General features: G+C 57.2%; 55 protein-coding genes and 1 tRNA gene (2 of these 56 cut by a window edge). 44 read left to right on the top strand and 12 right to left on the bottom strand.

All coding sequences use genetic code 11. The features are described from left to right. From ACXAGD_RS10915 to ACXAGD_RS10790, 26 genes are all read left to right on the top strand, one after another. On the top strand, positions 1-195 hold the 3' end of the coding sequence (locus tag ACXAGD_RS10915) for a NuoB/complex I 20 kDa subunit family protein (RefSeq protein ID WP_010442777.1). It extends 339 nt beyond the left edge of the window; only the last 195 of its 534 coding nucleotides appear in the window; its start codon lies off the left edge, out of view; its stop codon occupies positions 193-195. Between the two features lie 11 nt (positions 196-206). Continuing rightward, entirely contained in the window at positions 207-809 is a 603-nt protein-coding gene (locus ACXAGD_RS10910) for an NADH-quinone oxidoreductase subunit C (protein WP_475210507.1), read from the top strand. Between the two features lies 1 nt (position 810). Further along, on the top strand, positions 811-987 hold the full coding sequence (locus ACXAGD_RS10905) for a hypothetical protein (protein WP_475210505.1): 177 nt from the start codon (positions 811-813) through the stop codon (positions 985-987). A 1-nt stretch (position 988) separates the two neighbouring features. Then, positions 989-1,114: a hypothetical protein gene (locus tag ACXAGD_RS10900; protein ID WP_475210503.1), complete on the top strand. Its 126-nt coding sequence runs from the start codon at positions 989-991 to the stop codon at positions 1,112-1,114. Then, complete coding sequence (locus ACXAGD_RS10895) at positions 1,114-2,337, top strand: NADH-quinone oxidoreductase subunit D (RefSeq protein WP_475210502.1); 1,224 nt, start codon at positions 1,114-1,116, stop codon at positions 2,335-2,337. Before ACXAGD_RS10900 ends, ACXAGD_RS10895 begins: the two co-directional genes overlap by 1 nt. Next, on the top strand, positions 2,337-3,455 hold the full coding sequence (nuoE, locus tag ACXAGD_RS10890) for an NADH-quinone oxidoreductase subunit NuoE (RefSeq protein ID WP_475210500.1): 1,119 nt from the start codon (positions 2,337-2,339) through the stop codon (positions 3,453-3,455). Before ACXAGD_RS10895 ends, nuoE begins: the two co-directional genes overlap by 1 nt. A 33-nt stretch (positions 3,456-3,488) precedes the next feature. Then, positions 3,489-3,710, top strand: coding sequence for a DUF5337 domain-containing protein (locus ACXAGD_RS10885; protein WP_475210499.1), 222 nt, complete (start codon positions 3,489-3,491; stop codon positions 3,708-3,710). Positions 3,711-3,722: 12 nt separating this feature from the next. Then, positions 3,723-5,021, top strand: coding sequence for an NADH-quinone oxidoreductase subunit NuoF (gene nuoF / locus ACXAGD_RS10880; RefSeq protein WP_475210497.1), 1,299 nt, complete (start codon positions 3,723-3,725; stop codon positions 5,019-5,021). A 4-nt stretch (positions 5,022-5,025) separates the two neighbouring features. After that, positions 5,026-5,442, top strand: coding sequence for an MAPEG family protein (locus tag ACXAGD_RS10875; RefSeq protein WP_475210496.1), 417 nt, complete (start codon positions 5,026-5,028; stop codon positions 5,440-5,442). After that, positions 5,442-5,825, top strand: a complete 384-nt coding sequence (locus tag ACXAGD_RS10870; RefSeq protein ID WP_475210494.1) for a hypothetical protein — start codon at positions 5,442-5,444, stop codon at positions 5,823-5,825. Before ACXAGD_RS10875 ends, ACXAGD_RS10870 begins: the two co-directional genes overlap by 1 nt. A 107-nt stretch (positions 5,826-5,932) precedes the next feature. Further along, positions 5,933-6,328: a DUF5333 domain-containing protein gene (locus tag ACXAGD_RS10865; RefSeq protein ID WP_475212568.1), complete on the top strand. Its 396-nt coding sequence runs from the start codon at positions 5,933-5,935 to the stop codon at positions 6,326-6,328. A gap of 3 nt (positions 6,329-6,331) precedes the next feature. Continuing rightward, complete coding sequence (gene nuoG / locus ACXAGD_RS10860) at positions 6,332-8,353, top strand: NADH-quinone oxidoreductase subunit NuoG (RefSeq protein WP_475210492.1); 2,022 nt, start codon at positions 6,332-6,334, stop codon at positions 8,351-8,353. Between the two features lie 204 nt (positions 8,354-8,557). Then, the gene (gene nuoH / locus ACXAGD_RS10855) at positions 8,558-9,595 is read left to right on the top strand and encodes an NADH-quinone oxidoreductase subunit NuoH (RefSeq protein WP_475210491.1); all 1,038 of its coding nucleotides are present in this window, start codon (positions 8,558-8,560) and stop codon (positions 9,593-9,595) included. 1 nt (position 9,596) lies between these two features. Further along, a complete protein-coding gene (locus ACXAGD_RS10850; RefSeq protein WP_475210490.1) occupies positions 9,597-10,229 on the top strand; it encodes a hypothetical protein in 633 nt (210 codons plus the stop codon). Position 10,230: 1 nt separating this feature from the next. Next, the gene (nuoI, locus tag ACXAGD_RS10845) at positions 10,231-10,725 is read left to right on the top strand and encodes an NADH-quinone oxidoreductase subunit NuoI (RefSeq protein WP_170331439.1); all 495 of its coding nucleotides are present in this window, start codon (positions 10,231-10,233) and stop codon (positions 10,723-10,725) included. Continuing rightward, on the top strand, positions 10,725-11,417 hold the full coding sequence (locus tag ACXAGD_RS10840; RefSeq protein WP_475210488.1) for a DUF4259 domain-containing protein: 693 nt from the start codon (positions 10,725-10,727) through the stop codon (positions 11,415-11,417). The genes nuoI and ACXAGD_RS10840 overlap by 1 nt, the downstream gene beginning before the upstream one ends. Then, positions 11,414-11,821 carry a carboxymuconolactone decarboxylase family protein gene (locus tag ACXAGD_RS10835; protein WP_475210487.1) on the top strand — a complete coding sequence of 136 codons (408 nt, stop codon included), beginning with the start codon at positions 11,414-11,416 and terminating at the stop codon, positions 11,819-11,821. The genes ACXAGD_RS10840 and ACXAGD_RS10835 overlap by 4 nt, the downstream gene beginning before the upstream one ends. Continuing rightward, complete coding sequence (locus ACXAGD_RS10830; protein WP_170569051.1) at positions 11,818-12,420, top strand: NADH-quinone oxidoreductase subunit J; 603 nt, start codon at positions 11,818-11,820, stop codon at positions 12,418-12,420. Before ACXAGD_RS10835 ends, ACXAGD_RS10830 begins: the two co-directional genes overlap by 4 nt. Continuing rightward, positions 12,420-12,953 (top strand): hypothetical protein, encoded by a 534-nt coding sequence (locus tag ACXAGD_RS10825; protein ID WP_475210483.1) that lies wholly within the window; start codon positions 12,420-12,422, stop codon positions 12,951-12,953. Before ACXAGD_RS10830 ends, ACXAGD_RS10825 begins: the two co-directional genes overlap by 1 nt. Continuing rightward, complete coding sequence (gene nuoK, locus ACXAGD_RS10820) at positions 12,950-13,255, top strand: NADH-quinone oxidoreductase subunit NuoK (RefSeq protein ID WP_005984024.1); 306 nt, start codon at positions 12,950-12,952, stop codon at positions 13,253-13,255. Before ACXAGD_RS10825 ends, nuoK begins: the two co-directional genes overlap by 4 nt. Positions 13,256-13,261: 6 nt before the next feature. Beyond that, positions 13,262-15,445, top strand: a complete 2,184-nt coding sequence (nuoL, locus tag ACXAGD_RS10815; protein WP_475210481.1) for an NADH-quinone oxidoreductase subunit L — start codon at positions 13,262-13,264, stop codon at positions 15,443-15,445. Continuing rightward, complete coding sequence (locus ACXAGD_RS10810) at positions 15,445-16,989, top strand: NADH-quinone oxidoreductase subunit M (RefSeq protein WP_475210479.1); 1,545 nt, start codon at positions 15,445-15,447, stop codon at positions 16,987-16,989. Before nuoL ends, ACXAGD_RS10810 begins: the two co-directional genes overlap by 1 nt. 15 nt (positions 16,990-17,004) lie before the next feature. Continuing rightward, a complete protein-coding gene (nuoN, locus tag ACXAGD_RS10805; RefSeq protein ID WP_475210477.1) occupies positions 17,005-18,447 on the top strand; it encodes an NADH-quinone oxidoreductase subunit NuoN in 1,443 nt (480 codons plus the stop codon). Between the two features lie 54 nt (positions 18,448-18,501). Then, positions 18,502-19,251: a biotin--[acetyl-CoA-carboxylase] ligase gene (locus ACXAGD_RS10800; RefSeq protein WP_475210475.1), complete on the top strand. Its 750-nt coding sequence runs from the start codon at positions 18,502-18,504 to the stop codon at positions 19,249-19,251. Positions 19,252-19,262: 11 nt separating this feature from the next. After that, on the top strand, positions 19,263-20,042 hold the full coding sequence (locus ACXAGD_RS10795; protein ID WP_475210472.1) for a type III pantothenate kinase: 780 nt from the start codon (positions 19,263-19,265) through the stop codon (positions 20,040-20,042). Further along, the gene (locus ACXAGD_RS10790; RefSeq protein WP_475210470.1) at positions 20,039-21,706 is read left to right on the top strand and encodes a ribonuclease J; all 1,668 of its coding nucleotides are present in this window, start codon (positions 20,039-20,041) and stop codon (positions 21,704-21,706) included. Before ACXAGD_RS10795 ends, ACXAGD_RS10790 begins: the two co-directional genes overlap by 4 nt. 3 nt (positions 21,707-21,709) lie before the next feature. Here ACXAGD_RS10790 and ACXAGD_RS10785 read toward each other — a convergent pair whose 3' ends face one another. Both ACXAGD_RS10785 and ACXAGD_RS10780 read right to left on the bottom strand, forming a co-directional pair. After that, positions 21,710-22,411 (bottom strand): NUDIX hydrolase, encoded by a 702-nt coding sequence (locus tag ACXAGD_RS10785; protein ID WP_475212566.1) that lies wholly within the window; start codon positions 22,409-22,411, stop codon positions 21,710-21,712. Between the two features lie 28 nt (positions 22,412-22,439). Beyond that, positions 22,440-22,835 (bottom strand): DUF983 domain-containing protein, encoded by a 396-nt coding sequence (locus tag ACXAGD_RS10780; protein WP_475210469.1) that lies wholly within the window; start codon positions 22,833-22,835, stop codon positions 22,440-22,442. A 201-nt stretch (positions 22,836-23,036) separates the two neighbouring features. On the opposite strand from ACXAGD_RS10780, the gene ACXAGD_RS10775 reads away from it, so the two are divergent. The 4 genes from ACXAGD_RS10775 to ACXAGD_RS10760 are packed head-to-tail and all read left to right on the top strand — an operon-like array spanning position 23,037 to position 24,938. Continuing rightward, a complete protein-coding gene (locus ACXAGD_RS10775; RefSeq protein ID WP_475210467.1) occupies positions 23,037-23,504 on the top strand; it encodes an EF-hand domain-containing protein in 468 nt (155 codons plus the stop codon). 6 nt (positions 23,505-23,510) lie between these two features. Then, positions 23,511-24,122 carry an RNA polymerase sigma factor gene (locus ACXAGD_RS10770; protein ID WP_475210466.1) on the top strand — a complete coding sequence of 204 codons (612 nt, stop codon included), beginning with the start codon at positions 23,511-23,513 and terminating at the stop codon, positions 24,120-24,122. Further along, a complete protein-coding gene (locus ACXAGD_RS10765; RefSeq protein WP_475210464.1) occupies positions 24,115-24,465 on the top strand; it encodes a hypothetical protein in 351 nt (116 codons plus the stop codon). Before ACXAGD_RS10770 ends, ACXAGD_RS10765 begins: the two co-directional genes overlap by 8 nt. Then, positions 24,462-24,938 carry a periplasmic heavy metal sensor gene (locus ACXAGD_RS10760; RefSeq protein WP_475210463.1) on the top strand — a complete coding sequence of 159 codons (477 nt, stop codon included), beginning with the start codon at positions 24,462-24,464 and terminating at the stop codon, positions 24,936-24,938. Before ACXAGD_RS10765 ends, ACXAGD_RS10760 begins: the two co-directional genes overlap by 4 nt. A 2-nt stretch (positions 24,939-24,940) precedes the next feature. Here ACXAGD_RS10760 and ACXAGD_RS10755 read toward each other — a convergent pair whose 3' ends face one another. Beyond that, positions 24,941-26,341, bottom strand: coding sequence for a diguanylate cyclase (locus tag ACXAGD_RS10755; RefSeq protein WP_475210462.1), 1,401 nt, complete (start codon positions 26,339-26,341; stop codon positions 24,941-24,943). Positions 26,342-26,428: 87 nt separating this feature from the next. Here ACXAGD_RS10755 and ACXAGD_RS10750 point away from each other — a divergent pair, with 87 nt between their 5' ends. The 5 genes from ACXAGD_RS10750 to ACXAGD_RS10730 all read left to right on the top strand — a co-directional run bounded on the left by ACXAGD_RS10750 (position 26,429) and on the right by ACXAGD_RS10730 (position 30,839). After that, the gene (locus ACXAGD_RS10750; RefSeq protein ID WP_475210459.1) at positions 26,429-26,713 is read left to right on the top strand and encodes a DUF3572 domain-containing protein; all 285 of its coding nucleotides are present in this window, start codon (positions 26,429-26,431) and stop codon (positions 26,711-26,713) included. Between the two features lie 25 nt (positions 26,714-26,738). Further along, entirely contained in the window at positions 26,739-27,431 is a 693-nt protein-coding gene (locus ACXAGD_RS10745) for an HAD family hydrolase (RefSeq protein WP_475210456.1), read from the top strand. 120 nt (positions 27,432-27,551) lie between these two features. Further along, positions 27,552-29,111, top strand: coding sequence for a trimethylamine methyltransferase family protein (locus ACXAGD_RS10740; protein ID WP_475210453.1), 1,560 nt, complete (start codon positions 27,552-27,554; stop codon positions 29,109-29,111). Positions 29,112-29,232: 121 nt separating this feature from the next. Continuing rightward, entirely contained in the window at positions 29,233-29,820 is a 588-nt protein-coding gene (locus ACXAGD_RS10735; RefSeq protein ID WP_475210451.1) for a heme NO-binding domain-containing protein, read from the top strand. Next, positions 29,817-30,839: a GGDEF domain-containing protein gene (locus tag ACXAGD_RS10730; RefSeq protein WP_475210449.1), complete on the top strand. Its 1,023-nt coding sequence runs from the start codon at positions 29,817-29,819 to the stop codon at positions 30,837-30,839. The genes ACXAGD_RS10735 and ACXAGD_RS10730 overlap by 4 nt, the downstream gene beginning before the upstream one ends. Before the next feature lie 33 nt (positions 30,840-30,872). On the opposite strand, the gene ACXAGD_RS10725 is transcribed toward ACXAGD_RS10730, so the two are convergent. The 8 genes from ACXAGD_RS10725 to ACXAGD_RS10690 all read right to left on the bottom strand — a co-directional run bounded on the left by ACXAGD_RS10725 (position 30,873) and on the right by ACXAGD_RS10690 (position 38,337). Continuing rightward, positions 30,873-31,571 (bottom strand): CbiX/SirB N-terminal domain-containing protein, encoded by a 699-nt coding sequence (locus ACXAGD_RS10725; protein ID WP_475210446.1) that lies wholly within the window; start codon positions 31,569-31,571, stop codon positions 30,873-30,875. Between the two features lie 71 nt (positions 31,572-31,642). Next, positions 31,643-32,575: an AEC family transporter gene (locus tag ACXAGD_RS10720; protein WP_475210443.1), complete on the bottom strand. Its 933-nt coding sequence runs from the start codon at positions 32,573-32,575 to the stop codon at positions 31,643-31,645. A gap of 42 nt (positions 32,576-32,617) precedes the next feature. Continuing rightward, positions 32,618-33,415 (bottom strand): MBL fold metallo-hydrolase, encoded by a 798-nt coding sequence (locus ACXAGD_RS10715; RefSeq protein ID WP_475210442.1) that lies wholly within the window; start codon positions 33,413-33,415, stop codon positions 32,618-32,620. Next, on the bottom strand, positions 33,412-34,218 hold the full coding sequence (locus ACXAGD_RS10710) for a TatD family hydrolase (RefSeq protein WP_475210441.1): 807 nt from the start codon (positions 34,216-34,218) through the stop codon (positions 33,412-33,414). The genes ACXAGD_RS10715 and ACXAGD_RS10710 overlap by 4 nt, the downstream gene beginning before the upstream one ends. Then, the gene (locus ACXAGD_RS10705) at positions 34,215-35,333 is read right to left on the bottom strand and encodes a DNA polymerase III subunit delta' (RefSeq protein WP_475210440.1); all 1,119 of its coding nucleotides are present in this window, start codon (positions 35,331-35,333) and stop codon (positions 34,215-34,217) included. The genes ACXAGD_RS10710 and ACXAGD_RS10705 overlap by 4 nt, the downstream gene beginning before the upstream one ends. 10 nt (positions 35,334-35,343) lie before the next feature. Then, positions 35,344-35,967 carry a dTMP kinase gene (tmk, locus tag ACXAGD_RS10700; RefSeq protein ID WP_475210438.1) on the bottom strand — a complete coding sequence of 208 codons (624 nt, stop codon included), beginning with the start codon at positions 35,965-35,967 and terminating at the stop codon, positions 35,344-35,346. Beyond that, positions 35,964-37,130: a D-alanyl-D-alanine carboxypeptidase family protein gene (locus ACXAGD_RS10695; RefSeq protein ID WP_475210434.1), complete on the bottom strand. Its 1,167-nt coding sequence runs from the start codon at positions 37,128-37,130 to the stop codon at positions 35,964-35,966. The genes tmk and ACXAGD_RS10695 overlap by 4 nt, the downstream gene beginning before the upstream one ends. Before the next feature lie 16 nt (positions 37,131-37,146). Further along, complete coding sequence (locus ACXAGD_RS10690) at positions 37,147-38,337, bottom strand: SPOR domain-containing protein (protein WP_475210433.1); 1,191 nt, start codon at positions 38,335-38,337, stop codon at positions 37,147-37,149. A 202-nt stretch (positions 38,338-38,539) separates the two neighbouring features. Between ACXAGD_RS10690 and ACXAGD_RS10685 the strand changes: the two genes are divergently transcribed. Next, a tRNA-Ser gene (locus tag ACXAGD_RS10685) sits at positions 38,540-38,629 on the top strand. A gap of 127 nt (positions 38,630-38,756) precedes the next feature. Here ACXAGD_RS10685 and ACXAGD_RS10680 read toward each other — a convergent pair. Continuing rightward, positions 38,757-40,073, bottom strand: coding sequence for a SagB family peptide dehydrogenase (locus ACXAGD_RS10680; protein WP_475210431.1), 1,317 nt, complete (start codon positions 40,071-40,073; stop codon positions 38,757-38,759). Between ACXAGD_RS10680 and ACXAGD_RS10675 the strand changes: the two genes are divergently transcribed. From ACXAGD_RS10675 to ACXAGD_RS10640, 8 genes are all read left to right on the top strand, one after another. Further along, entirely contained in the window at positions 40,049-41,404 is a 1,356-nt protein-coding gene (locus ACXAGD_RS10675; protein WP_475210430.1) for a cytochrome P450, read from the top strand. The genes ACXAGD_RS10680 and ACXAGD_RS10675 overlap by 25 nt on opposite strands. 144 nt (positions 41,405-41,548) lie before the next feature. Next, a complete protein-coding gene (locus ACXAGD_RS10670) occupies positions 41,549-41,779 on the top strand; it encodes a hypothetical protein (RefSeq protein WP_170518819.1) in 231 nt (76 codons plus the stop codon). Between the two features lie 14 nt (positions 41,780-41,793). Beyond that, positions 41,794-44,064 carry a TOMM precursor leader peptide-binding protein gene (locus ACXAGD_RS10665; protein ID WP_475210429.1) on the top strand — a complete coding sequence of 757 codons (2,271 nt, stop codon included), beginning with the start codon at positions 41,794-41,796 and terminating at the stop codon, positions 44,062-44,064. Positions 44,065-44,087: 23 nt separating this feature from the next. Then, positions 44,088-44,606 (top strand): hypothetical protein, encoded by a 519-nt coding sequence (locus tag ACXAGD_RS10660; protein ID WP_475210428.1) that lies wholly within the window; start codon positions 44,088-44,090, stop codon positions 44,604-44,606. A 104-nt stretch (positions 44,607-44,710) separates the two neighbouring features. Continuing rightward, entirely contained in the window at positions 44,711-45,937 is a 1,227-nt protein-coding gene (locus ACXAGD_RS10655; protein ID WP_475210426.1) for an FAD-dependent monooxygenase family protein, read from the top strand. Continuing rightward, complete coding sequence (locus ACXAGD_RS10650) at positions 45,934-52,803, top strand: tryptophan 7-halogenase (RefSeq protein ID WP_475210421.1); 6,870 nt, start codon at positions 45,934-45,936, stop codon at positions 52,801-52,803. The genes ACXAGD_RS10655 and ACXAGD_RS10650 overlap by 4 nt, the downstream gene beginning before the upstream one ends. A gap of 1,093 nt (positions 52,804-53,896) precedes the next feature. Then, positions 53,897-55,606 (top strand): sensor histidine kinase, encoded by a 1,710-nt coding sequence (locus ACXAGD_RS10645; RefSeq protein WP_475210418.1) that lies wholly within the window; start codon positions 53,897-53,899, stop codon positions 55,604-55,606. Next, on the top strand, positions 55,603-56,177 hold the 5' end (the start) of the coding sequence (locus ACXAGD_RS10640; RefSeq protein ID WP_475210415.1) for a sigma-54-dependent transcriptional regulator. Its footprint extends 766 nt past the window's final position; the window shows 575 of its 1,341 coding nt (coding positions 1-575); it begins with the start codon at positions 55,603-55,605; its stop codon lies beyond the right edge, outside the window. Before ACXAGD_RS10645 ends, ACXAGD_RS10640 begins: the two co-directional genes overlap by 4 nt.

Genomic DNA, 56,177 nt, shown 5'->3' with positions numbered 1-56,177 from the left:
TATGTGATCTCAATGGGGTCATGTGCGAATGGCGGTGGTTATTATCATTATTCCTATTCCGTTGTGCGTGGTTGTGACCGGGTTGTCCCGGTGGACATCTATGTGCCCGGCTGCCCTCCGACGGCTGAGGCGCTGCTGTACGGTCTGATGCAGCTACAACGAAAAATCCGCCGAACCGGCACCATCGTACGCTGAGGAGAGGGCAGATGAGCGAAGCACTCAAAGAACTCGGCGCCCAACTGGAACTGAAACGGGCTGATTGCGTTCTGTCCTGGGATGTGACCCATGGCGAGTTGAACGTCGATGTGGCCCCGTCCAACATCGTGGAGTTCGTCGAATTCCTGCGATCTGACCAGAACTGCAAGTTCTCGACCCTGGTGGACATCACGGGAGTGGACTACCCCGAGCGCGCCAAGAGGTTCGATGTAGTTTATCACTTCCTGTCGATGTACCAGAACCAGCGTATCCGCTTGCGGGTGTCGATCCGCGAAGAAGACATGGTGCCCTCGATTGTGGATGTTCACCCCTCGGCCAACTGGTTCGAGCGCGAGGTGTTCGACATGTTCGGCATCTTGTTCTCGGGCCACCCGGATCTGCGGCGAATCCTGACCGACTATGGTTTCCGCGGCTATCCGTTGCGTAAAGATTTCCCGACCACCGGCTATACGGAGGTTCGGTATGACGAGGCGCAAAAGCGCGTGGTCTACGAACCGGTCAGCCTGGTGCAGGAATACCGACAGTTCGATTTTATGTCCCCATGGGAAGGTGCGAACTACATTCTTCCGGGGGATGAGAAACAGGAGTCTTAACATGTTTGAGTTCTTGATCTGGATTGTACTGGTAATTGCAACGGTCGTGCCAATGACCAAGCTGCTGCCGCATTTCGGGATAAACAAGAACTGGGCGTTTGCATGTATCATCTCTCCGATCGTTATTGTCCTGCTGTGGATGATGGCGATGAAGCTGCAAGAGATGGAGCGACGCTGACATGATGGGCGAACTGATCATTTTGGGCGCATTGGGCGTCTTGCTTGCAGGGGCTGCTGCAAAAGCGGCCGAAGCCGAAAAGGTCCGGGTCCGGGCTGAGGCGGAAAAGAAGAAACGAGGGCGTTGATGGACGGCTCAAGATACGATGACGGCAGCACGGACGCGCTGAGCGGAGAACAGAAGATCCGCAACTTCAACATCAATTTCGGCCCGCAACACCCTGCGGCGCATGGGGTTTTGCGTCTGGTGCTCGAGTTGGACGGTGAGATCGTCGAGCGTTGCGACCCGCATATCGGCCTGCTGCACCGTGGTACCGAAAAGCTGATGGAAAGCCGGACGTATCTGCAGAACCTGCCGTACTTCGACCGTTTGGACTACGTGGCGCCGATGAATCAGGAACATGCCTGGTGTCTGGCCATCGAAAAACTGACCGGTGTGGAAGTGCCGCGCCGGGGATCGCTGATCCGGGTTCTGTACTCAGAAATCGGTCGCATCCTGAACCACCTGCTGAACGTCACCACGCAGGCGATGGACGTTGGCGCGCTGACCCCGCCGCTCTGGGGCTTCGAGGAACGCGAAAAGCTGATGGTGTTCTATGAGCGTGCCTGTGGCGCCCGCCTGCACGCCGCTTATTTCCGCCCCGGTGGTGTCCATCAGGACCTGCCGCCGGAACTGCTGGACGATATCGAGGCGTGGAGCCACGAATTCCCTGCCGTTCTGGATGATATTGACGGTCTGCTGACCGAAAACCGCATCTTCAAACAGCGTAACGCCGATATTGGTGTTGTGACTGAAGACGACATCCAGAAATACGGCTTCTCGGGTGTGATGGTGCGTGGATCGGGGCTGGCATGGGACCTGCGCCGCGCGCAGCCCTATGAATGCTATGACGAGTTCGAATTCCAGATCCCCGTCGGCAAGAACGGTGACTGCTATGACCGTTACCTCGTCCGCATGGAAGAGATGCGCCAGTCACTGCACATCATCCGTCAGGCCATCGCCAAAATCCGCGACTGCCCGGGCGACGTTCTGGCGCGCGGCAAGATCACCCCGCCGAAACGCTCGGATATGAAGACCTCGATGGAAAGCCTGATCCATCACTTCAAGCTGTATACTGAAGGCTTCCATGTGCCCGCTGGCGAAGTTTATGCCGCCGTTGAGGCCCCCAAGGGCGAGTTCGGCGTCTACCTGGTCGCCGATGGCACCAACAAACCCTACCGTGCCAAATTGCGCGCGCCGGGGTTCCTGCACCTGCAAGCCATGGATCACGTCGCCGGAGGACACCAACTGGCCGACGTCGCCGCCATCATCGGCACCATGGATGTCGTATTTGGAGAGATTGACCGCTAATGCTCCGCCGTCTTCATCCCGAACAACCCGAAAACTTTACCTTCACCGCTGCCAACCAACAGTGGGCCGAAGCGCAGATTACCAAATACCCCGAAGGCCGTCAGGCCAGCGCGGTTATCCCGCTGCTGTGGCGCGCGCAAGAGCAAGAGGGCTGGCTGAGCCGTCCGGCGATTGAATCCGTCGCTGACATGCTGGGTATGGCCTATATCCGCGTGCTTGAGGTGGCGTCCTTCTACTTTATGTTCCAACTACAGCCGGTTGGATCGGTCGCGCATATTCAGGTTTGCGGCACGACGTCCTGCATGATTTGCGGCGCCGAGGACCTGATCGCGGTCTGCAAGGAAAAGATCGCGACCAAACCGCACGAACTGTCCGCCGATGGCAAGCTGAGCTGGGAAGAGGTGGAATGCCTGGGCTCTTGCACCAATGCTCCGATGGCGCAGATCGGTAAGGACTACTACGAAGACCTGACAGCCGAGAGCTTTGGCAAGATCGTCGACGATCTGGCGGCTGGCAAGGTGCCGACCCCGGGACCGCAGAACGGGCGCTATGCGGCGGAACCGTTGAAAGGATTGAGCAGCTTGGCCGAGTATGAGGCCGGTAAACCTCAGTACAATGCAAGTGTCGAACTGGCGACGGATCTGAGTGATACGGTCAAGCGGATCGACGGGACCGAGGTTCCGATACTGACCCCTTGGCTGGGTAAAGATGGTAAGCAGGCCGGTGCGTCGGCTGCGGCGAAACCTCCGAAAGCGCCTGAAACGCCGAAGCCAGCTGTGAAGCAGGCGGAAGAGGCGAAAGCCAAACCGGAACCGGCAGAGGTCAAGGAAGACCAACCCGAAACGCTGACTGAGGCGCGGGATGGCAAGCCGGATGACCTCAAGATGCTGAAAGGCGTCGGGCCAAAGCTGGAAGAAACGCTGAACGAACTGGGTTTTTACCACTACGACCAGATCGCTGCCTGGACGCCTGAACAGGTGGCGTGGGTAGATGCACGTTTGAAGTTCAAAGGCCGGATCGAGCGCGATGGCTGGATCGCACAGGCGGCCAAACTTGCGGCGGGTGAGGAAACCGAATTCGCCAAACGTGCCAAGGAAGACGGCACATACGAAGACTAAACGACGGTGCCCATCCGGGGTGCCTTAGGTGAGATGGACAAAGAAAAGGAACAGGCCATAGCCCGAAAGGGCCGACACATTGGCATAGTCATCGCGGTGACTATGGTGATCTGGCTTGCCATGAACATGTTCATCGGCCCCGCATTGGGACTGACTACGCGCCATGCGCTGTTGTTCGATCTCGCTGCTCTAGCTGCATTTATCTATGCGGGCGTCAACATTTTTCAACTCTGGCGCATGCGTCAGGACAGCTGAAGGTAACACACGATGCTGAAGGATCAGGACCGGATCTTTACCAACATCTACGGGATGCATGAGCGCACGCTGAAGGGCGCCCAGGCCCGGGGGCATTGGGACGGCACTGCTGGCCTGATCCAAAATGGCCGCGACTGGATTATCCAGACCATGAAGGACTCGGGTCTTCGTGGGCGCGGTGGCGCGGGCTTCCCAACCGGTTTGAAATGGTCGTTCATGCCCAAGGAAAGCGACGGACGTCCGGCTTATTTGGTTGTGAATGCCGATGAATCGGAACCCGGGACCTGTAAAGACCGCGAGATCATGCGCCATGATCCGCATACTTTGATCGAAGGCTGCCTGATCGCATCCTTCGCGATGAATGCGCATACCTGCTATATCTACTTGCGCGGCGAGTACATCCGCGAGCGTGAGGCGCTGCAAGCAGCGATTGACGAAGCTTATGACGCGGGTCTGCTTGGCAAGAATGCGGCTGGCTCGGGCTGGGATTTCGACCTGTTCCTGCATCACGGCGCGGGCGCTTATATCTGCGGTGAGGAAACCGCTCTGATCGAAAGCCTTGAGGGCAAAAAGGGTATGCCACGGATGAAACCTCCGTTCCCGGCGGGTGCGGGGCTGTATGGCTGCCCGACCACGGTGAACAATGTGGAATCCATCGCGGTTGTGCCGACCATCCTTCGCCGCGGCGCCGATTGGTTTGCAGGCTTTGGGCGCCAGAACAACGCTGGTACCAAGCTGTTTGCGATTTCTGGCCATGTGAACAACCCCTGCGTCGTCGAAGAGGCGATGTCGATTTCCTTTGAAGAATTGATCGAAACCCATTGCGGCGGTATTCGCGGCGGTTGGGACAATCTGCTGGCGGTGATCCCCGGCGGGTCCTCTGTGCCTTGCGTGCGCGGTGAGAACATGCGCGACGCGATCATGGACTTTGACTATCTGCGCAACGATCTGGGCTCGGGCCTTGGGACTGCTGCAGTGATCGTGATGGACAAGTCCACCGACATCATCAAGGCGATTTGGCGTCTGTCGAAGTTTTACAAGCACGAAAGCTGTGGCCAGTGCACGCCGTGCCGCGAAGGCACCGGCTGGATGATGCGCGTGATGGACCGTCTGGTGCGCGGTGAGGCTGATCTGGAAGAGATCGACATGCTGTTCGACGTTACCAAACAGGTCGAAGGGCACACAATCTGCGCTCTTGGCGATGCAGCAGCTTGGCCGATCCAGGGCCTGATCCGGAACTTCCGAGACGAGATCGAAGATCGCATCAAGGCTCAGAAATCAGGCCGTATGGGTGCGATGGCGGCGGAGTAGGCTGATGGAAGATTTCGCACAATACGGCCATGCAGTTGCGTCACTGGTGATCTTCACCCTGGTGGTTCTGTTTCTTTCTCCGTTCTCGGCCCTTGCCAAACAGGGTAAAGGGCTGGCACCAGGGGCGACGCCCGAGCAGGACTATTCCGACAAGGCGTATCGTCTGAACCGCGCTTACCTGAACGGAACCGAGACGCTACCGGCCTACCTGGCGGTCACAGTCGCCGCGATCCTGATGGGGGTCAGCCCGTTCTGGGTCAACCTACTGGCTTCGGTGGTGCTGTTGGCGCGGTTGGTGATGCTGTTTGTGCATATTCGTGGTATCGGCAAACCTCACAGCGGTTTGCGGTCGGTTCTTTATGTTGTTGGCTGGGCCTGCATGTTCGTCATGGGGCTCATGGCATTGGTGGCAGCGTTCTGATGATGGGTTTGAACAAAAACAAGAAACTCGGCCTGAAGCGCGTGCCGATGCTTGGGGCGATGGTTGCCTTGATGATCGTATCTGCGTGCGGGATTGCAAATTCTCGAAGTGACAGGGTGCTGTTTGATGGGCAGTATTTCCGGACCAAAGCAAAATCGGTGGACAAGAAAAAGATGCCCGCCGAGTTCACGGTTGTTGTGAATGGCGTCTCGGCCTCGTTGGATGGTGCACGGGAGGCGGGCCGGTTTGAAGGCACCAAGTTCTGTATCAGAAACTTCGGCTCGTCGAGAATCGTATGGAAGGTCGGCCCGGATACCGAGCCGCAGAACCTGCGTATCAGCGACGACAAACTGACATTTGCGGGAACATGCCAACGACCATGACGCGTGTTTTTTCATATCAGGCGATGTTGCGGGGGGTGTTATTGCATAGCGCCCCGCGTGCCGTTCGTCTTGGGTTTCCCAAGACGAAAGGAATAGTCATGTCTGGTATGAAAACGCTCGTGTTGTTGTCGGTGTTGACCTTGCCGACCCTTGCCGAAGCAAAACCGCCCTTGCGCGAAGTCAAAGAGATCGACGACGAACTCTACTACATCGCCATTGCAAACGAGATTTCAGAATACTGCCCTTCGATCAGTGGGCGGCGTCTGAAAGCGATTGGTGTGATGTGGGGGCTTAAATCCAAGGCAAACAGTTTGGGGTACTCGGACACCGAAATCCGGGCCTATGTGGATTCCGATGCCGAAAAGGACAGGATGCGCGCCAAGGGCGAGGCATATCTGGCCCAGAACGGCGTCACTTATGAAAATCCGAACTCCTTCTGCGCTCTGGGGCGGAAGGAAATCGAAAGAAACAGCGCTATTGGCGTGTATTTGAGGGCGAACTAGACCATGTCTGACCTCCGCAAGGTGAATATCGACGGGCAGGAAATCGAAGTCGATGGTGCGATGACCCTGATCCAGGCCTGTGAAGAGGCCGGGGTCGAAGTGCCGCGTTTCTGCTATCACGAACGTCTGTCGATTGCTGGCAACTGCCGGATGTGTCTTGTTGAGGTCGTGGGCGGTCCACCGAAACCTGCGGCATCGTGCGCTATGCAAGTGCGTGACCTGCGTCCGGGACCGGAAGGACAGGCGCCGGTGGTCAAGACGAATTCGCCCATGGTCAAGAAGGCCCGGGAAGGGGTGATGGAGTTCCTGCTCATCAACCACCCGCTGGATTGCCCGATCTGCGACCAGGGTGGGGAGTGTGACCTTCAGGACCAAGCGATGGCTTACGGTCTGTCGGGTTCGCGCTTCAAGGAAGCCAAGCGCGCGGTGGACGATCTGGATCTCGGCCCGCTGGTCGGCACCGCGATGACCCGCTGCATCAGCTGCACCCGCTGCGTGCGCTTTACCACCGAGGTCGCCGGTATCACCCAAATGGGGCAAACCGGACGCGGTGAGGATGCCGAGATCACCTCGTATCTGAACCAGACGCTCGACTCGAACATGCAGGGCAACATCATCGACCTGTGCCCGGTTGGGGCACTGACCTCGAAGCCTTACGCCTTTACTGCGCGCCCGTGGGAACTGACCAAGACCGAGTCTATCGATGTGATGGATGCTTTGGGTTCGAACATCCGCGTGGATACCAAGGGCCGTGAAGTGATGCGCTTCCTGCCACGCAATCATGACGGCGTGAACGAAGAGTGGATCAGTGACAAAACCCGCTTTGTCTGGGACGGCCTGCGTCGTCAGCGTCTGGACAAGCCTTACGTTCGTGAAAATGGCAAGCTGCGCCCCGCTACATGGCCAGAGGCACTGACCAAAGCTGCCGAAGTGTTGAAAGGTGCCGAGAAGCCCGCCGGTATTGTGGGCGATTTGGCCCCGGTTGAAGCCGTGTTTGCGCTGAAACAGATGATCGAAGGGCAAGGCGGTGTTGTCGAATGCCGTACCGATGGCGCCAAACTGCCTGCAGGCAACCGTGGCGCTTATACGGGGACCGCTGCGATTGAGGACATCGACAACGCCGAGCGTATCCTGCTGATCGGTACCAACCCGCGTGACGAAGCGCCGGTGCTGAACGCTCGTATCCGCAAGGCGTGGGCGCACGGGGCCGAGGTTGCTCTGGTCGGTCCGGCAGTGGATCTGACCTATGAGTATCACCACATGGGTGACGACCGTGCTGCGTTGCAAAAAGTGGTCGACATGGACGGTGATGATGAGATCAAGGGCAAGCGCTCGCTGGTCATCATCGGGCAGGGCGCACTGCAAGAAGCCGACGGCGCCGCTGTTCTGGCCGCTGCTCAAGCCATCGCGACCAATACCGAAAGCGGTCTGATCGTTCTGCACACAGCCGCGTCGCGCGTTGGTGCGATGGATGTGGATGCCACCAATGAAGGCGGCATGGATGCGGTCAGCGCGGCAGACGTGATCTATAACTTGGGTGCCGATGAAGTCGAAATCGGTGAGGGTGCCTTTGTTATCTATCAGGGCAGCCATGGTGATCGGGGCGCACATCGTGCCGACGTGATCCTGCCGGGAGCGGCCTATACCGAAGAAAATGGCCTGTTCGTGAACACCGAGGGCCGCCCGCAACTGGCGATGCGCGCCGGGTTTGCACCGGGTGAGGCTAAGGAAAACTGGGCTATTCTGCGCGCTCTGTCGGCTGAACTGGGCGCAACGCTGCCATTCGACTCGCTGGCGCAACTGCGCACCGCACTGATCGAGGCGGTACCGCATCTGGCGCGTATCGACGAGGTGGTTGAGAACGAGGTCCAAGTGCTGGATGTAGGCCCTCTGGGCAAGGCAACCTTCCGCAATGCGGTCAAGGATTTCTATCTGACCAACCCGATTGCGCGCGCTTCGCAACTGATGGCCGAGCTTTCGGCGCAGGCGCAGGCTCGCAAATCCGAGAAGATCGCGGCGGAATGAACCAAAGCAGTTTCATATCACAGGCACACGCGACTGCCGGGTGGCAGTACGCCGCGCCTGATTTGTGTGTGAAACCCAAGATTAAGGGTGGCGCAATGACGGCATATGCTGTTTACACCAACGCGCCGACCCAGCCGCAGTTTGCGCAGGCACATGGCCTTTGCATCGCTCGCGGAAAACGGAATACCCACGGTGTGAGGACCAATGGCTGATTTCTTTAACACCCCAGGCGGAATCGCCATCATCATTCTGGCGCAAGTGCTTGCTGTCGTTGCATTTGTGATGATCTCGCTGTTGTTCCTTGTGTACGGCGACCGCAAAATCTGGGCAGCAGTTCAGATGCGCCGCGGCCCCAACGTGGTTGGCGTTTACGGCCTGCTGCAATCGGTGGCGGATGCGCTGAAATACGTGGTCAAAGAGGTCGTAATCCCGGCCGGGGCGGACCGGACCGTCTTTATGCTGGCACCGTTGACCTCTTTCGTTCTGGCGATGATCGCTTGGGCGGTGATCCCTTTCAACGATGGTTGGGTTCTTTCGGATATCAACGTCGCGATCCTGTATGTCTTCGCCGTGTCTTCGTTGGAAGTTTATGGTGTGATCATGGGCGGTTGGGCGTCGAACTCAAAGTATCCGTTCCTTGGCTCGCTGCGGTCTGCGGCGCAGATGATTTCCTATGAAGTTTCGATCGGCTTGATCATCATTGGTGTGATCATCTCGACCGGTTCGATGAACTTTGGCGACATTGTTCGCGCGCAGGATGGATCGTTCGGGTTCTTCAGCTGGTACTGGTTGCCGCACTTCCCGATGGTGTTCCTGTTCTTCATCTCGGCACTGGCCGAGACCAATCGCCCGCCGTTCGACCTGCCCGAAGCGGAGTCGGAACTGGTTGCAGGTTATCAAGTCGAATACTCGGCCACTCCTTTCCTGCTGTTCATGGCCGGCGAATACATCGCCATCTTCCTGATGTGCGCTCTGACCACGCTGCTGTTCTTCGGTGGTTGGCTGTCGCCGATCCCTGGCTTGCCGGATGGCGTTCTGTGGATGGTCGCCAAGATGGCGTTCTTCTTCTTCCTCTTCGCGATGGTCAAGGCGATCACGCCCCGCTACCGCTATGACCAGTTGATGCGGCTGGGTTGGAAAGTCTTCCTGCCGTTCTCGCTGGTCTGGGTGGTGTTCGTGGCCTTTGCGGCGAGGTTCGACTGGTTTTGGGGCGCGTTCGCCCGTTGGAGCGTAGGAGGCTGATATGTTGAAACCTGCTGTATTTAGCTCCGTTTCCCTTGCCTGCCTGATGTTCGGAACAGCTGTGCTGGCGGATGAAGTAACCGTCCAGGATGCGCGCACAGCCGTGCTTGAATATGCGGTGCAAAACTGCGGCGGCGAATTGGGCGCCGTGAACGAAATCATGGGTGAGACAGATCGAGTGTCAGCCCTGGACAGTGGCGTGGCTATGGCCAAGGATCTTGGTTCATGGACCAACGAATGGCCGATGAACGATGCAACGCTCAAAGCGTCCGGTTTCATCGAAGTCATAAAGAACCAAGAACTCGAAGCGACTATGTTGGTCAGCTTTGCGGAATACTATGCTAACAGCGAAGATGAGGCTGACGTTGCGGCGACGCGGTATCAGGGCGGGGTCGTTGCTGCGAAAACCTCTCTGGCTGAATGCCTGATGCCGACTGACGCAGAAGTCTCCGAAGTCTCTGATCGCCTGGCTGACTCGTTGAAAGAGGCGATGACCCAAGTGTCGTGCCCTCAGAAGCTTGCGGCTGCGGCGGCCCTGTCATCTGCAACAGTAAACGAACCAAGCACCGTTTGGGGCGCAGCTGCAGCTGATGCCGCTCCTCAACTGACCGCATCATGCGGAGGGGGAGAGTAAAATGACGCAAATCGACTATACCCGCGCCGCCAAGTATTTTCTGCTGCAGGATTTCTGGGTCGGAATGAAGCTGGGGTTGAAGTACTTCTTTGCCCCCAAGGCCACCGTGAACTATCCGCACGAGAAGGGCCCGCTGTCGCCGCGTTTCCGGGGTGAGCACGCCTTGCGTCGCTATCCGAACGGTGAAGAACGCTGCATCGCCTGCAAACTGTGCGAGGCGGTTTGCCCGGCACAGGCTATCACCATCGACGCCGAACCGCGCGAGGACGGTAGCCGCCGTACTACGCGCTATGACATCGACATGACCAAATGCATCTATTGCGGCTTCTGCCAAGAGGCCTGCCCGGTCGATGCCATTGTCGAAGGTCCGAATTTCGAATTCGCGACCGAAACCCGCGAAGAATTGTTCTACGACAAGGAAAAACTGCTGGACAACGGCGAACGCTGGGAAGCCGAAATCGCCCGCAATCTGGAAATGGACGCGCCGTATCGCTGATGGGAACCTGGGGACCACATAGCTTCGACAACGACACAGCGGCTGACCTGCTGGCGTCACTAGACGGGTACGATCAGCCGTTTGAACGGGCTGAGGCCGTGCGTGCGACCTTTGAAGAGGTGTTCTCGACCACGGTGGAGGATATGGAGGCAGACACGGGTGCGGCGGCAATTGCTGGCGCTGAGATTGTTGCATCAGCCCTTGGACAGCCTCTCGACGGGGCAAAGCAGTCATTCGATCTGGCAAAGTCATTCCAGTTTTACGACGACACCTTAGGCATGGCGCTTGCCGCGCTAAAGCGGGTGGGCGGCGATGACTCGGAACTGGCTGAGCTTTGGGCCGATGCCGGCGAAACCAAAACTTGGCGTGCCAGCGTTGCCGACCTGACAACAAGGTTGGTTGCGGCAGCAAAGGCGCATGATCTTAGCACTGATTTCGCCCCCCCAGACCCGGATGAGACACCAGAAGATGCGCTGCGCGCCGAGGTTGACCGGGTGTATGAGGACATGATGTCCGAAATCGAACGCCTCGCGGACAAAGCCGACGGCGACCCTCAGGTCGAGGTCTTGCGCCATTTGGTGCGCAAGATGAACCTGATCCACAAGGACATCACAAATATGCGGTACGTCGTGGTCGACAGCCTGGATGCGTTGACTGCCCGCATAGACGGTCTGGAGAAGAAAGCACAATGACCGATGAGATGAACCCATTTGCCGCAATGATGAAGCAGGCTCATGACATGGCTAAGGCGATGAACCCGGCGATGGAGAATTTCTCGCCCAAAGGGTTCGAGGCGCTGTGGCCGACCATGCCCAAAGAGGTCATGGAGATGATGTTCGGCAACGCCGTCAACAAAGACGGACTGGATGCCAAAACCCGCCTTTTGCTGACGCTGGCTGGGCTGACCTGTCAGGGTGCACAGGCGGATAGCGCCGTACGCCAGACCGTGCGTCACGCGCTGGAAGCTGGCGCCAAGAAACAAGAGATCGTGGAAACGATCGGTCAGATGTCGGTCTTTGCCGGCATCCCGGCCATGACCCGTGCGCTGGATCTGGCGCAAGAAGTCATGGGCGACAACGAGGATGAGTATCAATGACCGTCTTTGCCTTCTATCTGTTTGCTATCAGCGCCATCACCGGCGGGCTATTCACTGTGATCAGCCGCCAGCCGGTACACTCGGTGCTGTGGCTGATCCTGTCCTTCTTGTCCGCCGCGGGGCTGTTCGTGCTGCTGGGGGCGGAATTCGTGGCGATGCTGCTGATAATCGTCTACGTCGGTGCGGTCGCGGTTCTGTTCCTCTTCGTGGTGATGATGCTGGACGTGGACTTTGCCGAGCTGAAGGCTGAAATGGCGCGCTATATGCCGCTTGCTTTGCTGATCGGCCTGGTCATCCTGATGCAGTTCGTCATGGCCTTCGGGGCATGGGACAGCGCACAAGGTGCAGCGGCCAATCTGGCCCAGCCGGTCCCGGCAGACCGCCACAACACAGAGGCGCTCGGCGTCATTCTTTATGATCAATACTTCCTTCTGTTCCAATTGGCGGGTCTGATCCTGCTGGTGGCCATGATAGGCGCCATCGTGCTGACCCTGCGCCATCGCAAGGACATCAAGCGTCAGGACATCGTCGGTCAGATGATGCGCGACCCAGCCGAGGCGATGGAATTGAAGGACGTAAAACCGGGGCAGGGGTTGTGATGAAAGCATACCTCAAAGCAGTATCGCTCATTTTAGTTGTGGGGATTGGGTCTTCCGAGGCTATTGCCTGCTCTATAGTGACCCCCCCGTGGTGGGCAAATGAGAAGGTTAAGACGGCCAAAGACTGTTCGTTTACCGGTGGTGGGCGATTTGACTACTTGAGTGGAGATCAGGCGCACGACCTTGGTGACAGCAGAGTTTATCAAGTTCTCTACGAATTCACTGGCGAAACTGCGATTGTCACTGACTGCAATACGACTGAGCAAGTCCAAATTTATGCCTTTGACGAAAACGCGCAGACCGCGGCATGCGGGTCTCCTGCAAAAGTAGTTAACTATCTGAAACCGAACGGCCCAATTGATTTGAATATGGGCCAAGGAATTGAAGACCTATCCTCAGAGATCAAAAGGATGGGTTATCGCGCCAGCAGAGGTGTCAAATTCGACGAAATTGGCGCGCGACCTCGCGACTATCCAGATTTCTTCTGCGGCTGCAAACTCTACTACCCCGACTCGCCAGGAGCGAAGCTATGATCGGACTTGAACACTATCTTACGGTCGCGGCGACGCTGTTCGTCATCGGCATCTTCGGTCTCTTCCTGAACCGCAAGAACGTCATCATCCTGCTGATGAGCATCGAACTGATGCTGCTGGCGGTGAATATCAACCTTGTGGCGTTTTCCAGTTTCCTTGGCGATCTGGTTGGGCAGGTATTTACACTGTTCGTTCTGACCGTTGCGGCGGCCGAGGCGGCGATTGGTCTGGCCATTCTGGTCTGCTTCTTCCGCAACCGCGGTACTATCGCGGTTGAAGACGTCAATATGATGAAGGGGTAAGGGAAAATGGAAACCACCATCCTTTTTGCCCCGCTCGTGGGCGCACTGATCTGCGGTTTTGGCTGGCGCTTTATTGGTGAGAAAGCCGCCATGTGGACCGCCACGGGCCTGCTGTTCTTGGCTTGTTTGCTGTCGTGGATCGTGTTCTTCACCTTTGACGGGGTAACCCAGCAAGTCGAAATCATGCGCTGGATCGAGAGCGGCTCGCTGTCGACAAGCTGGGCTGTGCGTCTTGACCGACTGACTGCGATCATGCTGATCGTGGTCACGACTGTTTCGGCGCTCGTGCACCTTTATTCCTTTGGCTACATGGATCACGATCCGCAGTGGCGTGAGGGCGAAAGCTATAAGCCGCGCTTCTTTGCCTATCTGTCCTTCTTCACCTTCGCCATGCTGATGCTGGTGACGGCTGATAACCTGGTTCAGATGTTCTTTGGCTGGGAAGGCGTGGGCGTCGCATCCTACCTGTTGATCGGGTTCTATTATCGCAAGCCGAGCGCCAATGCCGCGGCGATGAAAGCGTTCATCGTCAACCGCGTCGGCGACTTTGGTTTTGCGCTGGGAATTTTCGCGCTGTTCCTGCTGACGGACAGCATCAACTTTTCTGACATCTTCGCGTCGGCGCCCGAACTGGCGGAAACGCAGCTGCACTTCCTGTGGGGTGAGTGGAACGCCATTGAGGTGATCTGTGTGCTGCTGTTTATCGGCGCGATGGGTAAATCGGCCCAGCTGATCCTGCACACCTGGTTGCCGGATGCGATGGAAGGCCCGACGCCAGTTTCGGCGCTGATCCACGCCGCGACCATGGTGACCGCGGGTGTGTTCCTGGTTTGCCGCATGTCGCCGCTGATGGAGTTTGCGCCGGGTGCAACCGGGTTCATCACCGTGCTGGGAGCCTCGACCGCGTTCTTTGCCGCGACCGTGGGTCTGGTTCAGACCGACATCAAGCGCGTCATCGCTTATTCGACCTGTTCGCAGCTGGGCTACATGTTTGTAGCTGCGGGTGTCGGCATGTACTCGGCCGCGATGTTCCACCTATTCACGCACGCGTTCTTCAAAGCGCTGTTGTTCCTTGGTGCCGGTTCGGTGATCCACGCCATGCATCACGAACAGGAGATGACCGAATACGGCGGATTGCGAAAGAAGATCCCTTATACCTTCTGGGCGATGATGATCGGTACGCTGGCCATCACGGGTGTCGGCATTCCGCTGACCACAATCGGGTTCGCCGGGTTCCTGTCCAAGGACGCCATCATTGAGAGCGCTTATGCGGGCGGATCGGCTTATGGTTTCTGGTTGCTGGTTGTCGCGGCTGCCTTCACCTCGTTCTACAGCTGGCGTCTGATCTTCCTGACCTTCTACGGCAAGCCGCGTGGCGATCAGCATACGCATGACCACGCGCATGAAAGCCCGATGGTGATGCTGGTGCCGCTGGGCGTTCTGTCTCTGGGTGCGGTCTTTGCGGGCATGATCTGGTACGGCAACTTCTTTGGTCACGCAGACAAAGTTGGCAAGTTCTACGGCATTCCGGTTGCCGAGGCGTCCGAGCACGCAGAGGCCGGTGATCACGGTCAAGCGGATGCGCATGCTGACGACGATCATGCGGCGGATACTCATTCGGACAACGGCCACGGTGATGAGGCTGCGCATGCTGACGCTGCCCATGGTGAGGATGACGCGCATGGCGACAAGGCCGCGCATGGTGGCGATCATCACTACGCCTTCGCAGGCAAGCCGGGCGAGGGAGCGCTTTATATCGCACCGGACAACCACATTCTGGACGATGCTCACGCGGCTCCGAAGTGGGTTAAGGTCTCGCCTTTCGTGGCGATGGTGCTGGGTTTCGTCATGGCTTACTGGTTCTATATCGTGAATCCGTCACTGCCGGGACGTTTGGCGCAGAACCAACGGCCGCTGTATCTGTTCCTGCTGAACAAGTGGTATTTTGACGAGATCTATGACGCGATCTTCGTCAAGCCCACCGTGGCGCTTGGCCGGTTCCTGTGGAAACGCGGCGATGGCAACACCATCGACGGGTTCCTGAACGGTGTCGCCATGGGCGTTGTTCCCTTCTTCACCCGCCTCGCAGGCAAGGCGCAGACGGGCTACATCTTTACTTACGCCTTCTGGATGGTCTTGGGCATCGCCGCCCTTGTCACCTGGATGTCGATCGGCGGAGGCGCACACTAATGGATAATATCCTCTCCATCGTCACCTTCATCCCCGCAGTCGCGGCAGGCATTCTTGCCCTGTTCCTGCATGGGGATGACGTGGCTGCGCAGCGCAACGCGAAATGGGTCGCGCTGGTGGCAACAACGGTGACCTTCCTCGTCTCGATCGGCATCTATACGGGCTTTGATCCGTCCAATACCGGCTTCCAGATGGTGGAAGAGGGTGAGTGGCTGCTGGGCCTGAAATACAAGATGGGTGTTGATGGCATCAGCGTTCTTTTCGTTCTGCTGACCACTTTCATTATGCCGCTGACCATTCTGGCCAGCTGGCAGGTCACTGACCGCGTCAAGGAATACATGATCGCCTTCTTGCTGCTGGAAACGCTGATGTTGGGCGTGTTCATGGCGCTGGATCTGGTGCTGTTCTACCTGTTCTTCGAGGCAGGCCTGATCCCGATGTTCCTGATCATCGGCATCTGGGGTGGCGCGAACAGGATTTACGCCAGCTTCAAGTTCTTCCTCTACACCTTCCTCGGCTCGGTTCTGATGCTGGTGGCGATGGTTGCGATGTACGCAGATGCAGGCACCACTGACATTGAAGCTCTGATGAGCCACAATTTCTCGTCCGAAGGGTTCAGCGTTCTGGGCATCTATATCGTCGGCGGAATGCAGACGCTGATGTTCCTGGCGTTCTTTGCCTCGTTTGCGGTGAAAATGCCGATGTGGCCGGTTCACACCTGGCTGCCAGATGCACACGTGCAGGCTCCTACTGCGGGCTCGGTCGTGCTGGCGGCGATCTTACTGAAGATGGGCGGCTATGGCTTCCTGCGGTTCAGTCTGCCGATGTTCCCTGTGGGCTCGGCGGTAATGACCGACCTGGTGCTGTGGATGTCGGCCATCGCCGTGGTCTACACCTCGCTGGTAGCGCTGGTGCAGGAGGATATGAAAAAGCTGATCGCCTATTCCTCTGTCGCCCACATGGGGTTCGTGACCATGGGTATCTTTGCTGCAAACCAACAGGGTATCGACGGCGCGATCTTCCAGATGCTGAGCCACGGTTTCATCTCGGCCGCGCTCTTCCTGTGTGTCGGCGTGATCTATGACCGGATGCACACCCGCGATATCGACGCGTACGGAGGTCTGGTGATCCGGATGCCCGCCTATGCGCTGGTCTTCATGTTGTTCACCATGGCCAATGTAGGCCTGCCGGGTACGTCCGGGTTCATTGGGGAATTCCTGACCCTGATGGGCACGTTCCAGGTCAACACCTGGGTGACCGCAGTCGCCGCAACCGGCGTGATCTTCTCAGCGGCTTACGCGCTGTGGCTGTACCGTCGGGTGGTCTTTGGCGACCTGATCAAGGAAAGCCTCAAGGCGATGACCGACATGAGCTCGCGCGAGCGGCTGATCTTCGCACCGCTGATCGTGATGACCATTTTGCTGGGCGTCTACCCGTCGCTGGTAACGGATGTGATCGGCAACTCGACCGCTGCACTGATTTCGAACTATGACACGGCTCTGGCCGCGGCCGAGGCTGCGTCACAGACGGCCGCTTCGCATTAAGGAGGCTTTGGAGACATGATCCAGGCTGATCTGACAATAATCCTGCCAGAGATCGTTTTGGCCGTATATGCGATGGCCGCTCTGATCGGGGCAGTCTATACGGTGAAAGACGGGCTGGCGCCGATCCTTGTGTGGTCGACAGCTGGCCTGATGGCGCTGTTGGCCATCTGGATTGCCACAAATGGCGACGGCGTCAACGTGGCGTTCAACGGTATGTTCGTCGACGACGGGTTCTCGCGCTTTGCCAAGGTTGCGATCCTACTGTCCGCCGCGGCCGTTCTGGTGATGAGTCAGGACTACATGTCGCGCCGCGGGCTCCTGCGGTTCGAATATCCGCTGCTGGTGGCTCTGGCCGCGGTGGGCATGATGATGATGGTCAGCGCGGGCGACCTGATGTCCCTGTATATGGGGCTGGAGCTGCAGTCGCTGTCGCTCTATGTCGTTGCCGCCCTTCGCCGTGACAGTGCGAAATCGACCGAGGCCGGTCTGAAGTACTTTGTGCTGGGCGCGCTCAGCTCGGGCCTGCTGCTGTATGGCGCGTCGCTGGTATATGGCTTTACCGGAACTACGCTGTTCTCGGGCATCATCCAGACTGTCCACCATGGCGACGTCTCGGTTGGCCTGCTGTTTGGCCTGATTTTCCTGATCTCGGGATTGGCGTTCAAGGTCTCGGCAGTGCCGTTCCACATGTGGACACCGGACGTGTACGAAGGCTCGCCCACCCCGATTACCGCCTTCTTTGCCACCGCACCGAAAGTGGCGGCGATGGCTTTGTTTGCCCGCCTGATGCACGACGCCTTTGGTGGAGTGGTGAAGGACTGGCAGCAGGTGATCGTTCTGCTGTCCGTACTGTCGATGCTGCTGGGCGCGGTTGCCGCGATTGGTCAGCGCAACATCAAGCGGCTGATGGCCTTTTCCTCGATTGCCCATATGGGTTATGCGCTGATCGGTCTGGCGGCAGGTACGGAACTGGGCATCAAGGCGATGCTTATGTATCTGGCGATCTACGTGACTATGAATATCGGTACCTTCGCCTTCATCCTGATGATGGAGCGTGACGGTAAGCCTGTCACCGATATCGACGCGCTGCGCCAGTACTCCAAACGTGATCCGGGTAAGGCGCTGGCTGTTCTGATTTTGATGTTCTCGCTGGCCGGTGTTCCGCCTATGCTGGGCTTTTTCGCCAAGTTCGGCGTGTGGCAGGCCGGTATCAGCGCGGGGCTGACCGGACTGGTCATCGTCTCGGCCATCGCCTCTGTGATCGGTGCCTTCTACTACCTGCGGATCGTGTTCTACATGTATTTTGGGGAAGAGAACGAGGATCCGATCGAAACACGTTCTACGCCGGTTCTGTGGGTCGCCCTGATGGGGTCGGCAGCGTTGATGCTTATTGGCGTGTTCTACCAATTTGGCATCGAGGGCGCGGCGGCAGCTGCGGCGGCAACGCTTGTCAACTGATTTGCTTAACATCCAATTGCAGGAGGCTCGGTCAGCGGACCGGGCCTTTTTGCCATGACCGATTGGCCGCAGGGATACGGGCTGCACATCGTGCAGGAGGTCGACAGCACCCTGAACGAAGCGGCCCGGCTAGCCCCAACGGCGCCTGGTCCGGTCTGGATTATGGCGCACCACCAGACCGCGGCACGCGGTCGGCGGGGTAGGGCTTGGGCCAACCCCAAAGGCAATCTGGCAGCGACGCTGTTGATGCGCCCGCAGGGGAATCCGGAACAGGCCGCATTGCGCAGCTTTGTGGCCGCACTGGCGTTGTTCGATGCCTGTGTTGCGGTCACGGGCCGGGCGGCGGGGTTGTCCCTGAAGTGGCCCAATGATGTGCTGCTGAACGGCGGCAAACTGGCCGGTATCTTGCTGGAAAGCACCGGGCAAGGGCGTGAGCTGTCTCATCTGGCCATTGGGATCGGCGTGAATCTGTCCGAAGCGCCCCCGGCCTATGCCGTTGAACAAAGTGCGGTACGGCCAGTGTCTTTGCTGTCGGAAACCGGTGCGGCGGTTATCCCCGAGGATTTTCTGACCGAACTGGCTTCGGCCTACGCGCGGTATGAAACCCAGTTCGTGACCTACGGGTTCGAACCGATCCGTAGCGCCTGGTTGGCGCGCGCCGCCCGCTTGGGCGAGGTGATCACTGCCCGAACCTCAACCTCCGAGACGGTGGGAACCTTTGAAACCGTAGACTCGAACGGCAACCTTGTCTTAAAGACCGCCAAGGGCCGCGTCAGCATTCCTGCGGCGGATGTGTTTTTCTGAAGGAGGCGCAGATGCTTCTGGCAATTGACTGCGGCAACACCAATACCGTGTTCTCGATCTGGGATGGCGAGCAGTTTCTGTGCACCCTGCGGACCTCGACCCACCATTCCCGCACGGCGGACGCCTATTTCACCTGGTATTCGACGCTGGTGAAGCATTACGGGATCAATGCGGATATCACCGATGTGGTCATCGCTTCGACCGTGCCGCGCGTGGTGTTCAACCTGCGCATCTTTGCCGATCGTTTCTTTGGTTGCCGCCCGCTTGTCGTGGGTAAACCGGAATGCCTGCTGCCTGTGGCACCGCGCATTGACGAGGGGACCATTCCCGGGCCTGACCGTCTGGCCAACGCCGTCGGCGCGTTTGACCGTCACGGAGGCGACGTGGTGGTTGTCGATTTCGGGACGGCGACCAACTTTGACGTGGTCGCGTCGGACGGGGCCTATGTCGGCGGCATAATCGCGCCCGGTGTGAACCTCAGCCTTGAGGCGTTGCACCAGGGGGCAGCGGCCTTACCGCATATCGACATCACCCGCCCGGAAAAGGTTATCGGAACAAATACGGTTGGCTGCATTCAATCTGGCGTGTATTGGGGCTATTCCGGGTTGATCGAGGGGCTGATTGCCCGGATCAAAGCGGAATACGGCATGCCGATGAAAGTGGTTGGCACCGGCGGGCTTGCGCCTTTGTTCGATCAGGCGGATGTCGGGTTTGACGCGATCGAAGATGATCTGACGATGCACGGACTGACCGTGATCCATCGCTATAACAAGGAAAATGGCTCGACATGAGCAGTGAACGACTGATCTATTTGCCGCTGGGTGGTGCCGGTGAAATTGGCATGAACGCCTATGTCTATGGCTACGGCAAACCGGGGCAGGAGCGTCTGATCCTCGTCGACCTGGGGGTTACCTTCCCTGATATGGACACGACACCTGGTGTTGATCTGATCCACGCCGATATCTCGTGGCTTCAGGAACGTGCAGACCGGCTGGATGCGGTGTTCGTCACCCACGCGCACGAGGATCACGTGGGCGCGGTTGCGCATTGCTATGAAGCATTGGGCGCACCCGTCTTTGCGCGTGCCTTCACTGCCAATATTGCCCGCCGCAAGATGGAAGAGCACGGCCACCCCGAGGATGCAGTGCAGACGGCCTCGGCTTGGCCTGAGCAGATATCGGTTGGACCGTTCAAGGTCGGGTTCCTGCCTGTTTCGCATTCGATCCCAGAAAGCGCTGCGCTGGTGATCGACACACCTGAAGGTCGGATCGTACATTCCGGGGACTTCAAGCTGGATACGCAGCCCGTCGTTGGCGAACCCTTCGACCCCGAACTGTGGGCCGAGGTTGCCAAGTCCGGCGTCAAGGCGCTGGTTTGTGACAGCACCAACGTGTTCTCGCCCCATGCTGGCCGCTCGGAATCCGAAGTAGGCCCTGAGATCACCAAGCTGGTCGAAAGCGCAGAGGGCATGGTGGTTGCCACCACCTTTGCCTCGAACGTAGCAAGGGTAAAAACGCTGGCCGAGGCGGGTGCACGGGCCGGGCGTTCGGTTGTGTTGTTGGGCCGTGCCATGCGACGGATGATCGAGGCTGCGACCGAAACCGGCATCCTGTCGGATTTCCCCAAGGTCGTCAGCGCCGAAGAGGCCGTGGACCTGCCGCGCCAGAACTTGATGCTTATCGTGACCGGCAGCCAGGGCGAACGCCGCGCGGCTAGCGCTCAGTTGGCACGCGGCAAGTATCGCGGGATCGAGCTGAAAGAGGGCGACCTGTTTCTGTTCTCGTCCAAGACTATTCCCGGAAACGAACGGGGCGTGATCTTCATCATTAACCAGCTCAGCGAAAAGGGCGTGGACGTGGTGGATGACAGTTCGGGTTTGTATCACGTGTCCGGCCACGCCAATCGCCCCGATCTTGAGAGGGTGCATGCGCTGATCGACCCGCAGATGGTGATCCCGATGCATGGCGAACACCGGCATCTGCGCGAACATGCCAAGCTGGCCGAAGCAGGCGGACGCACGGGCATTTTGGCCGTGAACGGCACAATGCTGGATCTGACCGGAAATAAACCCAAAGTGGCCGATTATATCGAAACTGGTCGCACATATCTGGACGGCACCGTCAAGGTTGGCGCGTTGGACGGGATCGTGCGGGACCGTATCCGTATGGCGCTGAACGGACACGTGACGGTGACAGTCATTCTGGATGAAGAGGATGAGCCGTTGGGCGAGCCATGGTGCGACACGATGGGTCTGGCCGAGATCGGAACCTCCAAGGCCGCGCTGGTAGAGGTGCTAGAAGAGGACCTGAACCAGTTCCTGATGCGGGCCGATGCCAAAACCCTGCGCGACGATGACAAGCTGGAAGAGGCCATGCGCCGCATCGTGCGTCAGACGGCCAAAGCCGAGATTGGCAAAAAGCCCGAAGTGACCACGGTGATCAGCCGAATGAAATGACACCTAGTCCGCGTCAGGCATCGGATAGCCTTTGAGCTGCAGGAACAAGCTTTGTTCCTCGGTATGCAAGTAAAGGGGTACGGTGGCAGGCGGCTCGGGGCTTGAAACCCGGGCCGCGATTTCGGCCAGAACCACCTCGGTAATGAACGGCAGGTCCAGATCACGCGCACGGTCAAGCGGGACCCATTGCAGGTGGGACAGCTCATCCGAGGCACGACTGAAATCGTCCAGGTCGCCCTGAATCGCGCTGGCATCGACCAGAAAGAACCGCGCGTCGAAGCGGCGCGGTCGGCCCGGTGGCGTCACAGCGCGGAAAACAAACTGCAACGCATCGGCGGCGGGGCGAAAACCCATGGAGGCAAAGCCCTGCCAGTCCTCGGGGATAGTGCTGTCCCAAGAGCCAGGTACACCCAAAATCAATCCGGTTTCTTCCCACAATTCTCGGACCGCGGCTGCGGCCAGTGCAGTCTGCAGCCCCGGTTCGGATTTCTCGTCCAGCCGTTCGCGGCAAAGTTCGGGCATGGGGGCGGCCAGAGCGATGTCTCTGTCCGCGGCATCGACCGCACCGCCGGGGAACACGAACTTGTTGGGCATAAATACGGCTTTTGCGCCGCGCTGCCCCATCAGGATCGAAGGCTCGGTCAAACGGTCCCGCAGGACGATGACCGTCGCCGCGTTCCGTATCGCTGTTTTGTCTTCCGTCATGCGCCGATCGATCTGTTCACGCGGGCCATTACGCTTTTTCAAACCCGTGCATCCGACGCGCCCATTGATAGGCGATCATAGCGCCTTTCAATCGGGGCAGCAGGAAGAGAGACAGTGCCGTGCATCCGATGGCAAAGATCAGGAACATGGTTAGGGGTTCGGGGCGAAACTCGACATAGGTCACATGCAATGCCGGGGCCAGCAGGTGGCCAACCAACAGAATAGTCAGATAGGCCGGACCGTCATCTGCCCGATGGTGAAACAACTCTTGCCCGCAGTTATCGCAGCAATTGTTAACCTTCAGGTAGCCGTGCAAAATCTTGCCCTCGCCGCAATTCGGGCAACGGCCGCGAAACCCTTTGATCAAAGCAGGCCGTGTCGGACGGTCACTCTCGGTCGTGGTGTCGATCGTTTGATCTGTCATTTTGAAACTCGCGCGTTCGATTGCGCTGGATAATGCGCTTGTTTTGTTCCGCAGAAAAGGGGGGTGCGGCGCTTTGTGACTTAGGTCGGCTGCAACGGGCCGTCAGAGTTATTTGAGATTTTTGCGACGGAACCCGTGTGCCAGCCCGTTTGTACCTATGTGAGCAGCGGCGATGAGGCCGCAAAACAAAGGGAAAACGATATGAAAAGCGCGAAATTCATTCCGGCCATCCTGATCTCGGCTGTTGCAATTACGGGTACTTCGGTCCTGGCGGCCGGACCTAAAAATCGCGAACCTGTGAGCTTTCAGGAGCTGGATGCCAATGGTGACGGACAACTGACCAAGGAAGAAATGGAGGCCCACCGCACGCAACGGTTCAATGACGCAGACACAAATGGTGACGGTCAGTTAAGCGTTGAGGAAATGCAGGCTGCGGCGCAAAAGAAAGCTAATGACCGAGTGACCAAGATGTTCGAAAAACATGACGCCAACCAGGACGGTTTTCTGAGTGACGACGAGTTGCCCAAACCGCGTCGCGCTGGCAAGATGTTTGATCGTATCGACGCGGATAACAGCGGTACGATCTCGGAGCAGGAATATGCCGATGCAAAAGAGCGGATGGGCCGGAAGCACAAAAAGCAGGGTAAGGCGGACTCTGACGATAGCTGATGAAGGATGGAGGATCTGACCTCCCCTCTGCACGAAGTCCGTGGCGCGCCCTGCGCTGCGGACAATTCGGACGATGCGTTGCTGCGGCAGTTCGCCGAAGGCGATGCTGTTGCTGCTCGTGAATTGACCGATCGGCTGGCACCGCGATGTTTTTCGGTGGCGATGCGGATGCTGGGTAACCGAGCTGAGGCCGAAGACGTGACGCAGGATGCGATGATGCGGCTTTGGCAGATGGCACCGAACTGGGTGTCTGGTCAGGCCAAAGTGTCAACCTGGCTGTATCGCGTGACGCTGAACTTATGTGTGGACATACAACGCAAGAAACGTCCGGACCGGCTGGACGATGTGCCAGAGCCCGAGGATGGCGACCTGAGTGCTGCGGATCGGTTGCAGAACGCGGCACGCAAGGATGCGTTACAGGCAGCGTTATCACAGTTGCCGGATCGTCAGCGGCAGGCTGTGATCTTGCGGCATATCGAGGAATTGCCCAACCCGGAAATCGCTGGGATCATGGGTGTTTCGACGGAAGCGGTGGAGAGCCTGACTGCACGAGGAAAACGGGCCTTGGCGTCGATACTGGCCGGGCGGCAGAATGAACTGGGGTACGAAGATGGCTGAAAACGACATGGACCTGGATCAGTTGTTTGCCCAAGCGCGGCAAACCAGACCTGAACTGCCTGACGATCTGGCGGTCCGTATTCTGACGGATGCCGAAGAAGTGCGTCTGGATCGGTTGAAACCTGCCACACCCCCGCGTTCGGCCTGGGCACGGATACTGGACGGGATCGGGGGCTGGCAGAGCATGGGCGGGCTGGTCGCGGCCAGCGCGGCAGGTGTCTGGATCGGGTTTTCTGCACCGGACTTTTTGCCTGATGCCGCAACGATTATCTATCCGCAAGAGACCAGCTTTGTGGTCGCTGACCTTGGCTTGGACACAACTTTTCTGGAGGACGCCGAATGAGCGAGAATGCCAAGCCCAAAAGACGTTGGGTAACGGTTCTGCTGTCTGTTTCGTTGGCGCTGAACCTGTTGATCGCCGGGGTCGCTCTGGGCACAGTTTATCGGGTCAAGGGCGGGGATCACGGCAAAGCGCCTCCGGGGTTTGGACCCGCGATTTATCGGGCATTGCCCAAAGAAGATCGGAAAGCCCTGCGCGGCGAGCTATCCGAGCGGCATCAGAAAGGCGCGAAACTGCGGTCAGAGGATTTTGCCGCACTTGAGGCCGCATTGCGGGCCGAGCCGTTTGACCCTGCGGTTGTGAAGGCGTTGTTGCAGCAACAGGCACAGGCCATGGCCGAGTTGCAAGGGGCATTGCAGGAAGAATGGCTGGACCGGATCACGGAGATGACGGACGCGGAACGTCAGGTTTATGCGGACAGGCTGCAAGAGGTGGTCCAGCGCAAACGCCACGGCCGTAAGCACAAGGACCAGTAACCCTAGGCGGCGCTTTGTCGGACTCGAACCTGATCGCGGCCAGCTGTCTTGGCCGCATAAAGTGCGGTGTCAGCTGATTTGATCAGCAGTTCTAGTCCGGTAGCTTGTTGCGATGATGAAGCTGTTTCGGGCTGGTGTGCGATCAGCCCAATGCTGATCGTGACCGGGATAGGGGCAGGGGTGTCTGGCAGCTCAAAGGGTTTCTGGCGGATGCAATCACACAAGCTGCGCGCCAGTTCGAGAGCCTGGGCTTGAGTGGTCGCCGACAGGCCGATCATGAATTCCTCCCCTCCGATCCGGGCAATGAAACCAGCGGCACCCAAAGTCTGCTTTAGCCGTTTTGCCGCCTCGGTCAGAACCAGATCCCCTCCGGTATGGCCAAACTTGTCGTTGATGGCCTTGAAGTGATCCAAATCGGCCAGCATTACCGCAAAGCCTTTCCCGGTGCGGGTGGATTGATGAGCGATCTGATCCATCGCTCGCATGGCATAGCGGCGATTGTGCAAACCTGTCAGGGGATCCACCCAGGAGTCGACCAAACTACGCCGCAAAGACGCGCGCATGTGATCCAATTGGGTTTTGCGTTTGATCTGACGGTCCAGTCGTAACAGGATTTCATCCGCGCAGAATCCTTCTAGGCAAATTGCGTCAGCGCCCCGGTCCAGCGCCTCTGAGGCCAACGCGGCATTCTCTTCCGCCAGAACGCCGATCAGAACTGTATGCCGGGTGGTGCTGCGGGATTTCAGATCGGCCAGCAGATTCAGACCCGATGGGTTTGCACCGATCTCAAAGATGATGGCATCCGGCACAGGCCCAGACAAAATACCCTGCAGGTTCGTCGCGGTATGAGCAGACAGGGTGTGCCGCGCGCGTTTGGACAGAGCATTTTGCCACAGTGTGCCAGTCCGCGCGATTCCCGTCAGAATGGCCACACGGGCCGCCTTGGGAGGAACGATGGACGCTGCACCGGGTTCTGCAAATCCGATGGGGTGCGAACCGGACCCGACATGCAGCTCTTGCGTCTCGACTCGTGCGCGCAACAGGCTGCGCACCCGTGCCAGCAGAAACGTGTCTTTGAAGGGGTGCGTCAACACATCGTCCAACCCTTCCGCGAGGGCCTTCAACCGGGCCGACTTGTCGTTTTGCGGTGCAATCGCAACCACCGGCACTCCGATTAGATCCGGATCAGCCTGAACAAGCCTTTTGACGTCCGCTGCTGTGCCATCCGGCAAGGTCTGAGAGGTCAGAACCAGATCTGGTTTCGCACGCCGCAACAGCCCAGCGAGGCCCTGAAGCCGTTCGCCCTGGACGACGTGGTACCATGCTGCCGTCAGTTGAACCTTCAGCATGATGCGATTGGTTGAGGTCCCGTCGAGGACAAGGATGGTTCCCTGCACGGACATATCAGTCACCATTGATTGCATGCGTTTCTAAAGTGTTTATGAGTCTGGTTAACAAACCCTTTCCATGACCTGATCCGGGGCTACTTTATGGCAATATCCGCCCAATCTGCAGAAACGCTGGCGCTCAATGTTCTGGGCTGGCTGGTCGGTAACGACGAATTGCTTCCGGTTTTTCTGGGGTCGACCGGAGCCTCTGCGCAGGATTTGCGTGACCGCGCAAACGAAACGGAATTCTTGGGGTCGGTGCTTGAGTTTCTTATGCTTGACGATTCGTGGGTGATCGCTTTCTGTGACGCAAACTCTGTGCCCTATGATCAGCCCGGTCAGGCGCGCGCGGTGTTGTCCGGTGGTGCCGACGTCCACTGGACCTGATCCAACAACTTTGCAGGAGCATTCAATGCCCATCGACGCGATCCTGTTCGACAAGGACGGAACCTTGTTTGATTTTGCCAATACCTGGGGCGCGTTCGGGCGCAATATGGTGCTGCGCCTGGCTGATGGCGATCATGCACGCGCAGCCGAATTGGGTCAGTTTATCGGGTTCGATCTGGAACAGGTTGCCTATTCCGAAGACAGTATCGTGATTGCTGGCACGGTTGAGGAAATCGCCGAGGTCCTCGCCCCGCACCTGCCGGACATGACACTGGACGAACTGATCGATGCGCTGAACGCCGAATCGGCTGCGGCCCCGCAGGCGCAGGCGGTTCCGTTGGAACCCTTCTTGGAAGGATTGCGGCAGGCCGGGTTAAAACTGGGCGTTGCGACGAATGATGGGGAAATGCCAGCGTTGCAGCATCTGGCCTCGGTCGGGGTGCGCGATCATTTCGATTTTGTCGCGGGCTATGACAGTGGCCACGGGTTCAAGCCCGGTCCCGGGCAGTTGCTGGCCTTTGCAGCCCATGTGGGCGTGGACCCTGATCGGGTGGCCATGGTCGGGGACAGCCTGCATGATCTGCAGGCCGGGCGCGCTGCCGGGATGACCACGATCGGTGTCCTCACAGGTATGGCTAAGGCCGAAGCACTGGCGCCCATGGCGGATGTGGTGTTGCCGGATATCGGCCACATTCCCAACTGGCTGTCCAAAAACTGACGGCGCGGCGGCCAATTTCGGCGCTTCGTAATTAGAAACCGACATAGACTGTCGCAGACAGAGCGGCCAGACACCCACCTTCGGGGCTTGCATGGGGGTAAGCAAGTTCCGGAGGATCAAATGGCTGACACAAAATCGCGCAGACGTCGCAGTGGGGGGCGGGCCGGTGCTGCCGAGCGTAGGGGCAGCGCGGTGATCGACCAGATGCCCTGGAATCCTCCGATCAATATAGACAACCCGACCGAACCGCTGGATCAGGTGGGGATCGAGGCGATCCATGAAGGGGCCATGCGTATCCTCGAAGAGATCGGGATCGAGTTCTACAACGAAGAAGCCATCGGCATCCTTCGTGAAGCCGGGTGCACCATCGATGGCGACAACGTCCGCATGGGCAGGGATTTCGTTATGGAGATGGTGGCCAAGGCGCCTTCACGCTTTACCATCACGCCGCGCAATCCGGATCGGACGATTGAAATCGGCGGCCGGAATATGGTGTTTGGCAACGTGTCGTCTCCTCCGAACTACTGGGACATGGAGATCGGTACTAAGGTTCCCGGCAATCGCGAGATGTGTCGGAACTTGCTGAAACTGACGCAGTATTTCAACTGTATCCACTTTGCCGGGGGGTATCCGGTCGAGCCGGTCGATATCCACGCCAGCATCCGGCATCTGGACGTTCTTTATGACAAGCTGACTTTAACCGACAAGGCAATGCATGCCTATTCGCTGGGTAAGGAACGCGTCGAAGACGTTATGGAAATGGTCAGAATTGCTGGTGGCCTGAGCCATGAAGAATTCGAAGCCTCTCCGAGGATGTACACAAACATCAACTCGACCTCACCGTTGAAGCACGATCATCCGATGATTGATGGCTGTCTTCGGTTGGCGCGGCGAGGGCAGGCGATCGTGGTAACACCGTTTACCCTAGCCGGGGCGATGGCACCGGTGACGATGGCCGGGGCCGTGGCTCAATCTCTGGCCGAAGCGCTGTGTGCGATTGCTTTGTTCCAATATGTCCGCCCGGGGATTCCCTGCGTGATCGGGACGTTCACGTCGAACGTTGATATGAAGTCGGGCGCACCCGCCTTTGGCACGCCCGAATACATGCGGTCGACCCAAATGACCGGGCAGATGGCGCGGTATTATGGCTTGCCGATGCGGTCATCGGGTGTGTGTGCGGCCAACGTGCCTGACGGACAGTCGGTGTGGGAGACGTCGAACTCTCTGTGGGCCGCCGTCCAGTCGGGCACCAACATGGTTTATCACGCGGCTGGCTGGCTTGAGGGCGGGCTTATCGCCAGCCCGGAAAAATTCATCATGGACTGCGAAATCCTCCAGCAAATCCAACGCTATATGCAGCCCGAAGTTATCGCAACGGGACCGGATGAGATCGCACTTGAGGCAATCCGAGCGGTTGGGAATGATGGCCATTTCTTTGGCGTTCAACACACGCAGGACCGTTACACCACGGCGTTTTACCAGCCCTTCCTGAGCGATTGGCGAAACTACGAAGGCTGGAACGTCGCAGGCGGTATCTGGACGGCGGAACGGGCGCATCACATGTTCAAAGAAATCATCACCAACTTTGAGCCTCCGGCGATGGATGAAAGTATCCGCGAGGAACTGGCCGAGTTTGTTACCCGCCGGAAAGCCGAAGGCGGGGCGCCGACGGATTTCTAGTTTTCTGTCAACGACTTCCATCGTGAGACTCAATCAGATTTTCGGCATCTCACGGTCTATCTTGGTGTTTTGTTAAGGATTGTCGGGCCAGATTGGTGCTGAAACCAATCTGGGGCACATCATGCATGGTCTGATCAATCGGGCGGTACAGTCTTTTGTATGCGCGACTTACGGACAATCGTGCTGGCTGCGCGTGACCGAGGCGGCTGAACTGGGCTTTGTCGAGTTCGAGGCCATGCTGGTCTATGACGACGACATGACCGTCAGGGTTCTAGACGCGCTCTGTGTCGATCTGAACCGCCCGCGCGCCGAAATCCTAGAGGATCTTGGAACCTATCTGGTTTCGCACCCCAACATGGAAGATTTACGTCGGCTGCTGCGTTTCGGCGGCGTAACCTATGTCGAGTTCCTGCATTCGCTCGACGATTTGTCCGATCGCGTGCGGCTGGCCGTTTCTGACCTCAGCTTACCAGCGCTGGAGTTGAGAGAGATAGCACCAACAGAATACCAGCTTTATTGCCACCCTGGTTTGCCCGGTTATTCCAGCGTGATGGCCGGGGTCCTGCGCGCTATGGCTGATGACTATGGCGCTTTGGCGATGCTGTCCCATGACGGGCAGGAGGGTGAAGCGGAGGTCATCTCGATTGTGCTCGTTGAAAGCGCCTTTGCCGAAGGGCGTCACTTCGATTTGGGGGCGCGAAAATCATGATAGACACCAGTGATCTGGCGACTCTTCTCGAGACGCTTTGTCCGATGTTCGTTCTGGTGGACGAAAACGGGCGGATACTTCGTGTTGGGCCGACCTTGCAAAAACTGCGCCCCGATCAACCGATGGCTGGGATTGACTTCCTGGATGTGTTCGAACTGGTCCGACCGCGAACCGTAACAACACTGTCGGCGTTGATGGCGCTGGCCGGTGCCAAGCTGCACCTCAAGCTTCACGACACGCCGCGCACGGCTCTGAAAGGGCTGATCGCGCCTCTTCCGCAAGGAAAAGGTGCGGTCATCAACTTGTCCTTTGGTATCTCGATCTTGGATGCGGTGCGTGACTATGCCCTGACCAGTGCGGATTTTTCGGGCACGGACCTTGCCATCGAACTGTTGTATCTGGTCGAAGCCAAATCCGCCGCGATGGAGGCCTCGCGGTCGCTGAACTTGCGGCTGCAGGGGGCGATGCTAGCAGCCGAAGAACAAGCCTTCACTGACATGTTGACCGGGCTACAGAACCGACGAGCGATGGATGTGTTGCTGGGTCATCTGATATCCGGGAATTCACCATTTGCGTTGATGCATCTGGACTTGGATTTCTTTAAATCGGTCAATGATCAGTACGGGCACGCCGCGGGGGATTACGTGCTTCAGCAGGCCGCCCGGATCATGGTCGAGGAAACCCGCAACGATGACACGGTTGCCCGCATCGGAGGGGATGAGTTCGTCATTATATTCAAAGGTCTGTCGGACGAAGGGATTTTATCGGCGATTGCGGCGCGCTTGATCGAACGGTTGCAAATACCGATGGCGTTCGAGAACAACACCTGCCGGATTTCCGCCAGCATCGGAACCGCGCTATCGACTCAGGTTCAGCCTCCCAAGGCAGCCGAAATTCTGAATGCGGCTGATCTGGCGCTTTATGAAGCAAAGAGGAAAGGCAGGTCCCGACATTGTCTTTATTCGGCCCTTGTGGGGCAGCGGCAGGGCAGTCCAGCCTCCGGGGTGGCCTCGGATTGATCCCGTGATGCAAACTTCGCGGGGCTCGAAGGGTCAGGTTGTGTCGAACTGGCGGGACAGGGTGGTTGCAATATGGTGCTTGATCCGGGGCAACTCGCCGACAACGGGCGTTACTTGACCCTTGAATTCAGCCGCGCTCAGTTCTTGCGGAACATCGTCAATCACATGGCCGCCGTGACATGCAAAATACGGTAGGCACAACGCCTGAGCGGACAGGCCCGATGCGGCTTCGGCAATAGAGGGCGGCTCTTCGACAAACCCCAGACGCGTCGACTTGAACGCCAAGTGTTGCGCCAGATCGTTGGCAAAGGCGCGGGCCACGGCTGAGGGGTTGCGGCTACGGCCAGATCCGTGCGCGGCCAGTACCAGATCGGTCTCTTCTGCGGCCCATCGGTTTTCGTTCAGCTTGTCACCCAGTGCCGCAGCAACTAGGCTCGGCAGGTCCGGATCCACACCTAAAGGATCGAGAATGCGCAGGTTTCGTCCGACGAGACGCTTTGGCAGGGCGCTGGTGACAAACCAGCCCTTGGCCATGAAAAGCGGATAAATTACGGCGTCATCGTTCAACTCTGCCACGCGCTGTTCGAAAACGCCCGGTGCAGCCAGCGTGGCAGATCGCACAGTCACGCCATCACACAAAGCATCCACCTCGGCAGCATAGGCGGCCAGCGCCTCTTCAGCCGGGATTGGTTCCGACGGCTGACCATGGGCGACGATAAGGGCGTGGGGCATTTACTCGATCCTGTCTGATTTCCCGATAGGTGTTCCCTGTCGTACCAAAGTCAATCCAAACCGTCCCGACGTCAGCCCAAAAGTGTCAGCCAGAACCAGACTGACAGGATGGAAACCCCGGTCCCGATCAACACGGAAGAGGCTGCGACCCGTTTGGCGCGGCCATACATGTTAGCAAAGATGTAGGCGTTAAAACCGGGTGCCATGGCCGCGTTCAGCACGCCCGAGCGGAACAGGTCTTGCGGCAGGCCCAGCGACGAACCGAACAGCCACACAAGGCTGGGGTGCAGCATCAACGAAATGGCGCAGACATAGGCAATCGTGCGCAAGTCGCCCTCTGGCTTGTATTTGACCAGAACGCCACCTAATGCAAACAAGGCGCCGGGCAGCGCGGCGCGGGTGATCAGACCAAGCGCCTCATCCACCACTGACGGCACGCCGATCCCGGATAGATTGACTACAAATCCCAGAGCGATACCTAGGATCAGAGCGTTGCGGAACATGGCCGACAAAACCGACCCGATCATGCGCGTGCCGCCATTGCCGCGATTGCGGACCACCTCCATCACGGTGATGCCGACGCAGTAACAAAACGGCGCGTGAAAGGCGATGATCGCATAGTTGCCGGATAGGTTCCCCGGCCCGTAGGCGCGTTCGGTAATCGGCAGGCCCAAAAGTACCGAGTTCGAGAACAGGCAGCAGAATCCTATAGCGACGCAATCCTCCCACTCGCGGTGAAAGATCAGGCGGGCACCGAACAGGCCAGCGGTGAAACACAGTGCCGCTGCAGTATAAAAACTGGCCAGAAGCCGAGGGTCGAAGCTGCTGCTCAGGTCAAGATGCGCGATGGCGAGAAACAGCAGGCAGGGTATGGCAAAGCCTTGGGTGAACTTCATCAGCCCGTCTACATGGACCTCTTTGAAGTATCCCAATGATGTCGCGGCGTATCCTGCGCCGATTACCAGAAATACCGGCAGAATGACGTCGATCAGGCTTTGCAGCATCTTGCCACCCCGGGGGATATCAAAGGCTGCAACAGCAGCGCTCTAAAGAGCCTGACGGATCACCATGCCGTCATAGGCCGGTGTGATGTGATCGGCGGTCTCAGATTCGACCGTGGCATAGTCGAGGTCGATATGCATGTTGGTCAGCACTGCGCGTTTAGGTTTCAACTGGTCAATCCAGCCCAGCGTCTTTTCAAGATGCGCATGAGTTGGGTGCGGCGACCGGCGCAGAGCGTCAATGATCAGACAATCCAACCCCTCTAGCAACGCCCACGCGTCGTCGTAGAATTCGGCGACATCCGGCAAATAAACCAGCTTACCCATCTTAAAGCCCAGCGAGTCGATCGAGCCGTGGTTAACCTTGAATGGATGGAACGGGATCGGGCCACCGGGGCCGTCGATTTCGAACGGGCCGTCGATGGTCTTCAGGTCCAAAATCGGCGGGTATGGAGAGGTGTCGGGTTGAATAAACGCGTACCCAAACCGCCCCAACAGGTCGTTTTGGGTGTCGCCATCCGCCCATACTGGAACGCGGGCCTTCATATTGAAGACGATCATACGCAGATCATCGATGCCGTGAACGTGGTCCGCATGGCTGTGCGTATAGACCACTGCGTCCAACCGCCCGGTCCCGGTGCTCAGCAACTGGCTGCGCATATCGGGAGTGGTGTCGATCAGCACGGATGTGGTGCCCTCGGGCCCGTCACGCTCGACCAGCATTGAGCAGCGACGGCGGATATTGCGGGGATTATTGGGATCACACTCGCCCCAATGCCCGCCCAGCCGGGGCACGCCACCTGAGGAGCCGCAGCCGAGGATGGTGCAGCGCAGCTCGGTCATGCGGCCGCCTTGTAGGTCGCGGCTTTGGAGAACAACCGGTCGAAATTAGCCTGCGTCTGGGCGGCGAAATCCGCGTAGCCCATGTCGAAAACTTCGGCCCCTTTGCGTGCAGTATGGGCGGTATAAGCCGGTTCGTTGCGTTTGCCTCGATAGGGCGGTGGGGCCAGATAGGGTGCGTCGGTTTCCACCAGAACGCGGTCGACCGGAGCAGCGGCGAAGATATCGCGCAGTTCCTGACTTTTGGGAAAGGCGGCGATGCCGGACATCGACAGGTAGAACCCCAGATCCAGTGCCGCTTTTGCCAGCTCTGCCGAGGACGAAAAGCAGTGCATAACGCAGGAATAGGGCGCGTTACGGTGCTCCTCGGCCAGTATGCGTGCCATGTCGTCGTCGGCTGCACGCGCGTGGACAATCAAGGGCAGGCCAGTGCGCTGGGCAGCCTCGATATGGACGCGCAACGATTGCTTTTGCACCTCGGCGCTGTCGGCGGTGTAGTGGTAGTCCAAACCGGTTTCACCAATGCCAACAAATTTTGGGTGCTGCGCCAGTGCGACCAGTTCATCGACGGTCGCCATCGGTTCATCTGCAGCGCTCATCGGGTGGGTGCCGGCGGCGTAGAAGACGGGCGCGTGGGCCTCGGCAATGGCGCGGACGGTGGGTTCATTGCGCAGGCGCGTGCAGATTGTGACCATGCGGGTCACCCCCGCCTCGGCGGCGTTGGCAACAATCTGGTCTAGTTGCCCCTCGAAATCGGGAAAATCCAGGTGGCAATGGCTGTCGGTGATCTGGGGGGTGTCGCTCATCTGCTCTGACCGGCGGTTTCCTGTATCTTGAACACCGTATCTAGGACCAGAGCGGCAGGGTCAAGGTTCACCGCCTGACCATGTCGTGCGCGGGCAGTGATTGTCGCGGCGACCTCGGCCCATTGGCGCGCTTGGTACGGCGATGAGGACAAGCGCACCAGCGTTTCGGCCTCATGTGGCGCGGCCTCTGGCGAGGGAGGCGCGCCGGTTGCGCCGGTCAATGCGAGGCGCGACAGGGCTACGTCGATCAGGGTGAGCAGCAGTTCGAACCGCTCAGCTGCTCCGCGCTGGGCGGCGGCTTCGGCCAGTTTCAACGCGCGCTGGCGATCCATCCGGGGGAGGGTGCCCAGAATGGCGACTAGCTCGGCGTAAATCTCCAGCCCGCCCAGATTGATCAACCGCACGGCATCCCCCACAGACCCGGCAGCCAATGCGGCAAGGTGGTCGGCCTGTGCGGGCAGTTCGGCGCCGGATTGAATCAGGGCGGACTGCATGTCCTCAGAACCCAAAGGCGACAAACGAAGGGTGCGACAGCGCGACCGGATCGTCGGCAACAGGCGTGATGGCTGGTGCGAGATCAGCAACAGTGTTGTGCGCGCGGGCGGTTCTTCGAGCATTTTCAACAGAGCGTTCGCCGCGCTGACATTCATCTCATCAGCAGAATCCACGATGACGACCCGACGCCCGCCATCCGCCGAGGACAGGCCGAAGAATTTTCCCAGCTTGCGAATGTCGTCGACAACGATTTCATTGCGCAACCGTCCCTGATCGTTGAGCGAGCGGGTAATGACGGCCAGCCCAGGTTCAGCCCCGGCCTGAATTCGATGCGAGACAGGATGTTCGGGATCAATCGCAAGCGTTTCCGGGGGCGGCGGCACGCCGAACAGCCCATCTTCAGCAGGTGGCGTCGCCAACAGAAACCGGGCGATACGCCAGGCCAGAGTCGCCTTGCCCACCCCGCGTGGACCAGTCAGAAGCCAGCCGTGATGCAGTCGATCCGAAGTGTAAGCGCTAAGGAACGCCTGCTCGGCCTCGGCCTGTCCGTACAGGTGCTGGGTCTCGCGCGGATGTGGGGCTCCGGGAGCCTGATCCGGGGTTGGGGTGTCGTCGCTCATCTATCGCCGTTCACAATGATTGCAGGACGATTTCTGTCACATCCTGTGCAACGCTGTCCATGTCTCGGTTGCCGTCGATCACCCGGAAACGGTTCGAGAATTCATCCGCCAGCGCCAGAAAGCCCGCTCGCATCTTTTCCTGCAGATCGATGCCAAAATCTTCAAACCGTTCCTCGGTACCTTGCCGCCCCTTGGCGCGGCTCAGGCCGGTTTTCGGGTCCATGTCGATCAGAATGGTCAGGTCGGGTTCGCGCCCAATCATCAGGCTGTGCAATTGATCGACCAGAGCGCGCAAGTTCCCCCGCGACAGGCCCTGATACATGCGGGTGCTGTCAGCAAAGCGGTCGCAGATCACCACTTTACCAGCGGCCAGCGCGGGTTCGATGGTGCGTTCCAGATGATCCCGCCGCGCGGCGGTGAACAACAGCAGTTCCGTTTCGGCCGACCAGCGGTCGGGGTCGCCTTCTAGAACCAGTCGACGGATTTCCTCGGCCCCCGCCGAACCGCCGGGTTCACGCGTCAGAACAACGTCATGGCCCAGACCCCGCAGGTGATCTGCAAGCATTCGTGCCTGCGAGGATTTGCCTGATCCGTCAATGCCTTCGAAGGTCAGAAATAACCCGGGTCTCGTCACAATGCGTCCAGAGGATTGCCGATAACATCGGTCAGAACAATACCGCCCACGGTCATCATGCGGACCACAAACCCACCGGCTGCGACGCTTTCAGCGGCAACCAACGGGCGCCGAATTTCCGGCAAGCCCTCGGGTTTAATCACCAGTTCAGCCAGTTGTTGACCCTTTTCGACAGGTGCGTTGATGGGGCCGTCATAAACCACCTCGGCCTCAACATTCTTGTCGCCCAGCACTGGGAACAGCAGCGTCAGATCCTCTTCAGGGACTAGATCCACAGTCTTTTTCGCGCCCATCCAGATCTTGGCCTGTGCTATCGGCGTGTCCGCGTTGGCAACTGTCCTCTCGACAAAATTTCGAAACGACCAGTTAACCACGGCCTCAGCCTCCTCTGCCCGCTTGCCGGTGCTGTCGAGGCCAGTGAGAACGAAGATCACCCGGCGATCCCCCTGCTTGGCCGAGCCGACAAGGCCGTAGCCGGCTTCTTGCGTGTGGCCGGTTTTCAGGCCGTCGGCACCGATCCCCAGTTTCAGCAAAGGATTGCGGTTGCGCTTGTTCGACGGCGCGCGCCCATCGAATTCAAACTCTTCCTCGGCGAACAGTGGGTAGTATTCCGGGAAGTCTGAGATCAGCCGGTCTGCCAGAACGGCCAAGTCATGCACGGACATCATGTGGCCCGCGGCGGGCCAGCCGTTGGAGTTGGAGAAGTTCGAGTTGTCCATTCCCATCTGCTTGGCGCGCTGGGTCATGTAACGAGCAAACCCGGCCTCGGTTCCATCGGGGCTGAGTGCCTCGGCGATTACCACGCAGGCGTCATTGCCCGACAGAACGATGATGCCGCGCAGCAGGTCCTCGACCCGGACGCGGTCCTGCGTGTTCAGGAACATGGTCGAACCGCCATAGCTCATCGCGTGTTCGGACACTGGCAGTGTTTCATCCAGCGTCAATCGGCCATCGCGCAGTGCTTCAAACGCGACATAAAGCGTCATCAGCTTGGACATCGACGCCGGCGGCAGTGGCTGATCCGCTTCTTTGGACAAAAGCACAGTGCCCGTTGTCTGATCCATCACATAGGCTGCGCGGGCCTGTGTGTCGAAAGCATGGGCGGGCAGGGCCAGCAGAGCCAGCCCGAGGGTCAAAACAGATGATCGCAGTGAGGACAGCACGGGGGCCTCCTTTGTTTCAGTTTTTGACGGTGAACGCGTCGGTAAAACCAAGATCCTTGACATCGCGCTGGATCGCGTTGCGTTCGGAGCGGGTTTTTGCTGGGCCAACCAGAACGCGCCAGACCGTTTTGTCTCCGGTCTTCAGTTCGCGAATATCGGCGGACATGCCGTTGCGCTCGATCTTCGAAACCGCGCTTTGGGCATTGGCTTCGACATTGAAAGTTCCGACTTGAACAAAAGGCTTGGGCAACGAACGCGTGGTACTTTGCTGAGTGGATGCTGCAGCCGTAGTGCTGACAGGGGTCGGCTCTGCCGCGTCAATAGCTGCTGCTGCGCCCGCGATGGGGTCCAGAGGCGTTTCGGTGATCGTGTCGGTTTTCTTCTTCTGCCACCATTTCCGTTTAGCAGGCTTTTCTTCTGGTGCAGTGACCTCTGGGTCCGACAAGGTTGCGGTTGGGGTCGCTTCGACGGCCGTTTCAACGACTTGTTCCGCTGCCTCAGTCGTTGCCTCGGCAGCAGTGTCGGTCGCGGCAGCGGCCGCAGCTCCGGTTGCGCCAGCTGCGGCAACCGTTTCCTTCTTTTGCCACCACTTACGCTTGGCGGGCTTTTCAGCGTCAACCTCAGCCGCTGCCGTGTCGACCACATCCTCTTGAGGTTTGGCTTCCTCTGCTTCGGTCGTATTTTCGGCCGTTTCGACTTCTGGCGTCTCTTCCGGCTCCGGCTCTTTAGTCTCAACCGGTTTGCGCCGCAGGGCGACAACCTCAACCTTGGTCGGTGCCCCGGCAAGGATGCCCAGCTTTTCAGCCGCTGCCGAGGACAATTGCAACGTGGGGCCGGGCTGGCTGCGTTCGCGGCGGAACAAGGCGCCGGTGATGGATTTGTTGTTGGCCGTGTTCTTGATCAACACGCGTTCGGGTTGAGTGACGTCGGGATGGGCCACCCAGATACCGCCCAAAGATGGGCGGCCATCCCAAAGACCGGCCTCAACCACATTGAACACTTCCGGTGCTTCAACGGATTCGCCCGAGGTTTTCGAAAAATCCGGAAACAACTCGACCTTTTGATCGGTCTGGGTGTCGTCGGCTGAGGCTTCTTTAGAGGCCCCGTCCGGAGACAATCCCTCCTCACAACCGGCCAGAACTGCCAATCCCACGGCAAGCACCGCCAGCGATCGCGGTTTTGCGCGTGTCTCACTCGCTCGTTTCATTTTGTCATCCCTTGCCTGAAGGGCCCTTGTTTCCAGAGCCCCGCTGCCGATCGCCGGTTCTGTCGTGCCGGCCTGTTACGGTCTTTCCTGCAAAGCATAACGTGAGCAAAGTGTCATGGAAAGACCGCTGCGCGCGCTTCGGCGAGATTTCCCTATTTGCTCTTGCCACCGTTTCAACTTGGCCTTAGACCCGGCCTCACGCGGGGAGGTGGCAGAGTGGTCGAATGCGGCGGTCTTGAAAACCGTTGAACGTGAGAGCGTTCCCAGGGTTCGAATCCCTGTCTCCCCGCCACCATCGGTCTTGGTGACCGTTTCACCATCGATCAGATAACTATCTGCACCAACGTCAGCGGCGGCGGAGTTGTCGAACTGGAAGGTTCCGCGACGGACATTTGCCTTTGCGTCCCCCCATCAACAACTCACTCACTTGACCCAATAATCATTTCACCAACCAATGGCGCATCATACGCACTGCGCCCGCTGACATTTGCAAAGACTAAAGAGTTTCCAGTTCCCAGCGGGCATGCCGCTAACTTCATCACCTCGCTTGCGAGTTGAACATTTTGATAAACGGCACCAACCTCTTTGAGGACCAATGAATACGCCAATGCACCGTAGGCGGTGCGGGTGGTCGCCATGTCAGCAGATAAAAGAAGCAAAATTTGTGTGTGCGAAACACAGTTGGCCGACGCGGCGGCGTCTTTCAAAAGCCTCTTGAGAGCAGGATTGAATTTGCTAACCCTTGTGAGGCCGTGACGTTTGCAATCATAGGCATAAAGCCCTGGCTCCAAACCGTCGCAATGATTAACAACAAGATACGCAGTCAATGGGTGTATACCACCACCACTGGGATAGGAGCGGCGACCATTCTCTTGGTAGAAGCATCGGAAAAGCAGTTCGTTAAGCTGCGCAAGACTGATCGGTGTGCGACCTTGATCACGGCGACTTCTTCGACGGCGGGACACCAGCATATGCGGCGGGTCGTTTGCAATAATTTCCGCGATATCGGGAAGCGGCAGCGCAATGTCCGGAACATGTTTGGCTGGGTGTTCGGGCTCGTGCGATTTTCCCGTTTTTCCGAGGTTATTCCTTGCGAAACCGAGGCGTGTTTGGCTGTGAAAAAGCGCTTCATGCACAGGCGGTTTACGTTCCGCAGTGCCTTCCAACAAATCGCACCATGCAAAGAGCTGCATCAAAGCCTCGAAAGCATGGGGTTCAAGACCTGGCACGCAGTTTGGGGCCTGCGCCGCCTCAGCGCCCTCGGACAGCTTGAAAAGCAATGGACCAATCTGTGGGTCCAACAGATCTATGGTCGCCCAACTTCCCGGAGCCAGCGCTTTGAGCCCTTTTTGTCGGGGCTGCAAAACTATCTGTTTAGAAAGCCGGATAACGGCATCCGGTTCGAATTTCGGAATGCTGCTGACGGGCGCACGTTGTGGAACACAAACAGCGATAGGCTGAGCGTTCTGCATGACGAAACGACAGAGAAAGCCGCGCTGGTCCAGGCGCAACAAGAACGATGCACAGTTAACCTCTGTATCTGGACTCGGACCAAGGCAAGCCGCCAGTTCCTTCTCACTCAAACAGCCTTGGACGAGTTTCCTGGCAAGCGATATATGGGCAGCGTCGGTAACGGAAATCGATTCAGTAGCGCTGCGCAATTTCGCAACTTCACCGGTCTCGTCGAGCACGACATCAGGAGCCAAGCCATATGCCCAAATATTTGGTTGGTTCATCACGAAAACCCTTGCAGGACGTTAAATTGACTTTGCCGCCCGGACCGGTCGGCAGCCAACATGCGCGGCTCAATGCGAAGTTTTTTCAACGCAGCCCGTTCGACTTTCTCAGTCAGCTGGCTGATACGTATGGAAACGTTTCGAGCTTTGATCTGGGCACCGGACCGATCATATTTGTAAATGATGCTGATCTTGCCCGGAACCTTTTTCGCTTCCACGAAGCAGATCTGCGCAAGCCTGATTTTTTGCGGGCTTCGAACACCGGGTATTGGGGCGACGGGCTGACAACGCTGGACGATCCTGAAATCTGGCGCCAGCGTCGCCAACTTTTGCTGCCGCTCTTTCGTGCTGCGTTGCGTGAACCTCGACTTGTTTTGACGGGAGAACTCACGGAGTCGATCACTGCCCATTGGGTGGACGGAGAACCGATTGACCTTGCGCATGAGTTTCGGTTGTTGATTGCCCGGATCGCGCTGCGCACAGTTTTGGATGCAGATCTTGAGGGTTGGGGAACGGCTCAAGAGCGCAGTGCCCTTGTGCCTTACCTTGAAGGCTACGGAGAGGATTTTACCGCGACTGCAGGTGACACCGAAGGAGTGGTGCAAATGACGCGCCCTCGGGCACCCAGAAATATGGATGGGGTCCTGGCCGTCATCCACGATCGTTTTGAGGAATATGTTGATCGAGGCGACGTTCTCTCGGCCTTGGTGAGGGCGCATCACATGGCTCCCGACGTTCTTTCCGAACAAGACGTCGTGGGGGAAATTGTTCAGATGCTTTTTGCAGGCCATCTAACTATGCCATTCGCTTTGACGCAGTTCTGGACTGACATTGCCGACCATGATCTGGGCTGGCAATTGTCCGATGAGGCGGAAGCCCTTGATGAAGCCGAACGTTTCAGTAATGCGACGCTTGGCACAAGCCGAACAATGGCGATTTTGCGAGAGTCGATGCGAATGACGCCTCCGGCACCAATTATTTATCGTGAAGTGGCGCGCGACTTTCGAGCAGGGGGGCACCAACTGGCTGAAGGGCATGGAATTTGGGTCTGCCCGGCTTTGCTGCATCGAGATCCTCGTTACTTTTCGCAGCCTTCTGAGTTTCAACCTGACCGCTTTGCCGCGGGTCGTACTCCGCCTTTTTCGGCCAAAGCCTATATGCCTTTCGGTGTCGGTCCAAGAGTTTGTGTTGCGGCTGCTCAATCCTTGTCGCAAATGGTCGTCATCATCCAAACAATAGCACGCAGCTTTAGGTTGGAACTCGTTTCAGGAACGCCCAATCGGTTTGAAGTCCAACGTCGGCCTGCTACCGGAGGCTACACAAGCTCGTGAAATCTGCGCTTCATTTAGATTAACTCTGAGCAGAAAGGTGTGCTCACAACTTGATCGTGTCTTTTGCTTGTGTGAAAAGGTTAACAAAAAGCAGCAAATCAATGCAAATGTGCAGACGGTAATCAACCAACGGAGGAATATTCAATGACAGCACCGACGAATGAAGACTGGGGCAAAATGCATGCAAAAGCCTGGAAAGACCCGGAATTTCGGACGCTGCTCGAGCAAGACCCAACTGCTGCAGTAAAGGCATACGGCGAAGAAATCGGCAAGACTTTTTCAAAGATCGTGAATGTCGGAGACAAACCCGACGACGTGCACGATGATGATCTCCACGAGCATGATACTGCTGTTGCACCACCGGCCTGCTGCTGAGGGCAAGCGCTCTTATGTATGACAGTGCCATTGCGGCACCACGGTTCAAATCCAGCATCAAGGCAACCGTAGTTCCCGAAGCAGGCTTGTACTTGTTCAACGAGCAAGGTCACGTCTGCCTGAAGTCTAAGATCTTTTCCGATCTGGCACCTTTTCTGGACGGAAAGCAGTTGGTCGAGGATATCTTCGACCAGCTGTGTCAGAGCTATGCCAGCGCCGATATTCTCTCTGCTCTGGACCTGCTCAAAAAGCGCGGATTTCTAGCCGAAGACAGTTCGGTGATGCCGCGCGACCAGCAGGCTTTTTGGGAATTGGCAGGGGTGAACCCTGTTGAAGCGGCAGAGCGTTTGAAAAACACGCCGGTAGATGTCGTTTGCATTGGCCGAAATGGCGACAGTCTGCGCGCGCTTCTCGAAAAAAACGGGGTGCGCGTCGTTGATCGCGGCGAGCTGAGCGTTGTTGTAACCAACAACTATCTTGCCGCTGAATTGGACGTTTTGAACAATCGGTTTGTTGCAGAAGGTCGGCCGTGGATATTGGTCAACCCAGGCGGTATTCAAAGCTGGCTTGGCCCTGTATTTCTTCCCGGTGAAACAGCCTGCTGGGAGTGTCTTGCACATCGTCTGAGATGGCACCGCCGCGTTGAAACCCATATCGGTAAACTTTCAGGTTTGGCTGGCACCCGGCTCGCCCCAGAAGCCAATAATGACACTTCACAGACCGCAGCACTGGCAGAACTCGCTACTGAAGTGACCCGTTGGATCGGTGTCGGCGGTCCGTCGGTGTTGGCCAACCGGGTGATCAGCACGGACCATCTTTCGATGGAACGGCAGGAGCACACTCTAACTCGCCGACCGCAATGCCCGGTATGCGGTGACAATTCCACCAAGCCCGAAACACCACCTAAACCAAATCTACAGCCGCGACCCAAAGTTCGTGGCTCAGATGGAGGGCATCGGTCCTGCCACAGCAATGATGTGCAGGCTATTTTGGACCGAAATGTAAGCCCAATTACCGGAATTGTTGGCTCACTCGCCCCAGGTGTTCGGGGTGATTATTCGGGCCAAGGGTCTTGGATCACGCCAACCTATTCCGCCGATCACAACTTTTCTGACCTGCATGACACCGGGTTTTTTCTGCGCGAAGGATTTCGGCGGCGATCAGGTGGAAAAGGTCGAAGCCCAGAGCAGGCTCGTATCAGTGCTGTGGCTGAATCCCTGGAACGCTACTGTGGCGTTTTTGATGGGACCGAGCCTCGACGCCTTGCCCGGGTCAAGGATTTGGAAGCACCAGTCATTCTACCGAACGAATGCCAGGGCTACAGCGCTCAACAATATGCGGATCACGCTGCGCTTAACCGAAAAGATCATAAAGCATACTGGGTTCCGGAACCATTCGACAGCGAAGCCGAAATCGAGTGGACACCGCTGTGGTCGCTGAGTGATGGCACGATGCGATACCTGCCGACATCAATGTGCTATTTCGGCTATCAAGGCAACGGCTCGGCCTATGGACGTGCGGATTCCAACGGCTGCGCCGCTGGGGGCACACTGGAAGAAGCTATTCTGCAGGGTTTGCTGGAGCTGATTGAAAGAGATGCTGTCGCGATTTGGTGGTACAACCGGCTGATCCGCCCTGGCGTGGATATCGCAAGCTCCCGCGATACATACGGGCGCGATCTGGCGTTGCACTACCAGCAGATGCACAGAAACCTGCAGGTGATTGATGTAACAAGCGACATTGGCATACCTACCTTTGCGGCCATTTCAGGCAGAACAGACAAGTCTGAAGAAGACATTATTTACGGGTTTGGCTGTCATCTCGATCCCGAGGTCGCCCTGTCGCGGTCGCTTACGGAAATAAACCAGTCTCTGGAAGCCGTCCCAAAAGCGGGCGGTACGGCCGTCGAAACGACCCATCTCGGCAGTTCCGAAGCGATAAACTGGTGGCGGACAACGCGCCTGTCCGAAGCTGGCTATCTTGTGCCAGACACCAGACAACCGATGCTAAAGCTGGATGAAAGCGACAGTCTGGCAAGTGACGATATTCTCACGGATATCGAAACCTGCGTGTCGCGGTTAAAAGAACATGGCATTGATGTCTTTGTTCTCGACCAGACTCGGCCAGATGTGAATTTTCCAGTGGTGCGAGTTGTAGCCCCGGGCCTACGCCATTTCTGGGCCAGGTTTGGCCCAGGGCGCCTTTATGACGTTCCCGTTCGCCAAGGGTGGCTTTCTATGCCAACCCGAGAGCAAGACCTGAACCCCCACGTGATACAATTTTGACTCATTGAGTGAGGACCCCCCAGATGACTAGCAGCTATTTCGACTATGCCCGTCCATTCGACATCATGATTGGAATGTGGACTGGTCATTCAATCGTTTACGACAATAAGGGGAAGTACCTCTACACCGGACCCAGTATCCTGACGATCGACTGGAAAGAACCCGGGAAAGTAATGCACTACAGGCAGGAAGATCTTGGAAGCCTGGACGAGCTGATACAAGAGCACGAACATGGTAAGTCGCTTAAAGATCTGTTTGTGCTGCGTGAGTTTGAACTGCAAGTCGACGGCAAGTCCTGCGAGTCGATCACCGGTGACGTCAAAGTCCACGGTGTCGAGAGTTCCCCCGGAACCTACCTCTTTCATTTGAACTTCCCGACCGGGGACTACTACAACAATCAGTATTTCCTCAATCCCAATCAGCGCCGGATAATCGGACCATTTGTTCCCCGCGATGCAGAAGGAAAGACAGACGGTTTCCAGTTTGTCGTCTCGCAAACCTTCGAGCGAATTTCCTACGACGTCCCCGAAAACGCGTTCTGAGTCCTTTGCCACACCCAGCCGTACCACACCCAGCTAAGCCACGAATGAAAGGCGACCATGCGCTTGTCATTGGTGGGGGTATTGCGGGAATGCTTTGTGCAAATATGCTAAAGGACCGTTTTACCAGTGTTACGGTTCTGGAACGGTCAAACTACGGGGAACCTTCGGATGGCGCCCCCGCAACACGCCCCGAAGTGCCGCAAAGCCACTGCCTGCACATGTTGATGGGAGCTGGCGCCCAAGCTTTCGACGAACTGGTTCCTGGTTGGCGCGACGAACTGATTGCACGCGGTGCGGTGGCTTATGACGCGGGCGCAGATGTTGCAATGCGGGTGGCCTCAGGGTGGTTGCCGAGGGTTGAAACGGGCATAACCCTTTATGGCGCTTCACGCGGGCTCATCGAAAGCGCGCTGCTAGCAGTGTTACGCGAAGCCCACAACGTGACGATTCAAACGGTCCTGCGCGTCATCGGGCTTGAGGTCTCGCGGGATGGCGATCGCGTATGTGGTGTGAGGCTTCAGTCGACCAACGGCGCTTTGCAAGTTTTAGACAATGCTGATGTGGTCGTGGATGCCAGCGGTGCCGCCTCGCGTCTGCCACGCTGGCTTGCCCGGATTTATGGCGAGCAGCATCAGATCGCGATGACCGAAGTCGCACCGGGTCGACAATATGTTTCACGTTGGGTGCGGTTAGCACCAGATCAAACTCCGGACTGGCAAGGCCTTGCGTTGGCGCCGACCCATGGACGTGCAGGGATGATGATGCGGGCAGAGAACGATCTTTGGGGAGTGGTGCTGCAAACTCCCGAAGATGTCCCATTGCCGACCAACGACGAGACTTTTCTTGCGTCGGCGGCGACGCTACCAGCCGCAGAGCTATATGACGTACTGAAACGCACTGAGCCGGTGACGCCCCCGCATTTGTTTGGTCGCACCGCAAATCGCCGTCGGCACTACGAACAATACTCTTTCTGGCCAGACAATCTGTTTGCAATTGGTGACAGCGTCTGTGCGCTTGACCCCTATGCTGGGCTGGGAATGACGGCGGCGGCCCGAGGTGTTCAGTTGCTGCAAGGGTATCTTGATCAGCCAGAACGCAAGACAACCATCGCGGCGAACCGCTTCCAGTCTCAACTTGCCAAGCATAACCAGTTGCCTTGGATGATCGCAACGAACGATTGGACAGCAGCAGCGTCGCAACCTGGTTTGGCCGATCAGATCAACAGCCTAACACGAGCTGCCCCTTTTGATCCTTCTTTGGCCATAATGCTGTTGGAACTCCAGCATATGCTGCGCAAACCGGAAACCTTAACAAATGAGGCTGTTTCATGAAAATTGCTGTACTTGGTGGCGGAACGGCCGGTTTTATTGCTGCAGCCCATATGACTCGCTATTTCCCGAAGGCTGAGCTGTGGCACGTTTACGATTCCCGCATCCCGACAATAGGTGTCGGAGAAGGAACAACACCACGCTTTCCTTTGTGGCTGGAAGAAGTCACAGGCATCGGACCGGACGAACTGGGCGCGCGTTGTGGCGCGACAGTAAAGCTTGGGTCACACTATGAAGGATGGGGATCACATAGCACGGATTTCGTAAACAGGTTTCAGCCGCCGCGTCTTTTCGGATACCACTTTGACGCCGGTCGTGTGACTGGGATTGTCAGTGATCATGTGCGGGCAAAGCAGCTTGATGCCCGGGTTGTGTCCCTTGAGGCTCTGCCCGGCGGCGTAGCCATCGGTTTCGAGGAGGGCAGTCAACTGGACTGTGACTATGTGTTGGACGCGCGGGGATTTCCTCCGGGAGCTTGGGCGCAAGCGCCGGAAGATCCCGAGATCATTCGCATGGATTGGATACCTACTGGCCGCGCGATGGTGCGCCGCTTACCCCCCAGTACCGAGACCAGCATGTCCCGTTTAGTCGCCCGACCGCACGGGTGGATATTTCAAATCCCGCTGCGGGATTGGACCTCCTGCGGGTATGTTTTCAACCCTTCACTCAGCAGCGACGAAGAAGTTCTGGCGGATTTCGACGTTTTTCTCAAAGAAGAGCAGGTCGAACCAACGGAAATCCGTGTTCGCGTAAGTTTCCCGAACTTCATGCGCCGCAACTGGTTTGACGGTCGGATTTTCACCATTGGCAATGCCGCATCCTTCGTCGAACCGCTTGAGGCCACGGCCATCGGCGCCACGATCATGCAAGTCCGCATTGCACAGCGCTGGATGACGGAACACCACCCGCAAAGCGCGCCGGATGTGGGTGCCGTCGAACACGCGAACCGGACCATGCGCTCTTATGTCCTGCGCAACTCACTGTTTATTACCTGGCACTACGCACGTGGATCGCGATGGGACAGTCCGTTCTGGAAACTGGCGTCCCGCAGTCTTGAGAGCGCGCGCGGGCATGAGTACCTGGCGGGCCATATGAATGCGATGACCGATTTTCTGGACGTTGGACGCGACTTGCCCGGCGCAGAAATCGGGACATGTACAGAACAGGAAAAGTGGGAGCGGGAAATACTGCCACAGCTGACGAAATTCATACCGTTTGGCAACTTTTCGGAACTCAATTTTGCACAAGTCGGCCATGGTATAGGATACTATGGGCAAACAAAATGTCGGTGGGTGACAGCGCAAATGGCTAACGTGCAGATGTCTTTTGTTCCGGGCTTTCAATTGTCCGAGACTCTCTATGAAAGCACCAATTCGTTCGTGTTCCGCGCAACGCGCGACTCTGATGGTGAACGCGTTGTCATAAAAATCCTCAAAAGCGATTTTCCCAGCGCCAGCAGGCTTGCGCGCTTCCGCAGCGAGTTCGAGATTACAAGCAGCCTGAACCTACCGGGCGTGATCAAAGCTCTGGACTTACAGCGCCATGACAAGTCGCTCATGATTGTTCTGGAGGACTTCGAGGGGATCTCTGTCGCGGATCTGCTGTCGTCCCGAGCGCTGTCACACGAAGAATTCCTTGAGACCGCTATTCAGATTGCCCGCTCTGTTGACGGCATTCATCAGGCGCGCGTGATCCACAAGGATATCTCGCCTCAAAACGTGCTCATAAATCCGGGAACTGGCGAGGTGAAATTGATTGATTTTGGGATCGCGACGCAGTTTTCGACCGAGCATCCAATCCTGAAAAGTCCAGAGGTTCTAGAAGGCAGTTTGCCCTATATTTCTCCCGAACAAACCGGGCGCATGAACCGAACGCTTGACCATCGCACCGACTTCTATTCGATGGGTGCAACCTTCTACCAGATGCTCACAGGTGTGCCGCCTTTCGAGGTTGACGACAAACTAGAGCTTGTACACTGCCACGTCGCCCGCGAACCTGTTCCTGCCCATAGGCAAAATCCGAACGTATCGCTGGCTCTGTCCAAGATTGTTCAGCGAATGATGGCCAAAAAGGCTGAGGATCGCTATCAAAGCGCCCTTGGCATAGTTGCAGACCTTGAAGCTGTACGGCTTGGCATCGATCTCGACCAGTTTGTGCCGGGTCTCAAGGATCGTGCGCAGCGTTTTACGGTGCCTGAACGGCTGTACGGTCGTGATCAAGAAGTGCGCACATTGCTCGAAGCATTTGAACGCGTTCGTCAAGGACCTGCTGAGATGATGTTGGTGTCCGGCTCTTCGGGTGTCGGCAAGACGGCGTTGGTGAATGAAGTTCATAAACCGATCACCCGAGCGCGCGGCTATTTCATCAAGGGCAAGTTCGAACAGTTCAAAAAAAACGACCCGTATTCGGGCCTGACGGTCGCCCTGCAGGACCTTGTGCGGCAATTGCTGACCGAAAGCCAGACACGGCACGCAACCTGGCGCAAGGAACTCAATGACGCTTTGGCCCCGAATGCGTCGGTCCTTCTGGATGTTGTGCCAGAGCTTGAGTTGATCATCGGGCCACAGCCTGCTGCACCAGAGCTGGACACCACAGAGGCCATGAACAGGTTCAACCAAACCGTTCGCCGGTTTTTGCGCGCGCTTTGTGCCCACGACCGGGTTGTGGTCCTGTTTCTTGATGATCTTCAATGGGCCGACAGCGCGACGCTGGGCCTATTGAAAATTGTTTTGACCGACGATCAGATTGGCCGCCTGCTTTTGATCGGCTCGTATCGCAGCAACGAAGTAGACGCGATGCATCCCATGTCGCTGGCACTTGAATCGGTTCAGGAGGCTGGGGGGCGCCTGTCAGATTTGTCACTTGCCCCGCTGAGCGTGTCCGATATCGCAGATTTGATTGCGGACACGTTTCATGCGGATGCATCACAGGTTATCGAATTGGCGCAACTCGTGGTGCAAAAGACCCAAGGCAACCCGCTTTTTACACGGCAGTTTCTGATGGACCTGCACCATGAAAAGCTGATTGTCCAAAAGACCGTTAACCCCAACGAGCCCACGAAATGGACGTGGGATATTCAGGCGATCCGCGCGGCAAAAATCACCGACAATGTGGTCGACCTTCTGCTGGAAAAACTGCGCAGGTTGGAGCAGGGCACACAATCCGTCCTGCAAATTGCATCCTGTGTCGGCAACCGTTTTGACATCGACACACTCGCGCTGATCTTAAAAATCGAACCTCAGGAAGCGTTCGAACGCCTGCTGCCGGCTATTCAGAAGGAAATGATCCAGCCGCTCTCTGATCTGGTCGTGACCGAGACGGATAACGTCTTGTCCCCGCTTGTCGTGCGGGACTTTGAGTTTCAACACGACCGTATTCAGCAGGCCGCCTATGATCTGATCGATACTGACGGGCACAACAGCGTCCATCTTGCCATTGGACGCCAGCTCAGAGCTCGGCTGACACCGGAAGAGTTAAATGACCGAATTTTTGAAGTTGTCGATCAACTCAACATCGGGCGGGGCGGAATGGAAGATCGAGCAGAGCAGCTTGATCTTGCGCATCTTGACCTGATTGCAGCGCGCAGGGCTTTTGACTCGGCTGCCTATGAGGCCGCGCTGTCTTTCGTGAACGTTGCGTCAGAGCTGTTGGGACCGGACGGTTGGGACGAAAACTATGAGCTGATGTTTGAAGTTCAACGCCTGTCCGCAGCGCTCGAATACTTGACTGGCAATTTCGAGCGATGCACCGAAATTGTGACCACAACGTTGGCGCACGCACGAACTGACCTTGAAAAGGCGGAAATTTTCTTCACGCGTATTGCGCAGCATACTTTGCTGATGGAATTCGACGAAGCCATTGATGCAGGTATCAAGGCCCTGGGGCTCGTCGGCGTCCAGATGAGCCTCGACAATCTGGAAGAAGCCGGCCAAAACGCGATCGGCCAGGCTGCGGCGATGCTTGGGGCCACAAACCCGGCGGTGCTTTTCGACAATGCAGACGTCGACAGCCCTGAAATCGCGCTGGCACAACGCAGCTTGCGGCATCTGACCATTGCAGCGTTCCTGAACAACCAAGAGCTTTTCCCGCTGATTGTCGGGACCTCGGTACAATTGTCTTTGAAGCACGGTAACGCGCCGGAGTCTGCACTGTTTTTTGCCAACTTCGGTCTGATCCTAGGCGCGTTCATGGGCAAGTACCGAGAGGGCGCGGCATTCGGTGAGCTGTCCTTGCGGCTCTGCGACAAGTTTGGTGCACGTGCCCCGACAGCAACTGTGTGTCTGGTTACCGGCGTGGAGCTTATCCCGTGGGTGGAACATGTACGTAATGCGATACCCGTGATCGAACGTGGCTATCGCGAGGGTATGGATTCAGGCGACATTCTTTGGGCGGGTTATCTGGTAATGTACCGCGTCGTGATTGACAGCTTCGCGGGCAAGCCGCTTGAAGACGTGCTGGATGCGATGCCAACCCAATTGGACTCCCTCCAACGCGCGCAAAACCACGGTGCTGCGGCTGGTATTAATGCGTATCGGCTTGTGCTTTCAACGCTGGCAGGACGGACGCAATCCAGCACAGATTTTTCCACCGAAGATCTGGACGAAGCAACATTTCTGGCCGGGTGTGAAGAGAACCAGATGTCCATGGCCATCTGTTTCCATAGAATTCTAAAAGCCCAAGCTCATTATGTGTTCGGTCGACCGCAAGAAGCGCTTTCTGAGACGCGTTTGGTGGAACCGATCCTCAGCTTTGTCGTCAACCATCCCTGCCTTGCCGACCACCTTCTCTATCAATCGCTTTCGATCGCCGCGCTTCTTCGGGATGGCGAGACCGATCCCGATATGCAAAGCCGTCTGGAGGCAAATCACGAAAGGCTGACCCAGTGGGCGGAGTCCGGTCCGGACAACTTCCTGGCTAAAACCTTGATGGTAAGGGCGGAAATTGCGCGCCTGAACGGCAACGATGCAGATGTGCTGGACCTGTTGGACGCGGCCATTGACGCAGCACAGAAGGGCCGGTTTCTACAGGATGAAGCGCTGGCGTGTGAACTAGCCGCGCGACACGTGATTGAGCGTCGACCCAGTGCTCGGATCGGTTTGATGTACCTACGCGATGCGCGGTATGCCTACCGTTTGTGGGGCGCGCATCGCAAAGTGGAAGAGCTGGAACTGGAATTCCCTCAACTCCTCACCGAACATCGCGATCATCGCGCAACCACGCAACAGATCACTGAAAGCCTGACCTCAACAACCAATAGAACGACCAATCAATTCCTGGGACAGGACCTTGACCTGAATACCCTGCTGAAAGCGGCTCAGACGATCTCAGCGGAAGTGGTGCAAGGGCGGCTTCTTGATCGGTTGCTTGGAATTCTGATCGAAAACGCCGGTGCTCAACGCGGCGTGCTTTTGCTTGCACATGGCGACGAACTGGTAATCGAAACAGAGGTCAGCGTTACATCCGAAGTTGGTGTATTCCAGAATCCCGTTGCTCTCGATTCCGACCAAGGATCCAAAATTCTCCCGGCCAGCGTAATCAATTTTACGGCGCGAACGCACGAGGTCGTGCTCGTGGACGACGCTCAGCTTGACGAGCGTTTCATGGTTGACCCTTACGTTCAGCAAAACGAAACGCGTTCAGTTCTGTGTCAACCTATCCTCCACCAGAACGAATTGATTGGCCTGGTCTATCTGGAAAACAATCTGGTGAGTTCGGCCTTCAAGCCGGAACGAGCACAACTGTTGTCGCTGCTATCAGGACAGATTGCCGTTTCAATGCGCAATGCTGAGATCGTTGAGCATCTGGAAGAAAAAGTTCGTGAGCGGACGGAGCAGCTTGAGGTTCACGCAAAATTTCTTGAACAGACGTTCGGCCAGTTTCTTGCCACGGAAGTTGTGGATCAGTTGTTGAAATCGGCGGATGGGGTGGACTTCAGCGGGAAGAAAACCACGGTTACCATGTTGATGTCAGATCTGCGGGGGTTCTCAACCCTCTCTGACGAGTTGCCGCCGGAAAGCATCGTGGCAATGCTGAATACATATCTCAGCGAAATGACCAACGTCATCCAGAAATACAATGGCACAATTGATGCCTTCATAGGCGACGCGATCTTGGTGGTGTTTGGCGCACCCTTGCAACGGCCCGACGATGCTGACCGCGCTTTGGCCTGTGCGTTGGAAATGCAGCAGCGGATGGGTCGGGTTAACGAATGGAATACCAGAAATGGCTTCCCGGAAATCGAGATGGGCATCGGTCTGAACACGGGTGAAGTCGTCGTCGGCAATATCGGTTCTGATAAACGCGCGAAGTATAGCGTAGTGGGCAGAACAACCAACCTGGCTGCAAGGATCGAGAGCTACACTGTCGGTGGCCAGATACTAATCGCAGATAGTACGCGCGAAGCCGTCAAAACGCCTATCGAACTAGGAGCGATGCGCACTGTTGAGCCCAAAGGTTCTGGCGATCCTTTGAAGCTTTATGAATTGATTGGCATGGGGGGCACCTATGCGATCACCCTTTCATCGCAATCTGTGGAGATGGCAGACATCAGCTTGCCCGTTGCGCTCTCGTACAGAGCGGTTGTCGGTAAACAGGTTGTGGGTATGGCGCAGCACGGTCAGCTAGTGAAGCTTTCCCCTGTCGAAGCGTGCATACAATCCGAGACAGCGCCAAAACCTTTCAGTGATCTTCAGTTTCAGATCAAATGGGAAGGCGGGTCTGACAGCGATCTGACGCTTTACGCTAAAGTAATGGACCAGCATCACGACGATGGTTGTTTTATGGTGCGCTTCACAGCGGTGTTGCCAGATGCGCGCGCGACCCTTGGCGAGATTATCGAGAAAAACAGAATGTTACGCAGTGGCTCCTGAACTCTTGAGATAGGTTCGACGACTTTACCCGTGGCAAAGTTTTTATAATCTGCGTTTGCTCGGTTTTGCGGACTGCCAATGCAACACTGCAACATCCAATCGAGTTTCCGGTTTGGGTAGTCAGTCTGTTCGAACTCGCATTGATGCCGCGGGCTCTATGGGCGTCCGCCATATCGACTTTTTGGGGGTAGTTGTCGGGCCTGTTGAGTTTGGGACCCCTTTTGGTTCGATCACCAATAGGTAGACTTCACCGTTTGCGACAGGCGGGTGCTCTGCACCATTTGGGACAACATAAAAGCTCTCCAGCTCTAAGAACGACATCGCGATCTCGCAATTCGAAGCGCATTGTGCAGCTTAGAATGAGAAAGAACTCATCCGTTTGCCGGAACTGCTGTGCATTCGGTTTGCTCTGTCCCTTCGAAGTTTAGAAGGCCTCCTGTAAGAATGTGGCATCGAAGTTTCCCAAGCTGGTTAACAGGATGCACTTGAAACACGCTGCCGCTCACAGCCAGATCTGCCTGTCCTGTCAAAATTGAAGCAATTGGCGGAGCGAGAGGCTGGACAAGGGGGTAAAGCCAGCCTCTCAATCTCGGGGGTCTCGGAGTTGTGTGTGTGGTTGCTCCGTTAACTCCACCCTAACAAACGAGATGTGGCCGCGATATTGGGGGTTCCCCGTAGCGGTTCGGTTTAATCTCTTAGACACAGTTCGAACAGGACTTGCAGGTAGTAATCGCTTCTCCAAAACCCTAGCCTCCACGCGTGCTATGTTTCCGGCTTACGGATAAGCACAGAACCGCAGGGTGAGTTCTAGATGCTCAGGGTCGAACTCGTGCAGCGAACGGCGGGTTCGGTGAGCCGCTCGGCATCGTAGGCTACTGGTCAATGGCAGGTTTGGGCCGCGTCTACATGCTGAAAGCAAAAGTTGTTTCGGTAGGATGCTTCATTGGTTAGCCTCTCAAAATCTTCGGTCATTTTTTGTTTGGCCTCAATGTGCAGATGTCGAATTAGAAGTCTTGGGATGGACGGCTAAACCCCACTGTGATCCTATGCTGTCGCAATCTATAGGCATTCAATGCGATCAACTTCGTATATCGTGGGTATTTTAGTCGCCATTGCCGCGAGCATTGGCCTTTATTTGGTTTCTTACCAATACTTTGTTTCGGAGGAGCTTTCGAAAGCTCAGGGTCGGCTCTCTCTTTACCAAAGCTCGGTTAGCAGCGAACTCGAGCGATTTTCCCACTTCACATATGTGCTGTCACAGGATTCCTTTGTAGTTGGAACAGCCGAAGGAGACGGCACCGGAACTTTAAACCGACGCCTCGAGGATTTTGCGGAGCAGGCCGGGCTGGATGCGATCTACCTGATGGACGAAGACGGGATCACGATTTCCGCATCGAACTACCGCGACACAGGGAGCTTTGTTGGCCAGAACTACGCTTTCCGCCCGTATTTCCAAAGTGCCATTTCTGGTGAACAGGGCCGCTTCTATGCCATCGGGGCAACGACTGGTTTGCCAGGATACTTCATCGCCAATGCAGTGCTTGACGACCAGGGCGCTTCAACTGGCGTCATTGCGATAAAGATCGATTTCTCTAGTCTTCAGGATAGTTGGAAAAACTCAGGCGAACAGGTTCTATTGGCCAACGAAGACGGTGTCGTTCTGCTTTCTTCAAACTCGGATTGGCAATATCGTGCGTTGACGCCGCTGTCGGAGCCACAGCAAGAACGAATTCGAGATGCCAGGCAGTTTCCGGGGCAAGACTTAGATGCGTTGGATTGGGTTGAGTTGCCGGGGGATCAGGCCAGAATTGCGGGGACGAAGCGTTTGCATCTTGCAACGACAGACTTGCCCCATGGGTGGTCGCTTCACTATTTTGCAAGTGACGATCAGGCCGTAGCGCGTAGTTGGCTTGTAACTGCAGTTTTTGTCCTTTTGGCGGGGCTCGCATTTATCTTCTTCCAAGTACAACGCGCAAGACGCGTAAGCGCGGCGTTGGCGCGATCTGAAGAGGAAGAAGCAAAGCTACGTGAGGCGAATGAAAGGCTCGCCATCGAAATTGACGACCGTAAGACAGCCGAGCAGAGCCTCAAACGCACCCAAGGCGAGTTGGAGCGCGCAAGCCGATTGGCGGCTCTGGGACAATTATCCGCGTCGGTCACGCATGAACTGGGCCAGCCCATCGCTGCGATGCGCAATCATCTAGTGGCAGAAGAGATCTCATCTTCCGGTGAGTCCAAGCTGCCGCAAAAAATCGGAAGCCTGGTTGACAGGATGGAGGGGATAACACGCCAATTGCGGTTTTTTGCACGTTCAGAGAGTGAGGCGTTCGACGACGTGGATTTGTGCGCCTCGGTCAACGCCGCTTTGGCGTTGGTGGAGCCAAACATCGCGCAGGGCAAGGTGAAGGTCTCAATTGATGCGCCGATCGGTCCGGTCTTTATCCGGGGCAATGCCCTGCGGATTGAACAGGTCATCACTAATCTCGTGCGCAATGCGATTGACGCGATGGATGAAGCGGATGCACCTGAAATCCATATCGCTGTCATGGCTTCTGACGATGAAGCAGTGTTGGAAATTCAAGACAACGGCCACGGGCTGGGCGAGGCAACGCTGGCTGAGCTGCAAGAGCCATTTGTAACCACAAGGGAGAGCGGGCGGGGCATGGGCTTAGGTCTGGCTATCTCCACCAGCATTGTCAAAGATCACGTTGGCATAATGACGGCCCGAAACCGTGATGGCGGCGGAACAATTTTCTGTGTCACATTCCCGATGGCCCCAGTTACGGAAAAAACGCGCGAATGACTCAACAACAACCCTTCAAAGTTCTGGTCGTTGATGATGACAAGTCGATGCGACAATCTCTGGTCGAGTTGCTCGAAGCCGCAGGGTGGACTGTCAGCGCCTTGCCGCGCGCGACCCAGGTGACGGACCATCTGGCCAGCGCCTCGCCCGATGTCATTCTTTCGGATGTGCGTATGCCTGGCATGTCGGGACTTGAATTGCTGGCCAGCCTGGACAGGCATGTGGCGCCGCCGGTGGTATTGATTTCGGCACATGGTGACATCCCGATGGCGGTTCAGGCCATACAGGACGGGGCGTATGGGTTCATCGAAAAGCCATATGAACCTCGGCGATTGCTGACGGTGCTGAGGCACGCGGCTGAACAAAATCGAATGCGGAAAAGCAATGCCCGCCTTAAAGACCGGCTGTTCAAACTGTCAGGGCTGGATCGCATCCTGCTGGGTCAAACAGACGCCATTACAGACTTGCGACAAGAAGTACTTGATCTTGCTGATACCTCGGTTGCGGTTTTGTTGCAGGGGGATACGGGCACCGGGAAAGAGCTGGTTGCCCATGCTCTACATGATTTGGG

Source organism: Ruegeria sp. ABF4_144 (genome assembly GCF_056160045.1).
This window is presented reverse-complemented; position numbering and strand designations above follow the sequence as displayed.

Excerpts from the sequence above, each read along its gene's own strand:
- ACXAGD_RS10690 (WP_475210433.1), bottom strand. The coding sequence starts at position 38,337 with ATGAAACGAGCGAGTGAGACACGCGCAAAACCGCGATCGCTGGCGGTG.
- ACXAGD_RS10730 (WP_475210449.1), top strand. The coding sequence starts at position 29,817 with ATGATAGACACCAGTGATCTGGCGACTCTTCTCGAGACGCTTTGTCCG.
- ACXAGD_RS10785 (WP_475212566.1), bottom strand. The coding sequence starts at position 22,411 with ATGACGGAAGACAAAACAGCGATACGGAACGCGGCGACGGTCATCGTC.
- ACXAGD_RS10850 (WP_475210490.1), top strand. The coding sequence starts at position 9,597 with ATGTTGAAACCTGCTGTATTTAGCTCCGTTTCCCTTGCCTGCCTGATG.
- ACXAGD_RS10885 (WP_475210499.1), top strand. The coding sequence starts at position 3,489 with ATGGACAAAGAAAAGGAACAGGCCATAGCCCGAAAGGGCCGACACATT.
- ACXAGD_RS10720 (WP_475210443.1), bottom strand. The coding sequence starts at position 32,575 with ATGCTGCAAAGCCTGATCGACGTCATTCTGCCGGTATTTCTGGTAATC.
- ACXAGD_RS10875 (WP_475210496.1), top strand. The coding sequence starts at position 5,026 with ATGGAAGATTTCGCACAATACGGCCATGCAGTTGCGTCACTGGTGATC.
- ACXAGD_RS10740 (WP_475210453.1), top strand. The coding sequence starts at position 27,552 with ATGGCTGACACAAAATCGCGCAGACGTCGCAGTGGGGGGCGGGCCGGT.
- ACXAGD_RS10840 (WP_475210488.1), top strand. The coding sequence starts at position 10,725 with ATGGGAACCTGGGGACCACATAGCTTCGACAACGACACAGCGGCTGAC.
- ACXAGD_RS10755 (WP_475210462.1), bottom strand. The coding sequence starts at position 26,341 with ATGTCCGTGCAGGGAACCATCCTTGTCCTCGACGGGACCTCAACCAAT.
- ACXAGD_RS10865 (WP_475212568.1), top strand. The coding sequence starts at position 5,933 with ATGAAAACGCTCGTGTTGTTGTCGGTGTTGACCTTGCCGACCCTTGCC.
- ACXAGD_RS10655 (WP_475210426.1), top strand. The coding sequence starts at position 44,711 with ATGCTAAAGGACCGTTTTACCAGTGTTACGGTTCTGGAACGGTCAAAC.
- nuoL (WP_475210481.1), top strand. The coding sequence starts at position 13,262 with ATGGAAACCACCATCCTTTTTGCCCCGCTCGTGGGCGCACTGATCTGC.
- ACXAGD_RS10810 (WP_475210479.1), top strand. The coding sequence starts at position 15,445 with ATGGATAATATCCTCTCCATCGTCACCTTCATCCCCGCAGTCGCGGCA.
- nuoF (WP_475210497.1), top strand. The coding sequence starts at position 3,723 with ATGCTGAAGGATCAGGACCGGATCTTTACCAACATCTACGGGATGCAT.
- ACXAGD_RS10795 (WP_475210472.1), top strand. The coding sequence starts at position 19,263 with ATGCTTCTGGCAATTGACTGCGGCAACACCAATACCGTGTTCTCGATC.
- ACXAGD_RS10870 (WP_475210494.1), top strand. The coding sequence starts at position 5,442 with ATGATGGGTTTGAACAAAAACAAGAAACTCGGCCTGAAGCGCGTGCCG.
- ACXAGD_RS10780 (WP_475210469.1), bottom strand. The coding sequence starts at position 22,835 with ATGACAGATCAAACGATCGACACCACGACCGAGAGTGACCGTCCGACA.
- ACXAGD_RS10665 (WP_475210429.1), top strand. The coding sequence starts at position 41,794 with ATGTATGACAGTGCCATTGCGGCACCACGGTTCAAATCCAGCATCAAG.
- ACXAGD_RS10680 (WP_475210431.1), bottom strand. The coding sequence starts at position 40,073 with ATGAACCAACCAAATATTTGGGCATATGGCTTGGCTCCTGATGTCGTG.
- ACXAGD_RS10670 (WP_170518819.1), top strand. The coding sequence starts at position 41,549 with ATGACAGCACCGACGAATGAAGACTGGGGCAAAATGCATGCAAAAGCC.
- ACXAGD_RS10705 (WP_475210440.1), bottom strand. The coding sequence starts at position 35,333 with ATGAGCGACGACACCCCAACCCCGGATCAGGCTCCCGGAGCCCCACAT.
- ACXAGD_RS10910 (WP_475210507.1), top strand. The coding sequence starts at position 207 with ATGAGCGAAGCACTCAAAGAACTCGGCGCCCAACTGGAACTGAAACGG.
- ACXAGD_RS10775 (WP_475210467.1), top strand. The coding sequence starts at position 23,037 with ATGAAAAGCGCGAAATTCATTCCGGCCATCCTGATCTCGGCTGTTGCA.
- nuoG (WP_475210492.1), top strand. The coding sequence starts at position 6,332 with ATGTCTGACCTCCGCAAGGTGAATATCGACGGGCAGGAAATCGAAGTC.
- ACXAGD_RS10790 (WP_475210470.1), top strand. The coding sequence starts at position 20,039 with ATGAGCAGTGAACGACTGATCTATTTGCCGCTGGGTGGTGCCGGTGAA.
- ACXAGD_RS10765 (WP_475210464.1), top strand. The coding sequence starts at position 24,115 with ATGGCTGAAAACGACATGGACCTGGATCAGTTGTTTGCCCAAGCGCGG.
- ACXAGD_RS10750 (WP_475210459.1), top strand. The coding sequence starts at position 26,429 with ATGGCAATATCCGCCCAATCTGCAGAAACGCTGGCGCTCAATGTTCTG.
- ACXAGD_RS10835 (WP_475210487.1), top strand. The coding sequence starts at position 11,414 with ATGACCGATGAGATGAACCCATTTGCCGCAATGATGAAGCAGGCTCAT.
- ACXAGD_RS10895 (WP_475210502.1), top strand. The coding sequence starts at position 1,114 with ATGGACGGCTCAAGATACGATGACGGCAGCACGGACGCGCTGAGCGGA.
- ACXAGD_RS10660 (WP_475210428.1), top strand. The coding sequence starts at position 44,088 with ATGACTAGCAGCTATTTCGACTATGCCCGTCCATTCGACATCATGATT.
- nuoH (WP_475210491.1), top strand. The coding sequence starts at position 8,558 with ATGGCTGATTTCTTTAACACCCCAGGCGGAATCGCCATCATCATTCTG.
- nuoE (WP_475210500.1), top strand. The coding sequence starts at position 2,337 with ATGCTCCGCCGTCTTCATCCCGAACAACCCGAAAACTTTACCTTCACC.
- ACXAGD_RS10900 (WP_475210503.1), top strand. The coding sequence starts at position 989 with ATGATGGGCGAACTGATCATTTTGGGCGCATTGGGCGTCTTGCTTGCA.
- nuoN (WP_475210477.1), top strand. The coding sequence starts at position 17,005 with ATGATCCAGGCTGATCTGACAATAATCCTGCCAGAGATCGTTTTGGCC.
- nuoK (WP_005984024.1), top strand. The coding sequence starts at position 12,950 with ATGATCGGACTTGAACACTATCTTACGGTCGCGGCGACGCTGTTCGTC.
- ACXAGD_RS10735 (WP_475210451.1), top strand. The coding sequence starts at position 29,233 with ATGCATGGTCTGATCAATCGGGCGGTACAGTCTTTTGTATGCGCGACT.
- nuoI (WP_170331439.1), top strand. The coding sequence starts at position 10,231 with ATGACGCAAATCGACTATACCCGCGCCGCCAAGTATTTTCTGCTGCAG.
- ACXAGD_RS10745 (WP_475210456.1), top strand. The coding sequence starts at position 26,739 with ATGCCCATCGACGCGATCCTGTTCGACAAGGACGGAACCTTGTTTGAT.
- ACXAGD_RS10675 (WP_475210430.1), top strand. The coding sequence starts at position 40,049 with ATGCCCAAATATTTGGTTGGTTCATCACGAAAACCCTTGCAGGACGTT.
- ACXAGD_RS10725 (WP_475210446.1), bottom strand. The coding sequence starts at position 31,571 with ATGCCCCACGCCCTTATCGTCGCCCATGGTCAGCCGTCGGAACCAATC.
- ACXAGD_RS10710 (WP_475210441.1), bottom strand. The coding sequence starts at position 34,218 with ATGAGCGACACCCCCCAGATCACCGACAGCCATTGCCACCTGGATTTT.
- ACXAGD_RS10760 (WP_475210463.1), top strand. The coding sequence starts at position 24,462 with ATGAGCGAGAATGCCAAGCCCAAAAGACGTTGGGTAACGGTTCTGCTG.
- ACXAGD_RS10905 (WP_475210505.1), top strand. The coding sequence starts at position 811 with ATGTTTGAGTTCTTGATCTGGATTGTACTGGTAATTGCAACGGTCGTG.
- ACXAGD_RS10770 (WP_475210466.1), top strand. The coding sequence starts at position 23,511 with ATGGAGGATCTGACCTCCCCTCTGCACGAAGTCCGTGGCGCGCCCTGC.
- ACXAGD_RS10830 (WP_170569051.1), top strand. The coding sequence starts at position 11,818 with ATGACCGTCTTTGCCTTCTATCTGTTTGCTATCAGCGCCATCACCGGC.
- ACXAGD_RS10825 (WP_475210483.1), top strand. The coding sequence starts at position 12,420 with ATGAAAGCATACCTCAAAGCAGTATCGCTCATTTTAGTTGTGGGGATT.
- ACXAGD_RS10715 (WP_475210442.1), bottom strand. The coding sequence starts at position 33,415 with ATGACCGAGCTGCGCTGCACCATCCTCGGCTGCGGCTCCTCAGGTGGC.
- ACXAGD_RS10800 (WP_475210475.1), top strand. The coding sequence starts at position 18,502 with ATGACCGATTGGCCGCAGGGATACGGGCTGCACATCGTGCAGGAGGTC.
- ACXAGD_RS10650 (WP_475210421.1), top strand. The coding sequence starts at position 45,934 with ATGAAAATTGCTGTACTTGGTGGCGGAACGGCCGGTTTTATTGCTGCA.